The sequence below is a fragment of the Sphingobacterium sp. JUb56 genome (genome assembly GCF_014191365.1).
GTDB lineage: Bacteria > Bacteroidota > Bacteroidia > Sphingobacteriales > Sphingobacteriaceae > Sphingobacterium > Sphingobacterium anhuiense.
In genome coordinates this window covers 1614804-1672474 of the sequence record NZ_JACHWL010000001.1, presented here as the reverse complement: position 1 = coordinate 1672474, position 57671 = coordinate 1614804, and the positions used below count along the sequence as shown (strand labels likewise).

59 protein-coding genes and 1 pseudogene (1 of these 60 only partly in view) are annotated in these 57671 nt (G+C 34.9%); 30 read left to right on the top strand and 30 right to left on the bottom strand.

Going from position 1 to position 57671, the window contains the following annotated elements; all coding sequences use genetic code 11:
• The first annotated feature begins 40 nt into the window (after nucleotides 1–40).
• The 5 genes from FHR29_RS06905 (at nucleotide 41) to FHR29_RS06885 (ending at nucleotide 5141) form a co-directional block, all read left to right on the top strand.
• A complete protein-coding gene (locus tag FHR29_RS06905; protein ID WP_183913327.1) occupies nucleotides 41–859 on the top strand; it encodes an AraC family transcriptional regulator in 819 nt (272 codons plus the stop codon).
• Nucleotides 860–910: 51 nt separating this feature from the next.
• On the top strand, nucleotides 911–1609 hold the full coding sequence (locus tag FHR29_RS06900) for an SDR family oxidoreductase (RefSeq protein WP_183913325.1): 699 nt from the start codon (nucleotides 911–913) through the stop codon (nucleotides 1607–1609).
• 104 nt (nucleotides 1610–1713) lie between these two features.
• On the top strand, nucleotides 1714–2463 hold the full coding sequence (locus FHR29_RS06895; protein ID WP_221197818.1) for a hypothetical protein: 750 nt from the start codon (nucleotides 1714–1716) through the stop codon (nucleotides 2461–2463).
• A 123-nt stretch (nucleotides 2464–2586) separates the two neighbouring features.
• Nucleotides 2587–3546, top strand: a complete 960-nt coding sequence (locus FHR29_RS06890; protein WP_260291928.1) for a bestrophin family protein — start codon at nucleotides 2587–2589, stop codon at nucleotides 3544–3546.
• Between the two features lie 11 nt (nucleotides 3547–3557).
• Complete coding sequence (locus FHR29_RS06885) at nucleotides 3558–5141, top strand: Na+/H+ antiporter (protein ID WP_183913321.1); 1584 nt, start codon at nucleotides 3558–3560, stop codon at nucleotides 5139–5141.
• A gap of 175 nt (nucleotides 5142–5316) precedes the next feature.
• Here FHR29_RS06885 and FHR29_RS06880 read toward each other — a convergent pair whose 3' ends face one another.
• A complete protein-coding gene (locus FHR29_RS06880) occupies nucleotides 5317–5937 on the bottom strand; it encodes a hypothetical protein (protein ID WP_183913319.1) in 621 nt (206 codons plus the stop codon).
• A 695-nt stretch (nucleotides 5938–6632) separates the two neighbouring features.
• Between FHR29_RS06880 and FHR29_RS06875 the strand changes: the two genes are divergently transcribed.
• The 3 genes from FHR29_RS06875 (at nucleotide 6633) to FHR29_RS06865 (ending at nucleotide 9925) form a co-directional block, all read left to right on the top strand.
• The gene (locus FHR29_RS06875) at nucleotides 6633–7754 is read left to right on the top strand and encodes an LLM class flavin-dependent oxidoreductase (RefSeq protein WP_183913317.1); all 1122 of its coding nucleotides are present in this window, start codon (nucleotides 6633–6635) and stop codon (nucleotides 7752–7754) included.
• A 241-nt stretch (nucleotides 7755–7995) separates the two neighbouring features.
• Nucleotides 7996–8835 (top strand): MBL fold metallo-hydrolase, encoded by an 840-nt coding sequence (locus tag FHR29_RS06870; RefSeq protein WP_183913315.1) that lies wholly within the window; start codon nucleotides 7996–7998, stop codon nucleotides 8833–8835.
• 217 nt (nucleotides 8836–9052) lie between these two features.
• Nucleotides 9053–9925 carry an AraC family transcriptional regulator gene (locus FHR29_RS06865; RefSeq protein WP_183913312.1) on the top strand — a complete coding sequence of 291 codons (873 nt, stop codon included), beginning with the start codon at nucleotides 9053–9055 and terminating at the stop codon, nucleotides 9923–9925.
• A gap of 365 nt (nucleotides 9926–10290) precedes the next feature.
• On the opposite strand, the gene FHR29_RS06860 is transcribed toward FHR29_RS06865, so the two are convergent.
• From FHR29_RS06860 to FHR29_RS06845, 4 genes are read right to left on the bottom strand one after another with little or no spacing between them, the layout of a single operon-like run.
• Nucleotides 10291–11229, bottom strand: a complete 939-nt coding sequence (locus FHR29_RS06860; RefSeq protein WP_237682712.1) for a DUF5777 family beta-barrel protein — start codon at nucleotides 11227–11229, stop codon at nucleotides 10291–10293.
• 20 nt (nucleotides 11230–11249) lie between these two features.
• Nucleotides 11250–11801, bottom strand: a complete 552-nt coding sequence (locus FHR29_RS06855) for a YceI family protein (protein WP_183913310.1) — start codon at nucleotides 11799–11801, stop codon at nucleotides 11250–11252.
• A gap of 12 nt (nucleotides 11802–11813) precedes the next feature.
• Entirely contained in the window at nucleotides 11814–12224 is a 411-nt protein-coding gene (locus tag FHR29_RS06850; RefSeq protein ID WP_183913308.1) for a cytochrome c, read from the bottom strand.
• Nucleotides 12225–12262: 38 nt separating this feature from the next.
• Nucleotides 12263–13111 (bottom strand): hypothetical protein, encoded by an 849-nt coding sequence (locus FHR29_RS06845; protein ID WP_221197817.1) that lies wholly within the window; start codon nucleotides 13109–13111, stop codon nucleotides 12263–12265.
• Between the two features lie 156 nt (nucleotides 13112–13267).
• On the opposite strand from FHR29_RS06845, the gene FHR29_RS06840 reads away from it, so the two are divergent.
• Together FHR29_RS06840 and FHR29_RS06835 are read left to right on the top strand one after the other, a co-directional pair.
• Nucleotides 13268–13831 (top strand): RNA polymerase sigma factor, encoded by a 564-nt coding sequence (locus FHR29_RS06840; protein ID WP_206368227.1) that lies wholly within the window; start codon nucleotides 13268–13270, stop codon nucleotides 13829–13831.
• 11 nt (nucleotides 13832–13842) lie between these two features.
• Nucleotides 13843–15018 carry an outer membrane beta-barrel protein gene (locus FHR29_RS06835; RefSeq protein ID WP_183913306.1) on the top strand — a complete coding sequence of 392 codons (1176 nt, stop codon included), beginning with the start codon at nucleotides 13843–13845 and terminating at the stop codon, nucleotides 15016–15018.
• Between the two features lie 8 nt (nucleotides 15019–15026).
• On the opposite strand, the gene FHR29_RS06830 is transcribed toward FHR29_RS06835, so the two are convergent.
• The 3 genes from FHR29_RS06830 to FHR29_RS06820 all read right to left on the bottom strand — a co-directional run bounded on the left by FHR29_RS06830 (nucleotide 15027) and on the right by FHR29_RS06820 (nucleotide 17542).
• Entirely contained in the window at nucleotides 15027–16508 is a 1482-nt protein-coding gene (locus tag FHR29_RS06830) for a rhodanese-like domain-containing protein (protein WP_183913304.1), read from the bottom strand.
• A gap of 153 nt (nucleotides 16509–16661) precedes the next feature.
• Nucleotides 16662–16895 carry a hypothetical protein gene (locus tag FHR29_RS06825; RefSeq protein WP_183913302.1) on the bottom strand — a complete coding sequence of 78 codons (234 nt, stop codon included), beginning with the start codon at nucleotides 16893–16895 and terminating at the stop codon, nucleotides 16662–16664.
• 5 nt (nucleotides 16896–16900) lie between these two features.
• Entirely contained in the window at nucleotides 16901–17542 is a 642-nt protein-coding gene (locus FHR29_RS06820; RefSeq protein ID WP_183913300.1) for a bifunctional 2-polyprenyl-6-hydroxyphenol methylase/3-demethylubiquinol 3-O-methyltransferase UbiG, read from the bottom strand.
• A 763-nt stretch (nucleotides 17543–18305) separates the two neighbouring features.
• On the opposite strand from FHR29_RS06820, the gene FHR29_RS06815 reads away from it, so the two are divergent.
• Complete coding sequence (locus FHR29_RS06815) at nucleotides 18306–19151, top strand: helix-turn-helix domain-containing protein (protein WP_183913298.1); 846 nt, start codon at nucleotides 18306–18308, stop codon at nucleotides 19149–19151.
• Nucleotides 19152–19201: 50 nt separating this feature from the next.
• Here FHR29_RS06815 and FHR29_RS06810 read toward each other — a convergent pair whose 3' ends face one another.
• Complete coding sequence (locus tag FHR29_RS06810; protein WP_183913295.1) at nucleotides 19202–19918, bottom strand: DJ-1/PfpI family protein; 717 nt, start codon at nucleotides 19916–19918, stop codon at nucleotides 19202–19204.
• Between the two features lie 419 nt (nucleotides 19919–20337).
• On the opposite strand from FHR29_RS06810, the gene FHR29_RS06805 reads away from it, so the two are divergent.
• Together FHR29_RS06805 and FHR29_RS06800 are read left to right on the top strand one after the other, a co-directional pair.
• Nucleotides 20338–20571 (top strand): hypothetical protein, encoded by a 234-nt coding sequence (locus FHR29_RS06805; RefSeq protein WP_183913293.1) that lies wholly within the window; start codon nucleotides 20338–20340, stop codon nucleotides 20569–20571.
• A 251-nt stretch (nucleotides 20572–20822) separates the two neighbouring features.
• Nucleotides 20823–21593, top strand: a complete 771-nt coding sequence (locus FHR29_RS06800) for a sce7726 family protein (protein WP_132767480.1) — start codon at nucleotides 20823–20825, stop codon at nucleotides 21591–21593.
• A 1-nt stretch (nucleotide 21594) separates the two neighbouring features.
• On the opposite strand, the gene FHR29_RS06795 is transcribed toward FHR29_RS06800, so the two are convergent.
• The 3 genes from FHR29_RS06795 to FHR29_RS06785 are packed head-to-tail and all read right to left on the bottom strand — an operon-like array spanning nucleotide 21595 to nucleotide 24149.
• Entirely contained in the window at nucleotides 21595–22692 is a 1098-nt protein-coding gene (locus tag FHR29_RS06795; protein ID WP_183913291.1) for a beta family protein, read from the bottom strand.
• 11 nt (nucleotides 22693–22703) lie between these two features.
• The gene (locus FHR29_RS06790) at nucleotides 22704–23801 is read right to left on the bottom strand and encodes an ImmA/IrrE family metallo-endopeptidase (RefSeq protein WP_183913289.1); all 1098 of its coding nucleotides are present in this window, start codon (nucleotides 23799–23801) and stop codon (nucleotides 22704–22706) included.
• Nucleotides 23802–23819: 18 nt separating this feature from the next.
• Nucleotides 23820–24149 carry a type II toxin-antitoxin system RelE/ParE family toxin gene (locus FHR29_RS06785; protein WP_183913287.1) on the bottom strand — a complete coding sequence of 110 codons (330 nt, stop codon included), beginning with the start codon at nucleotides 24147–24149 and terminating at the stop codon, nucleotides 23820–23822.
• 318 nt (nucleotides 24150–24467) lie between these two features.
• Between FHR29_RS06785 and FHR29_RS06780 the strand changes: the two genes are divergently transcribed.
• The 10 genes and pseudogenes from FHR29_RS06780 (at nucleotide 24468) to FHR29_RS06735 (ending at nucleotide 31388) form a co-directional block, all read left to right on the top strand.
• Nucleotides 24468–24617 carry a hypothetical protein gene (locus FHR29_RS06780; protein ID WP_221197816.1) on the top strand — a complete coding sequence of 50 codons (150 nt, stop codon included), beginning with the start codon at nucleotides 24468–24470 and terminating at the stop codon, nucleotides 24615–24617.
• 31 nt (nucleotides 24618–24648) lie between these two features.
• Nucleotides 24649–24978: pseudogene (locus FHR29_RS06775) on the top strand (transposase); the annotation flags it as partial.
• Between the two features lie 149 nt (nucleotides 24979–25127).
• The gene (locus tag FHR29_RS06770; protein ID WP_183913283.1) at nucleotides 25128–25469 is read left to right on the top strand and encodes a helix-turn-helix domain-containing protein; all 342 of its coding nucleotides are present in this window, start codon (nucleotides 25128–25130) and stop codon (nucleotides 25467–25469) included.
• 421 nt (nucleotides 25470–25890) lie between these two features.
• Nucleotides 25891–26952, top strand: coding sequence for an NAD(P)-dependent alcohol dehydrogenase (locus FHR29_RS06765; RefSeq protein ID WP_221197815.1), 1062 nt, complete (start codon nucleotides 25891–25893; stop codon nucleotides 26950–26952).
• A gap of 90 nt (nucleotides 26953–27042) precedes the next feature.
• Nucleotides 27043–27789 (top strand): SDR family NAD(P)-dependent oxidoreductase, encoded by a 747-nt coding sequence (locus FHR29_RS06760; protein ID WP_183913281.1) that lies wholly within the window; start codon nucleotides 27043–27045, stop codon nucleotides 27787–27789.
• 9 nt (nucleotides 27790–27798) lie between these two features.
• The gene (locus tag FHR29_RS06755; RefSeq protein ID WP_183913279.1) at nucleotides 27799–28740 is read left to right on the top strand and encodes an NADP-dependent oxidoreductase; all 942 of its coding nucleotides are present in this window, start codon (nucleotides 27799–27801) and stop codon (nucleotides 28738–28740) included.
• A gap of 333 nt (nucleotides 28741–29073) precedes the next feature.
• Complete coding sequence (locus FHR29_RS06750; RefSeq protein WP_183913276.1) at nucleotides 29074–29313, top strand: hypothetical protein; 240 nt, start codon at nucleotides 29074–29076, stop codon at nucleotides 29311–29313.
• A gap of 395 nt (nucleotides 29314–29708) precedes the next feature.
• Nucleotides 29709–30302, top strand: coding sequence for a Crp/Fnr family transcriptional regulator (locus FHR29_RS06745; RefSeq protein ID WP_183913274.1), 594 nt, complete (start codon nucleotides 29709–29711; stop codon nucleotides 30300–30302).
• Nucleotides 30303–30566: 264 nt separating this feature from the next.
• Complete coding sequence (locus FHR29_RS06740; protein WP_183913272.1) at nucleotides 30567–30959, top strand: hypothetical protein; 393 nt, start codon at nucleotides 30567–30569, stop codon at nucleotides 30957–30959.
• 72 nt (nucleotides 30960–31031) lie between these two features.
• Entirely contained in the window at nucleotides 31032–31388 is a 357-nt protein-coding gene (locus FHR29_RS06735; RefSeq protein WP_183913270.1) for a hypothetical protein, read from the top strand.
• Between the two features lie 136 nt (nucleotides 31389–31524).
• Here the strand turns inward: FHR29_RS06735 and FHR29_RS06730 are convergent, their stop codons facing one another.
• A complete protein-coding gene (locus FHR29_RS06730; protein ID WP_183913268.1) occupies nucleotides 31525–32043 on the bottom strand; it encodes a hypothetical protein in 519 nt (172 codons plus the stop codon).
• Between the two features lie 231 nt (nucleotides 32044–32274).
• Here FHR29_RS06730 and FHR29_RS06725 point away from each other — a divergent pair, with 231 nt between their 5' ends.
• Nucleotides 32275–32508 carry a hypothetical protein gene (locus FHR29_RS06725; protein ID WP_183913266.1) on the top strand — a complete coding sequence of 78 codons (234 nt, stop codon included), beginning with the start codon at nucleotides 32275–32277 and terminating at the stop codon, nucleotides 32506–32508.
• Between the two features lie 137 nt (nucleotides 32509–32645).
• Here the strand turns inward: FHR29_RS06725 and FHR29_RS06720 are convergent, their stop codons facing one another.
• The 10 genes from FHR29_RS06720 to FHR29_RS06680 all read right to left on the bottom strand — a co-directional run bounded on the left by FHR29_RS06720 (nucleotide 32646) and on the right by FHR29_RS06680 (nucleotide 43736).
• Nucleotides 32646–33917: a DUF6161 domain-containing protein gene (locus FHR29_RS06720; protein WP_183913265.1), complete on the bottom strand. Its 1272-nt coding sequence runs from the start codon at nucleotides 33915–33917 to the stop codon at nucleotides 32646–32648.
• 331 nt (nucleotides 33918–34248) lie between these two features.
• Nucleotides 34249–34608 carry a hypothetical protein gene (locus tag FHR29_RS06715; RefSeq protein WP_183913262.1) on the bottom strand — a complete coding sequence of 120 codons (360 nt, stop codon included), beginning with the start codon at nucleotides 34606–34608 and terminating at the stop codon, nucleotides 34249–34251.
• Between the two features lie 6 nt (nucleotides 34609–34614).
• Nucleotides 34615–34764, bottom strand: a complete 150-nt coding sequence (locus tag FHR29_RS26830; protein WP_221197814.1) for a DUF5989 family protein — start codon at nucleotides 34762–34764, stop codon at nucleotides 34615–34617.
• A gap of 4 nt (nucleotides 34765–34768) precedes the next feature.
• Nucleotides 34769–36619: a carbamoyltransferase gene (locus FHR29_RS06710; protein WP_183913260.1), complete on the bottom strand. Its 1851-nt coding sequence runs from the start codon at nucleotides 36617–36619 to the stop codon at nucleotides 34769–34771.
• A gap of 5 nt (nucleotides 36620–36624) precedes the next feature.
• Entirely contained in the window at nucleotides 36625–37827 is a 1203-nt protein-coding gene (locus FHR29_RS06705; protein ID WP_183913258.1) for an MBOAT family protein, read from the bottom strand.
• 193 nt (nucleotides 37828–38020) lie between these two features.
• A complete protein-coding gene (locus FHR29_RS06700) occupies nucleotides 38021–40042 on the bottom strand; it encodes a hypothetical protein (RefSeq protein WP_183913256.1) in 2022 nt (673 codons plus the stop codon).
• A complete protein-coding gene (gene hxsC / locus FHR29_RS06695; RefSeq protein WP_183913254.1) occupies nucleotides 40043–40984 on the bottom strand; it encodes a His-Xaa-Ser system radical SAM maturase HxsC in 942 nt (313 codons plus the stop codon).
• Between the two features lie 168 nt (nucleotides 40985–41152).
• Nucleotides 41153–42646 (bottom strand): His-Xaa-Ser system radical SAM maturase HxsB, encoded by a 1494-nt coding sequence (hxsB, locus tag FHR29_RS06690; RefSeq protein WP_183913252.1) that lies wholly within the window; start codon nucleotides 42644–42646, stop codon nucleotides 41153–41155.
• Between the two features lie 3 nt (nucleotides 42647–42649).
• Entirely contained in the window at nucleotides 42650–43021 is a 372-nt protein-coding gene (hxsD, locus tag FHR29_RS06685) for a His-Xaa-Ser system protein HxsD (RefSeq protein ID WP_045753695.1), read from the bottom strand.
• 1 nt (nucleotide 43022) lies between these two features.
• A complete protein-coding gene (locus FHR29_RS06680) occupies nucleotides 43023–43736 on the bottom strand; it encodes a hypothetical protein (protein WP_183913250.1) in 714 nt (237 codons plus the stop codon).
• 648 nt (nucleotides 43737–44384) lie between these two features.
• On the opposite strand from FHR29_RS06680, the gene FHR29_RS06675 reads away from it, so the two are divergent.
• The gene (locus tag FHR29_RS06675) at nucleotides 44385–44618 is read left to right on the top strand and encodes a hypothetical protein (RefSeq protein WP_183913248.1); all 234 of its coding nucleotides are present in this window, start codon (nucleotides 44385–44387) and stop codon (nucleotides 44616–44618) included.
• A 503-nt stretch (nucleotides 44619–45121) separates the two neighbouring features.
• On the opposite strand, the gene FHR29_RS06670 is transcribed toward FHR29_RS06675, so the two are convergent.
• The gene (locus tag FHR29_RS06670; protein WP_221197813.1) at nucleotides 45122–45517 is read right to left on the bottom strand and encodes a helix-turn-helix domain-containing protein; all 396 of its coding nucleotides are present in this window, start codon (nucleotides 45515–45517) and stop codon (nucleotides 45122–45124) included.
• A gap of 378 nt (nucleotides 45518–45895) precedes the next feature.
• Between FHR29_RS06670 and FHR29_RS06665 the strand changes: the two genes are divergently transcribed.
• The gene (locus FHR29_RS06665) at nucleotides 45896–46336 is read left to right on the top strand and encodes a nuclear transport factor 2 family protein (protein WP_183913246.1); all 441 of its coding nucleotides are present in this window, start codon (nucleotides 45896–45898) and stop codon (nucleotides 46334–46336) included.
• Nucleotides 46337–46601: 265 nt separating this feature from the next.
• On the opposite strand, the gene FHR29_RS06660 is transcribed toward FHR29_RS06665, so the two are convergent.
• Together FHR29_RS06660 and FHR29_RS06655 are read right to left on the bottom strand one after the other, a co-directional pair.
• Complete coding sequence (locus tag FHR29_RS06660; protein ID WP_183913244.1) at nucleotides 46602–46994, bottom strand: hypothetical protein; 393 nt, start codon at nucleotides 46992–46994, stop codon at nucleotides 46602–46604.
• Nucleotides 46995–47417: 423 nt separating this feature from the next.
• Entirely contained in the window at nucleotides 47418–47813 is a 396-nt protein-coding gene (locus tag FHR29_RS06655; RefSeq protein WP_183913242.1) for an XRE family transcriptional regulator, read from the bottom strand.
• 692 nt (nucleotides 47814–48505) lie between these two features.
• Between FHR29_RS06655 and FHR29_RS06650 the strand changes: the two genes are divergently transcribed.
• From FHR29_RS06650 to FHR29_RS06640, 3 genes are read left to right on the top strand one after another with little or no spacing between them, the layout of a single operon-like run.
• Nucleotides 48506–51862, top strand: coding sequence for a SusC/RagA family TonB-linked outer membrane protein (locus FHR29_RS06650; protein ID WP_183913240.1), 3357 nt, complete (start codon nucleotides 48506–48508; stop codon nucleotides 51860–51862).
• A 10-nt stretch (nucleotides 51863–51872) separates the two neighbouring features.
• Nucleotides 51873–53270, top strand: coding sequence for a RagB/SusD family nutrient uptake outer membrane protein (locus tag FHR29_RS06645; RefSeq protein ID WP_183913238.1), 1398 nt, complete (start codon nucleotides 51873–51875; stop codon nucleotides 53268–53270).
• Nucleotides 53271–53278: 8 nt separating this feature from the next.
• Complete coding sequence (locus FHR29_RS06640; protein ID WP_183913236.1) at nucleotides 53279–54781, top strand: TlpA disulfide reductase family protein; 1503 nt, start codon at nucleotides 53279–53281, stop codon at nucleotides 54779–54781.
• 97 nt (nucleotides 54782–54878) lie between these two features.
• On the opposite strand, the gene FHR29_RS06635 is transcribed toward FHR29_RS06640, so the two are convergent.
• From FHR29_RS06635 to FHR29_RS06625, 3 genes are all read right to left on the bottom strand, one after another.
• Nucleotides 54879–55217 carry a hypothetical protein gene (locus FHR29_RS06635; protein WP_183913234.1) on the bottom strand — a complete coding sequence of 113 codons (339 nt, stop codon included), beginning with the start codon at nucleotides 55215–55217 and terminating at the stop codon, nucleotides 54879–54881.
• Nucleotides 55218–55227: 10 nt separating this feature from the next.
• Nucleotides 55228–55764, bottom strand: coding sequence for a MauE/DoxX family redox-associated membrane protein (locus FHR29_RS06630; RefSeq protein ID WP_183913232.1), 537 nt, complete (start codon nucleotides 55762–55764; stop codon nucleotides 55228–55230).
• Nucleotides 55765–56203: 439 nt separating this feature from the next.
• Nucleotides 56204–56947, bottom strand: coding sequence for an SDR family NAD(P)-dependent oxidoreductase (locus tag FHR29_RS06625; RefSeq protein WP_183913230.1), 744 nt, complete (start codon nucleotides 56945–56947; stop codon nucleotides 56204–56206).
• Nucleotides 56948–57050: 103 nt separating this feature from the next.
• Between FHR29_RS06625 and FHR29_RS06620 the strand changes: the two genes are divergently transcribed.
• Nucleotides 57051–57404 carry a helix-turn-helix domain-containing protein gene (locus FHR29_RS06620; protein ID WP_183913228.1) on the top strand — a complete coding sequence of 118 codons (354 nt, stop codon included), beginning with the start codon at nucleotides 57051–57053 and terminating at the stop codon, nucleotides 57402–57404.
• Between the two features lie 53 nt (nucleotides 57405–57457).
• On the opposite strand, the gene FHR29_RS06615 is transcribed toward FHR29_RS06620, so the two are convergent.
• Nucleotides 57458–57671, bottom strand: the final stretch of a protein-coding gene (locus tag FHR29_RS06615; protein ID WP_183913227.1) for a hypothetical protein. 356 nt of this gene lie beyond the right edge of the window; only the last 214 of its 570 coding nucleotides appear in the window; its start codon lies beyond the right edge, outside the window; it ends in the stop codon at nucleotides 57458–57460.

Below are 57671 nucleotides of genomic sequence, written 5' to 3'. Positions count from 1 at the left end.
ATTTTCATGATATTTGTTAGAAGTTCAATTAAAACAAAATATGGAAGGTAAGAAGGAAATTATATTTGATAGACTGGTGTATTCCTGTCAGTTCAGACAGCATAGAGGTTATGAAGAGTTCATGCCCGAACATTTATTAGGATTCCAACTTTCGGGAGAAACGCATGCTGTTTATCCAGGCGGAACTGCCATCATTCCTGAAAATTCAGTGGTGCTAATCAAAAGAAATCAGCTTATCCGTACGACAAAATATCCCGCAAAGGATGGGCAATATAAATTTATCTCGATTACTTTAGATCAGGAAGTTTTACAGAAATATGCACTAGAAAATAAAATTGAGTTAGACAGCAGATATACAGGAAAGCAGCGTTTATTTTTTGAATCGGATGATTTTCTAAAAAGCTATTTCAGCTCTCTGGCACCTTATGTCAATAAGAAAAAAGAAGCTACGCCAAGACTTGCAGAACTTAAAATAAAAGAAGCAATTGAATTGCTATTGCAAAGTAACACTGATTTTAAACAGATTTTGTTTGATTTTTCATCACCTTATAAAATCGATCTGGAAGATTTTATGAAACAAAATTATATGTTTAATGTTCCAGTAGAATCATTTGCAACTCTTACCGGACGTAGCTTGTCCGGATTTAAACGTGATTTTTCGGAGATCTTTAAAACAACACCCAAGCAATGGCTTTTACAAAGGCGACTGGAAGAAGCTCATTACTTAATCCAATATTTAAAACAAAAACCAGCAGAATTTTATCTGGATTTAGGCTTTGAAAACCTTTCCCATTTTTACGCTTCTTTTAAAAAGAAGTATGGTGTAACTACTTCAGAAGTAAGAAACATTGCGGAATAATAAAGAACTATAATGATCAGACCGATTGTCTGAATTTAAACAAGAAATACAATGGAAATCAAAAACTCAAGAATACTGATCACCGGTGGAGCAACCGGAATGGGCTACGAAATGGCCAAAATATTTAAAGATAGAGGAGCAGAGGTGCTTATCTGCGGACGTACAGAGAAAACAGTTAACGAGGCTGCACAGGAATTAGATATTTTAGGATTTACTGCAGATGTTTCGAATGAACACGATGTAGAAAATTTATTCAAATATGTTGAAGAGAAATGGGGTGGTCTCGATGTGTTAATCAACAATGCAGGTGTCGGTTATTTCAGTGAACTGGCTTCGACAACTACAGCAGATTTTACCCGTGTGTGGGATATCAATGTTAAAGGGGCGTTTATGGTCGGAAGAGAAGCATCGAAAATTTTTATTCGTCAAAACAGAGGAAATATCATCAATATTGGGTCTACAGCAAGTTTATACGGATTTGCAAACGGTTCTGCTTATGTAGCCAGCAAATTTGCATTAAAAGGACTGACTGAATGCTGGAGGGCTGAACTAAGAAAATATAATGTTAGAGTGATGCAGATAAATCCAAGTGAAGTCGTTACCGATTTCGGTGAAAAATCCGGATATGGCTCTGATAAAAACGGTAAAAAATTAACTGCTGCCGAAATTGCGCATGTATCGCTATCGATGTTGACAATGGATGATATAGGTTTCATTACCGATGCTACCGTATGGGCTACAAACCCTTAGTTATAGGCACCTATTAAGTTAGGGATATCTGTTATTCTCCATTTTAATAATAGGTTGAATTATTGATCTAATCCTTTAACTATGAATTAGTTAAAAACCAAATTATGATGTTAAAAAAAGAAAAATTAGAACTGGTCAGAAAATTCTATCCGAATGCTTTGACCACAATAGATGTGCTCAATAAAATCATTGATTTTATTGAAGATGAGCTTCAGATGCCACCTTCAACGGTAATGCTGGCAGACAGCATCTGTAGCGATGATGTCAATAGTATCCAGTATCCCGCAAGAGCAACACAAGAATTTCTCGGTCCCTTTAAAATGGGCGGTTTGAACGGATTCCCTTTTACCGGATTAACCGGCATGGGAGCCTTTGCCAGCCATGTTCCCGATGATGGTGCCATACTCATTTATTACGGACCACATATCGGAATTTCCAAAGAGGGCAAGATCGGAGAAATTCTACGCTACGGTCAGCATGCTACATCCGGATGCTGCGGTGCGGCAAAAGGTGCTTTAAAAAAACTGTCCGACGGTGTTCTTGTTGAAGGAAATGTAACAGACATGGACTATCAGATGAATACGATTGAACAGATTATTTTGAAGCAAAAAGATAGAATACTAGGTTCAGAAACCCCAGTACGTGAAGCTACCGAAGTTATCTACGAAGCCATCGATGCAAGGATACAGGAATTAGTAGCTGCTACAACTTATAACTGTAAATATGTGATACTTATGGGCGGAGTGATGATAAATAGCGATTCGGATGTCGGTTCTTTTTCATCAACGAAACGTTTTGATGTGATCAATCTTGAAGATAAGAGTAAGAAGAGTTACTTATCGTTTTTGTCTTAACCAAAATAATTGAATGATACTGCCTATGCAAACCAGAACTGCAGTAGCATTCAATAAATAGCAATCATTTATATTATGTATACAGGGAGAAGATACACCGCTTTAGTTTTTTTTAAATGGACCTTGCGCAAAACATTGTGGATGTTTTTGATCGCTGCAATTCCAACAGTCCTTTACGCACTTGGTTGGCATTTTCTTTCGCTGCCCTGGCAGCCGCTGGCACTGTTGGGTACAGCATTAGCTTTTAGTGTCGGCTTCAAGAACAATGCAAGTTATGGAAGACTGTGGGAAGCCAGACAGATTTATGGTGCCATCATAAACGATAGCCGAAGTTTTGCATTTACGTTGCGTGACACCTTGGGAGGAAAGGAAGATAAGACCGTGCAAATGATGTTTTACAGACATTTTGCCTGGCTCACTGCTTTACGTTTTCAACTTCGAGAGTTTCGCCCTTGGGAGAACACCAAAAACAGGAGCAATAAGAATTTTTCTGAAGGAAATTTTAGTATTCCCGAATGGGGGAGTCATGTTGAGGATGAGCTGAAGCGCTATTTAAATGAGGATGAGCTGAAGTACATTTTATCTAAAAAAAATAAATCAACCCAGCTTATTGCATTACAGTCTGAGAGTTTAGGAAAACTCAAAAAAGAAGGCGTTTTGAGCCATATTGAATGGTTAGAACTTCAAAAATGCATTACCCGTCTCATTGACGATCAGGGTAAGGCAGAAAGAATCAAAAACTTTCCGTACCCACGTAATTTCGAGACGGTCATGACCTTCTTGATGTATATTTTTATTTTCCTGTTACCATTTGGATTGCTTAAGGAATACGAGGCTCTAGGGAAAGATACTTTTTTGGAAGGATACACGATCTGGTTTAATATTCCTTTTACTGCGCTCATAGCTTGGGCTTTTCACATATTGGATACCATTGGAGAAAGTTCCGTCAATCCATTTGAAGGCAATCCCAATGATGTCCCGATTACACAAATCAGCCGAATGCTGGAAATCGATTTGAAAGATATGCTAGATGATAAAAATTTACCGGAGCCATTGGCTGCGCAGAATAATATTTTAATGTAATAAATACCTTTATGATAGAGAGTTTTGTATTTTATTTAGGGCTAGTTATGGTCATTATTTTTGCGATTATGCTCGCGAAAAAAATGAAAATTGCATACCCCATTCTTCTGGTTGTTGCCGGTCTGCTTATAAGCCTCATACCGGGAATTCCCACAATCAAGATTGAGCCTGAATTAATTTTTATCATTTTTCTTCCGCCACTTTTATATGAAGGAGCTTTTCAGGTATCCTGGAAAGAATTATGGAAATTGAGACGTATTATTGCAAGTTTTGCCTTTATAATCGTTTTACTGACAGCAATCATAGTCGCCTTCGTAGCCAATACCTATATCCCTGGGTTTTCATTAGCATTAGGATTTGTTTTAGGTGGTATTGTATCACCTCCAGATGCTGTAAGTGCAGGAGCCATTCTAAAATATGTAAAAATACCAAAAAACTACTCGACTGTTTTAGAAGGGGAGAGCCTTTTTAATGATGCTTCATCTTTGATTATTTTTCGATTCGCAATGGTGGCCGTAGCGACCGGCCAGTTTATATGGCAGGATGCCGCAATGAGCTTTGGCTGGATGGTTATTGGTGGCGTCGGAATCGGATTGGCAGTAGCTTTTATCTTTCTAAAAGTCCACAAAATTTTCCCTACCGATGTTAATATGGATATCATTCTAAGTTTGGCAGCACCTTACGTCATGTATATTGCCGCAGAAGAAGTTCATTCCTCCGGTGTTATGTCCGTTGTTAGTGGAGGTTTATTTCTTTCACTGAGGAGGCATGAATGGCTAAAAACGCCCGAATCACGTTTGAAAGGGTTTAATGTATGGGAGAGTTTTACATTCTTGATTAATGGAATCGTCTTTTTGATTATCGGACTTGATTTACCGGAAATTACAACGGGACTTAAAAATGAAGGCATAGAAATTTCAGATGCAATAGGTTATGGATTGCTGATCACAGTCATCTTAATTATAGTTCGTTTTATTGCTTCTTACGGAGCAGTTATTACAACCTTGATTATGCGAAACTTCATTCAAGTTGCAGATCCCAATCCTGATCGTAAAGCGCCTCTACTTTTTGGGTGGACAGGAATGCGCGGTGTGGTTTCATTGGCAGCAGCATTGTCAATTCCGGTAACACTCGAAAATGGTCAGCCATTTCCGCACAGGGATCTTATTTTGTTCATTACTTTTATTGTTATTCTGGTGACATTGATCCTTCAGGGTCTTACGCTTCCTGCACTGATCAAATGGTTAAATATACCTGTCGAAACCCCCTATCATTTGCCTGAAAAAGAAGCAAGCTTAGTGCTGCAGAAAGGAATGAAAGATGTTGCTTTATCTTATCTTAGTGAGAACTTTAAAACCGATCAAGATAAAAATCTATATATCAAAAATATGATCACCAGATGGGAGAAGGAAGAAGATGAAGACTCCATTTTTACACTCTCTGAAGAAGGTAAGGCGATCTATTTTGCCACCATGGAAAAACAGCGTGAATGGCTGAGAAAAGAAAACAGGGACAACCCGTTGATCGACGAAGAAGTGACCAGGCTCTATCTCCTAAAATTAGATTTAGAGGAGGAGCGCTTAAGAATTGAATAATAGAGTTAAAATTAGTACATAGACACGAATAGTGTCTATGTACTAATTTTATATTTATACTCATCGAAGGTAAGGTGGTGCAGAAGTTTGGCTGTTCGTCACTGGAAGTGATCCGCTGTGCGAAGATGACACTTAAGCCAGAGTATTTCTGATCATTTCTACATGTTTTCGGTTTCTAATCCTTCAACATTGGAGGCATTGGCCAATTATATTCTAATCCTTCGAGAGATATTGCTTTTAACCTTTTCTCATCAACCTTATATTTCTTTTGGATTTTGGCTTTGAGATTTTTCACCAACTTCTGTTGGTAGTCACTGTTCTTGTCGGAATTAATGATACTCGTTCTTGGGTACTTCGTGTCTGCTAATAACATAGATTTATCTTCAGCTTCGATAAGCTCTTTGAATATCAATTTTCTCTTTTCGATTGTTAGTGATTTATCATCAGCATATTTGGGATCTTTTTCAGTATGTATTTTAAAATGTTGTACAGATATAGTAGGCTCATTTTCAATTTTAGCTTTCGAAACTCGAGCAATCCATTGTCCCATACCACTTTCACTATGCTCCACCGTTTGAAACAGAAAGAGATTGAGAGCATTAGGACGATAGCTGCTATTTCGTATTGAATCATATATATGGATTAAAAGTTGCCTATTCCTTTCTTCATTTAAACCATCGTCATCTTTTAAAATGATATCCGCTCTGTACAGAGTTCTAGTTGAGCTTGTAGTAATTGTTGGTGCTGAAATTTCATATCCAAGAAGCGTTATGTTCTCACTTCTAATTGTATCCATTGATGAACTTGTATTTACAGTAGTACCTGACGTGGTACAATTGATGCATAACATTGCTATTAGAGGAAATAAATAAAAAATGCTGTATTTCATAAGACGATTATAAAACCTTTAAGGTTAGATCTAATTTATTGCAATTCATCTGTATATAAATACGGCTTCCCGTACTTTTTAATCAATCCGATCACCACAAAAATCCCATATCAACAACAGCTGTTATTGGAGCCAATGCTTTGAGTGAAATAGGAGTGAGCTTCGTTTATTTTGCTTCGCAGATCCCTTCGGGATTTTTCCGTGGGCGCTCCCGCAATTATCAAAACAAAAACAGGAGCTATAATAAAAATCTACCAGTAACATCCACCAACCTCAAAGTTTTTCCATCGTCAGAAAATTCAAATATTGACTTTCCTTTAATTCGCAGTTCTTGGCCTCTCTTTATCCGTTTGGAAGATCTTTAGCTAACTTAGCTTCTTCTCTGATTGTGATTTCAGAAATATTGTGGTGGTGAAGGCTGTTCGCTATTAACAGGGCAGTTTCAAGATTCATCAACAGCATAAAGTTTTCGAAAGACGTACTCTAAATCAATTGGTTGCCTCTTGGATTCAGCTATCAAAAAGATAGTATTCAGATTATTTTTGGTACCCTATACTTTTTTTCTGTTTGTAATTTTGCATCATATTCTAAATTAATAGTTTATGAAAAATAAAGATATAGACAATTTCAATAATATACCCGTTTCTTTTCATTCGGTTAAAAAGCAAGGATGCGCTCCTGTGCCTTTGTCCATCCTTGATGTGGCTACAACTGGAAGAGGTTATTCAAGTATTGAAGCAATTAATAACAGTATTGAGCTTGCCAAACTTGCAGATAAACGGGGCTTTGCCCGCTATTGGGTAGCTGAGCACCACGGAATGCCAGCTGTTTCTACCTCTTCACCCGCGATGTTGCTATCCCGACTGATCGGCGAAACACAACAAATAAGATTAGGATCTGGTGGCATGATGCTACCAAATTTTCCGCCTTTGGTCGTTGCTGAGCAATTTGGTATGCTGGAGGCGATGGCTCCAGGGCGTATCGATCTTGGAATAGGACGTGCACCGGGGACCAATGAGCTTACAGCCTCAGCACTCCGTCGTGAGCAGTTCGGAGCTGAAAATTTTCCAGAACAGTTGACGGAGTTACTCCATTTTCTTGAAGATGATTTTCCTGTAGGACATCCTTACAAAGGCAAGGTATTTGCCGTTCCTGGGCCCGGTCAAGATTTTGAAAACGGTATTGCACGATCTTTTAAAAGACCATCAGTTTGGCTATTGGGATCTAGTGGTTATTCTGCGCAATTGGCAGGAAAGTTAGGACTACCATTTGCCTTTGCTGCGCAACTGGCACCTGAAAACATGTTGGCCGCATTTGAACTTTATAGAAAGTACTTCAGACCTTCAAAAGTACTTGACAGTCCTTACACCATTGCTTGCTTTTCTGTTTATGCAGCAGACAATGAAGAAGAGGCCAAATCACAGTCATATTCGGTATCACATAGTATGCTCCGAATGATGAACAGGCAATCATATATAATTCCATCTCCGGAAGAATTAAAAAATTACAAGTACAGTGATTCCGAAAGGTATATATTGGACGGTTGGAACCATAAAATGTTCTATGGAACTGCAGACCAGGTCGTAAGTAAGCTTAATCACTTTCAACAGATTTCAGGGGCAGATGAATTGATGATAGCCAACTTAGGTCATTCTCTCGACGGGATAATGCATTCTGCAAAACTGATAGCAGATGCATACCATATGCCCAATCTGAGTCTGTAGAAATCATTAGTTTTAGCGTAATGCCATCTAGAAAAATGAAATCTATAGAGTGCGCTATTTTTGCCGAAATCTTTTTGAAAATTGAAGGTATAAAAAATACAGTATAGAGAACGGTATCAAAATGGTAGTAACCAGTGATATTATGGTAGCAGATCAATAACATAATATCTTGACTTTTGCAATGATATTACTACATGAACAAGTCAATTAGTGTGGTGTTTTAAATAATAATAAAGAAAACATGAAAAAAATATTTCTGGCAGTTACGTTTACGTTATTAGCCGCAATAGTGTTTGGACAATCCAACGTAGGTACGAAGCCTACCATTCAGTTAGTTAGAAATGCCACTTTACTTATAGAGTATGGTGGGCAGAGAATTCTTGTTGATCCGATGTTATCTCCAAAAGGAGCTATCGATTCTTGGGCGGGAATCCAACGCAATCCAACAATTGAGCTGAAAATGCCAGTTGAGGAGATTGTTAAAGATGTTAATTTAGTGCTTGTTTCCCATAGTCATGAAGATCATTTTGATAAAGTGGCGAGTAAAACCCTTAACAAATCGATCGAATTGATGATCCAACCTGCAGATAAAGATTTCTTTGAAAAGGAAGGTTTTAGTAATGCAACCGTTCTCAATGACACTAAACTATGGAATGGGATTAACATCCATCGTCTAGAAGGTCAACACGGAAGTGGTGAGGTATTGAAGATGATGGGCAAGACTTCTGGATTTATACTAGAAGCTAAAAACCAACCTACCGTATATATTGTCGGAGATGCAATCTGGACAGATGATATCAAGCAAAATATTAAAAAATATAAGCCAGATTACATCGTTGTTAATTCCGGAGGAGCACTTATAAAAGGATTTGAAAATGTTCCGATTATTATGAACGAAGAACAGACAATGGCTCTCATCCGTGAAAGTGGTCATGCAAAAGTTATTGCAGTACACATGGACGCATTGGACCATTGCCGTACAACAAGAAGTTCTTTAATTCAGAAAGCTTCCGAGTTGAAGATCGGTAAAGATAAATTGATAGTCCCTCAAGATACAGAAGTTATTACGTTGTCACTTTAGGTGACATAGCATTTTGTTAAAAAAGAATCAGAGTCTTATCAAAAGGCGTAAACCCCAAACCCACTCAATAAAGTGGGTTTGGGGTTTAAATATATTTTTTTTAAAGGTGTTCTTCATCGGTCTTTTTTACACTACATTATACCATGTTGTTAATTCTGAAATGTATAAAAAAAATTGGGAAAAGAACTTTTAGTACATTTGTTTAAAAGAAAATAAATTGAGAACCGTAAAATTTCATAAAACAGAATGTGGCGTTGATTTTCTCATTAATGTTTTGCCTTCAGATGAAGTTAAAGAAAGCTATCTTAATAGTGGAATATACGACACCGATTATCTTGAAATCGCTTTTATTAAAAAGGGAAGTGGTCATGTTATTTTGAATCATCATAAAATAGAGATCAGCGACAACAGTATTATATTTCTGTCTCCTTTTCAAAAACGGGAATGGAACCTAAATCCAGAAGGTTTAGATTTTGTAATTTTAGTTTTTCAAGAGGACTTTTTGAATGATTTTTTTTCAGACAAGTTATTTGCCTATCGTTTATTATACTTTTATCAGTTGGAATGTCCCTTGAATATGGAGATCGATGATGCACTTATGGAAAGGTATTTCTCTCTTCTTGCTGAAATAAAATCGGAATTGGTAAGGACTAGAATTGACAGTGTACATATTATCCGTTCATTGATTTATTATCTGCTTCAAAAACTAAACCGAGAATATAGTCAAATAAATCATTTGGCAGTAGAAAAAAATGAACAAAATGATGCTTTCGCGTTTAAGCAATTAATAGAAATTCACATCAAAGAAAAGCAGCGTATAAGTGATTATACCGAACTTCTTCATATTAATCGGATTGCTCTTAATAAAGCGGTTAAAAATCAATTCAATGTTACAGCGACTCATTTGCTAAAGCAACGTTTACTGATAGAAATCAAAGATTATCTAATTCATTCCAATGTTACCGTTGCAGAGATTGCCTATCAGCTTAATTTTTCAGAACCCAACCATTTAATGCGTTTCTTTAAAAAACAGACTGGACTTACAACAAGTGATTTTTTACATGAGTATCAAAATGGTATCAGTTCATAGTTTTTTTTGTATTCGCCATGTTATTGTACTTTTCTTCATTCAAGAGCAGCAATAAAATAATGAGGAAAGCATTATTATAGACATGCAGCATGAAAACATTTTGAGACTGGTGACCAAGAACCCAAAAGGCGGTAAGAGCTGGTTAGCAAGTAAAAAGTTCTTGACTTATTTTTTTACAAATTGCAGTTAAATTCAGCACTGCGTTATTTGTGTTTTGATATTATAATTTTCCCGAAAAGTATCTGACTTTTCGGGAAAATTATAATAACGGTAAGCGCCTTTCGTATTTATGAGGCTTATATTATAAGCAAATTAGCTATTTTATTCACTGCAAAGGCTGCCTGCAAGATGTAATAGATTAAAGCCTATTCCTTAGGTTTTTTATCAAAACTAAAACGTCTTGCAATACTAAATCCCCATCTAAATTGTCCTTTACCCCAAGAACTGATTGTTTCACTAATAAACTGGGATTCCTGCATAGCTGTTGCATTTGTAAAGTTTAAATGGAAGATATGGCCACCTGTATCCATTTCCAGTCCCACACCTAAAGCATTATAGTAGCGTTGACCCGTTATGTTTTCTCGATATTGCTTTTTAGACGACTGACGAAAAGGAAGAAAATAATCTGCAACGACCGCGATTCTGTTACTAACCTTTGCCCGACCTCCGATTCCGATAGCAAACATATTATTCTGATCATTAAAAGCTGTAAAATTGCGATGAAGATAGGTGGGGACCAATGCAAGAGAAATATCTGGACTAAACTTCCTAGCTATGATCAATTGACTTACATAACTCATTCGGTCACTAAAATCATCAAAATTAGCTGCCGAATTTTTATCTTCCGAGGCTTCCATCGCCGATACGGTCGTACTTCCAAAAAAAGCGATGGATACAGGTACACTGTTATCGACAGTTTGTTCCAAAAAGCGGTATTTTAGATTAGCCTCATAGAGCTGTCTGATTTCTGTTGCTCCTTTCGCTCTAGCAATTCCAATTGTTAGGTTATCCAATAAACCATAATCAAGACCAATTCTGATATCCGAAGAGTTGTCTAGACCAAAGAAATTTTTGGAACCACCAGCACTTCCTGCGATATCTCCAAAACGATGATCCACCTTAAAATCCAGTTCATTTCGATGAATAGTCTCCGTAGTTTTAAGATTAATCAAGCTACCCGACTTAAATGTAGCAGTAACTTTTTCATTCTTCGGGTTTCCTAGATCGATCAGTTTATCAAGATCCTCCTGTGCAAATGCCCCTGTCGTGATGCCACACAGAAGGGTACATATTATACTTTTCATATTTCCTTGCATGCTTTAGATTAATGTTTATATGTGGCATTTATTTTCACCTTCACAACCTCTGCGATTTTTTTTCCAACTACAGATGGAATGGCGATCTTATGATCGGCGAGTCTGACGTCGAAACTAGCTGCAGCTGTTATAATTGAGCTTTTGACCGAAAATGTCGCCATGGTAGCGTAAGCTTTAGTGACACCATGAATTTGTAATGTACCCGAAACCTTTGCGGTATAATTTCCATCCTTGGTGAGTTGTCCACTATTTTCAATTTTCCCTTTAAACTCTGAAACAGGATACTTGTCACTTTCCATATAATTTTCATTGAAATGTTCTTGCATCAGTTTCTTATCAAATTGGAAGGAAGTATTCTTTACCCGAAATAAGATATCTCCAGTTTTTATATCCAAAGCTGATCCCGCTAAGTTGCTCTTAGCCTCAATGTCCTCGAACATTGCACTACTGAAAAAGCTGATCGATGCACCTTTTGAAATATAGGAACTGCTTTGTTGTGCAAAACCCTCAAGGCTCAGAAGCAGAAACAGTAATACACTATAAATAGTAATTTTTTTCATAAGAGTTTACGTTTAATTTTCAGGTGTATTACGTTTAAACCAAGCATCTAACAATTCTATCTCTTTCGCGGACAATGTTGAACCGATCGGCATTGTTTTGGTGACCAATACCACATTATTAATCCGGGCAGCATGATCTTTAAGAGAACTAAACCCGTTAAAAGTCCAACGTGCGCTCGCCGATCTGCCAGTGGCATGACAGGAATTACATTTTGTTTCGAAAAGTGCCTTCGCAAAATTAATGTAGGTCACGTTTTGTACGGATACGGTTTCAGTCTCATTAGGTAGCTCAGGAGAAATCTCCTGAGCCTGTTTTTTTGTACAGCTAAATAGAACAGCGATTCCAAGCAATACTAAAGAAGCCCTGAACTGCCTACCAATTCGTATATCGTATGATGGTTTTTTAAATTTTAATATTTCCATAATAAATAGGAATAAACCAAATGGGATTAGATTTAAGATTAGTTTGCGGCTGCGACGGTTGTTTTATCATTCACAATTGGCCATACACCTGGACGCGGATAGCTGATCCCTCTGTTGTCGCCTCTTTGTTGATCTTGACCAAAATAATATAACGGCCATCCTTTATACGTCAATTGCTTCTTTCCAAAAACCGTAATAACGGCAATATCTGTAGCAGAAACCAAGGAAGGTAGTGCACCTTTTTCTTTCTGGAAGATAGGCCACAAAGCATCATTGCTAAAATCAGCGGCTGTATAGTTGTTTTTATTAAATCGATCTGGTTTAAAGGCATACAATGTCCTTCCTTGATCGTCGGTCAGATAGCTTGTATTGCCTTGTCCTTCGGTATAGTTTTCTAAATAGTCTTTGGTGTCATCTCCTTTTAGTTGCCCGTTTGCGACCATAAGTAAGTAGTCGGGTTTTGCAACATACCAGATTTTATTTACGGCATCACCTTGTACTTCGCCAGATTTGCTATCGCCAACATAATAGTAAAGAGGCCAACCTTTGTAGGTACTTTGTTTTTTACCGTCAGCCCGCGTGATTTCACCTAATTGGCTCTTATCAATCTTCACATCGCTACTTATATCACCACTGTAATAAATTGACCAGACTGTCAAGCAGTTTCCGGTACAACTTGAAGAGCCCTTGGTATCATTTGAGAAAAAGTATAATGTTTTTCCATTGCTGTCAGTAAGAATTGTGCCGAATTTAGCATCTTGGGATGTCTGCATACCTTTCGTATTATTTTCAGGATTTTCAACCTTGTCTTTGGAGCAGGATGAAAAAATGGTTAATAGTGCGGTCGCCATCATGGCAGTTTTCATTTTGGTTTTGTTGAATCTCATGATCAATAGTTTTAGTGTAGTTTATTAATCAATACGGTGCTGTTCTGAAGATGGTTGCCTGAGATCTAAAAAAAATAATTTACCAAGGCAACCTTTTTTATTTCTCCATCGTAATATAGTTAACACTATATTTATCAAAGAAAAGCAGCATCTCGAGTGACGATAAACGAACATGACGAAAACACGATCCAAATCATAAAAGGATGCATCATAGAGGACCGAAGATCCCAAAAAGATCTTTATAAACTATACCATGCCCTGGCATTGGGGATATGCCTACGGTATTCAAACGATAAGGAAGAAGCATTGGCAATATTAAATGACGGATTTTTTAAGGTATTTAAGCACATAAAAAAATATAATTTTGATAAACCTATATCAGCATGGATCAGAAAAATCATGACAAATACAGCAATCGATTACTACCGGAGCAAGGTTCGTATGGGCGCTGTGGTTGATATAGCATCTTATGAGCATCCGATTACAGATGAAACAATTACACAAAAGTTGCATTATGAGGATCTGTTGCTGATGGTACAAAAATTGTCGCCTACGTACCGGACTGTTTTCAATCTCTATGCCATCGATGGCTATACGCATGAAGAGATCGGTAGTATGCTTGGCATTGCAGTAGGCACTTCAAAATCCAATCTACATAAGGCACGACAACGATTGGCGGAAATGGTAAGAAATCAAAATTCAATAGCAATTAAAAGTTAGGAACATAATTGATGGAAAAGAACAAGATCGATGAACTTTTTAGAAAAGGATTAAGTGATCCTAAACTAGACTTCGATGAAGATCATTGGCAAGATATGCAGTCACTTTTGGAGAAGAAAAGTGGTAAAAAAAAAGTTAGAAGAATGCTTATTTTAGCTGTAACAAGTGCAGCTGCTATTGCAACCGTATTCTTTATTTTAGACAGAAATATATTGGTTACAGATGAAAATGAAAGTTTCGAAACTGTGAATACTGACAGTCCTGTGGTACGGGAAAAATTCACCGGAAAGCTACAAGGAGAAGGCGGTGCGAAAGAAGAGCAAACAGCATTAATCTTTAATGAGGAACTAGCCCAAACTTTCTCATCAGCACAGCATCCACAGGCTTGGCAACGTACTGCGTCTATTGAAGTCGTTAATTCAAAAAACAGGATACTGTCAACAGGTTCATTGAGCGAAATCTCGATCCCGACAATAAAACCCATGACAAGATCGAAATATCGCTTTCACCCATCAATAGAAACTTTTCAAAGTTTCACGAGTGAATCCACAATGGCGCTACAGCATAAAAATGAGTACAATGCAGCTCCTCGTGATGCCCGCTCCGTATTAAGTATATTAGCCGGGCCAGATCTATCTAGTGTAAGAGGATCTGATCAATCGACTTTAAGTGAAAATGTTGGCGTACTGTATTCTTATCCCGTGGTCAATAGATTAAGTATATCCTTAGGAGCCACTTATGCAAAGAAAAATTATAGGTCGGACTACAGTCTATATTCACCTGCAAATCCCCCAACCTTAACCGAGATGCCAAGTATGGTCAATGCCGAATGTGATGTCATTGATATCCCTTTAACGGCCAATTATACTGTTTTAAAAAATAAAAAAATCAAGTTCAATGTTAGTGCAGGTCTTTCAAGCTATTTCATGTTAAAGGAAAAATACACTTTTGAATATGGAGGATCAGGCAATTCAGAAAATAAAAGAAGCGCCGTATACGAAATCAGTGGTGAAAATCAGCACATATTTGGTGTAGCTGATTTTTCAATCTCATTAGAGAAAAAAGTGAGTGATAAGATCAATGTCGGCATAAAACCTTTTCTTAAAATGCCCCTTACCGGTATCGGTTATGGAAGGGTAGATCTAGAGTCAAAAGGAATAGCCTTGATGGTTGGCGTGACACTGTAATCGATACTTTAGTTTTCTTTTACTAATTCAATCTTTTTTTCCGTCCATTCATTTATTCCTCCGGAGAACATTTTGATATTCTGAATACCTGATTTTTTCAAGAGCGAGTATGCCATCGCAGCACGGACTCCACTTTGGCAATGAACGATGACTGGTCTGTCTTTGCTGATTTTGTGCAGATTGTTTTTTAAAGTAGTCAAGGAGATATTTTCAGCACCTCTGATGTGCCCGTTACCGTATTCATTTTCCGTTCTTACATCTATGATCTGCACATCATTCTTATCCAAATGCTTTTGCACTTCTGTACTAGTTACCAGATTAGATTTTTCCAGTTCCATATTCATCTTGTCCAAGTCGGTTACAAAACCATATATATTGTCCATACCGATACGCATCAGTTTTCGGGTTAAATCTTCCGTTGTATCGTCGTCGTCAGCAATCAATACCAATTGTTGTTGATAATCTACTAAAGAACCGATCCAAGTAGCAAGAGACTTTCCATTTTCGATATGTAAGCTACCAGGGATGTGTCCTTCTGCAACCATATTTTTGTTGCGCGTGTCAATTATTAGGAGGTTGTTTTCAATTACCTTTTGCAGCGCTTGATGAGTAAGTTTTTGATGAACAGGAACCTCGATAAGCAATGGACGTTTCTCTTTGTTCATTTGCTTCATTACGGCAAAATATTTAGGAGGAGAGGGTTGTCCTTCCAAAATGTATTTTACAAAACCTTTTTCATCATTTTTGAATTGAAAAGCTTTACTGTTGAGCTTTTCGTCCTTCAATGTTGAATGCGGAATATTGCTCAGGGTTTTGCCACAAAAAGAACCCGCTCCGTGTCCGGCCCAGATTTCCACATCATCAGACAATTTAGAAAATTTTAGAATGGATGCGAAGAGTTGCTTTGCACCGATTTCCTGCGAGCCTACCTGTCCGGCTGCTTTTTCCAAAAGATCAGGACGACCAACATCTCCCACAAAAATAAAATCACCAGTAATTGCCCTTTTTGGTGTGGTAAATACTTTTGTATCTACGACCAAAAAAGTGATGCTTTCGGGAGTATGTCCAGGAGTGTGCATTATTTTGAGCTCAACTTGCCCCATGGAGATGATGTTACCATCTTTTAGACCTTTATGAGGGAACTGATATTGCCAGTTTTTACCGCCTTCGTCTGATAATAATAGGTCAGCATTAGTCGCAGCCGCCAATTCACGAGCGCCACTTAAAAAATCAGCATGAATATGTGTTTCGGATATTTTGGTGATTTTGAAATTATTGGTTTTAGCTATGTTCAAGTAAACATCCATATCCCTCTTGGGGTCAATAACAATTGCTTCTTTTGTAGTAAAATCTCCGATGAAGTAACTCGCCTGCGCAAGCGTTTCATCATATACACGTTCGAAATAATAGCTTTGAGCTTTTATTTTATTATTTATTAACAGGGAAATAAGCAGGAGTAAAGCACTTTTTAAGTTTATCTTATTTAGCATAATCAATTATTTTTGAAATTCATCACCTATAAAGGTAGATGATCTTATCCCTACACTATGTAACAAAAGTTACATAACAAGATTGATCTGTCAAAGATACTATTAACCAACAGTTGCATCAGGAACTTAATCGATTAGAATCAAGTCCTGCGTTTAGCGCACTTCTTCATACGTTATTTCATCTGTTTTTTTGTTGCTTTTTGGAAATGATGTACTGCAACTCGAAGTACCACAGCAACCAATATTTAGCAAGGGCATTAGTGAAAATAAACCACCTAGTGCTACGAACATCCACTGATTATCCATAAACCCTTGTATGATGATCAAAATACCCATTGCCAATCGAAGCAACCGCATGAAGTTCCAGTTTCTAAAGTAATTTTTCATTGTTCTTATTTTTTTCTTCCAATAAATCTGATCACAGAACCTGTTCCGTTGTGGTAAAGTCCTTCCTTTAATTCAATTTCCTGTTCTACTAATTCCACAATTTCATAATTCGGGAAGTCTGCTTTTATTTCCTCTATTGAAAATAAACTTTCAATGTCTTTCGGTCCGCCTACTTTTTCGTTTGTCCTTACATAATCAATGTGTTTTTTGCTAAAGGCTTCAAAGATCATGGTACCGTTTTTTTTCAAATATTTGTCTAGTGCCTTATGGTAGTTAGATTTTAGATCAGCTGGAAAATGTGCATAGATTAGGGCGATTGCATCAAATTGATCGGGTTCAAAATCTAAAGTTTCCAATTCGCCCACTTTGTAGTCGATGGTTACCTCATTTTTTTTAGCAAGTTTAACCGCTTTATTTTTACCCTCAATACTTATGTCAAACGCAGAAACATTCCAACCGCTTTTGGCTGCAAATACGGCGTTTCTTCCTTCACCTTCTGCAGGAAAAAGAATGGATCCAACGGCTAGTTTTGCCAATTGCTTTTTTAAATAATTGTTTGGTTCTTCACCATATGCAAACTCCTCGTTGCTGTATCTGTCGTCCCATCTAGCAGTCCATAGCTCATTTGCTTTCTTATTTTTTTCCATATTGATGTCTTTTTATTCTAATTTTAACGATTTCTGATCCAGCAATCGGCAGTTTTACTTTTTGCTTCCTATCGTTCTTTTATCCCGAAAAACACTTTACGTTTTCAAAACCATTTTTTGAAAGAAGAGCATATGCACTAGGTGGGCGCTGGTCTGCTTGAAGATGAAGAATAACATCCTGTTGCTCTTTGCTCATTTTATAGCTCCAACACCGCTTGAACCTACCTGCAATATCCATCACTTTAAGATGGTTTAGTAAATATGCATCAATTTAATAACAAGTTCAGCTACTTTGGTTACATAAGCGATATATTGTTTCTACTGAGTTGACGAGACCAATTGGATTTTAGACAATGCAATCGGTTTTTCGGACCTATTGATGTTTCCATGTTGACCACATTTGTATTTTGGTTATCTTTGTATAGGTATATTAGATGGTTATAGCTACATGCCAAAAGGTAAGAAATACTGATAATCAGTGGATATAAGCAATATTGATATGGCGGAAATACTACTTTTTCCGAAATTCCTACTTTTCTTATCGGAAAGTGGACGTTGGTGCTTTTATATCCGATAAATGAGATAATAGTAAGTTATATAGGGCTATGGAACGATTAGCAACTTTTGGATTGAGTTACTTAGTTTAGTAAGTGAACTGATGCAAAAACGACAAATGATGTGTTTTGAAAAACTTGACCATCATTTTAGAATAAATAGTAAATACAGGATTTTCTTCCTGTCCAATGTTTAGAAGAGTAACAAAATGGATTGTATATTACCCAATTACAGTATAAATTTCAGGGATGAGTTTTCATTGATTACAGGAGAAGAATTGGAACGATTTATGAAGTTAGACTCAGATGCTCACACCCATAATTTTTATATCCTGAGCTTTTTGTATGAAGGTTATGTGAGTCATCTTTCGGACTTTGAAAATAAGCAACTCTCAGGGCCCGCGGTTCTAATGCTGGATGTTGATCAGGTACACACGCATCCTGACATGAGCAATTGCAAAATAGTATCAATCGCATTCTCTAGTCATTTTATTGCCGATCAGACTCATCAATTTCTTCAAAAAGTAAATCTGTTGTTCTCACGGCCGTTCATTCAAATTTCTTTTGAAAAACTTCAAGAATTGGATCATATCATCAAAATTATTTCGACAGAAGTTGATAAAGAAGATGCCGATGAAGAATTGATTAAAGCCCTATTGAATGTTTTGATCGTCCAATGTTATGGACTTTCGGTAAAGTATCCAGTTAAAGATCACAATGTTCAAAGCATCTACGATAGTTTTAAAGCGTTGCTAAAACAACATTACCATAAACAACATCAGGTGAAATTCTATGCAGATCGACTGAATGTTACAACGCGGACATTAAATCAAAGTGTCCGTAAATCAACCCTTAAAACACCTAAGCAACTAATTGATGCGCATTTATTACTAGAGGCAAAAAGACTCCTGTACTGGTCAAAAGTTCCTGCAAAGGAAGTCGCATGGGAGTTGGGATTTGAAACGGATAGTTATTTTAACCGCTTTTTTAAGAAATATACTGGTGAAACTCCGAAGGAATTCCACAAAAAACAGTTTCACGATAAAATAAAATAACTGCTGACAAGTCATATTTGTCAGCAGTTACTTCATTTGTTATTCTGGTGTTATTTTTTAGGTAAAAATTCCATCGTATTATAACGGTCATAAACCATTCCGAGTGCGATATCGTCAGCAATTTCTTTACCGTTTATCAATTCAATAGCTTGAAGAGCCACATCCATACCAGAAGTGACACCGGCGCCAGTTAAAAATTTGCCATCCACTACAAATCGAGTTTTTTCCTGCACTTTTATTTTAGAGTGCGATCTCAGTTCATCAATTGACCAGTGATGCGTAGTTGCAGAGCGCCCATCAAGCAGGCCTGTATTTGCCAGTATAAGTCCACCAGTACAGACAGACATTGTCATTTGGGTTTTTTCATTCTGTGAGACAATCCAATTCATCATTTTTTTATCTGCAGAAATCGTTTTGACAATCTCAGGAGATGTTCCAGGGATGATCAATATATCTGATTGTGGAGCATCGTATATGCTGTATTTAGAAACTAGGTTTACTGTTCCACCGTCCATGATTATATTTTTATTGGCTGTTGCCGATACGGTGTAAATATTATAGTTGCCATTCCAGTTATTAGCCTTTACAAAAACATCAATAGGACCACCCGTATCGACAATCTCTACACCATCATAAACTAAAACTCCGATATTGATCTTGCGATCAGTAGGGAAATTGAATGTGCTTTTTGCGCTTTCCTGTGCATTACTATTTAAAGAGCACACTAAAAGAGGAAGAGTCAGTAAAGAAAATTTTATGAATTTCATCTTAAAAAAATTATGTTAAAATTATGTGTTATAGGTGCTATATCTTATGCCGGCTAAGCTATCGTTACACCGATACAAATGTAGCTATGGGCATACCAATAAAAATTACACTTTTGAGCTCTTTAATTACACTTTAAGGTTCTGGTTATTTAACACCTTTTATTTTAACTCATCTACGAATTTGACAATTCAAATAATTAAAGACTTAGCTAGAAATGGTTTGAATTTTAATTCTTTTTTTAATAATATGGATGGACGCACTATAGGATAACCAGTTGCTCAACACTCTTTCGTAGTCATCCTGTTCAATATTGGATCAATGCAGGGGAGGATTCTGTAAGCACACTTTATTGAAAAGGGACTTAAAATGGAAATGTGAGCCTGTGGGAATAAGGCAAAAACGATAAATACTAATTGCGATGAATGTACCATTGACAATGGAGATCTTGAAGGACTTAAAGCATAAGGGATATAATATCTTGAAGTACGATAATAGTGTGGATGATGTTATACATCATTTTGTCCCTACAAAAGTAAACGACCTATGGGCGTTTATGAGTGAATTTAAGGAGGAGTCCGCGACAGTAGTGATTGAGCAGATTTTGGACGTACAAGAAGAAGTGTTAGAAGGGAAATTCTTGAGGGTTTTCTGATTGATCTATTAATTTCTAAAAACTACACAGATGAATTTAAAGCAAATATACCAAGAATATATATTTAATCATCCTACAGCTGTAAAAAGCAGAGCAATCATTTCTATAAGTTATGTTAAATTACCGGGTTTTTACGTATGTTTGCCTTCCAGCTCAAATTAGTCGTTAAAGAAATTAAGGATTTTTTTATTTCTATAAAACATGCTGTATTTTTATTTGTTATCGTTTTAATTTCTTTATTAATTTTTTAGATGAACCAAGTTTTCGAATTGAATATTGATTCCAAGATTGTAAGAGAAATAGCAAAATCTTACAATACTTTAGATTATGTTCCCAAGTTGCGCAGCCTTTTAAACCTAGTTTATTCGGAAAAAAAAATAAGTAAATTTTGTAAACTAGACCTACATAAAGAAATTAATAACCTATTGTTAAATAGTTATGAAGGTGAACCGATATTAAAATATAAATTATTCAAGGCTTTTGTGAATAGAGATGTCGTGGCGGCTTATGAAATTAAAGTAAAGAATAGCCGTGTAGATTTCCTTACTGTGGATGATGCTACGACGAGCTTTGAAATTAAATCCAGTCTCGATAATTTAACAAAGTTGGCCAAACAGTCCAGTGATTATGTGAGTGCATTTGAATTTAATAATATTGTTATTCATGAGCGACATTTGGCTAAATGTCTTGAAATCGTACCACGTAGTTTTGGAATTATTACTGTTGATAAAAGTGGATATGAAATTTTACGAAAACCTATTCTCAATAAAAAGACTGATCCCTCTGAGCAGTTAAACTTACTTACTAAAAAGGAGTTGTTGAAAAACTTCGGTCATGTAGATATCAGTCATATTATGAATGACCTTAGCAATATCGAAATCAATAAAATTTTCAAAAACGCACTTAAGCAACGATATAAAAGCCGTTGGAATTTTATTGTTGAAAACTCAGCCAATATTCTTCCTATTGATTTACAGTTTTTCTTTAAGACAAATGTAGAACCAGCACTAATTTATAATTAAGTTAAATGATGGCAGCCTGTATTTTTTTATTGATGCAGTATAAATAATGTAACATAGAAATACGTTTAAATTTTGATTGACTTTTAGGATTCTCAATGCCTGTCAACATTTCATTTATTAATTTCCAGCCAGGGTTGACATTATCCAAATACCGTTCAGCAGATATTGACATCCTGTTTACTGCATCTGATTTTAAAACTTTAGGGATAATTATATCAAGAAAATCCTCAAGTTCACCCTGTTTCCTTTTTAGTCCTTTGTACCCATAGTATGAATTTTCAACAGCATCATAGAATATAAATCCAGGACTAATTCTACCACCACCTTCTAGTACATCTTTTTTTAAACCAGCATAATCCCCAAAACCCTTTGCTCCATAAGATTTATACGAATATTGTAGAGAATTATCTGCTTTTTCGATTCGCATTCCATGTTCCAAACCTGAGTTTGTCGTCGTATGATGAATAGGGCTGTTTAAAATAATCACAGGACATGATTTGAATGACTTAACGAAATCTAACATGAAATCAATTGCATATCTATCATCACCACTTGCAAGACAGTATTCCTCAAGATCAACAAACAGATAATCATCTGCTTTAGCGACCTTTATTATCTGCTTCATGTCATTGTCAAAAGTCGATGATGAAGTTCTAAAGCCTAGACTATTAAACACAGATCTTAAATCATTTTCCTGGGCTATGATCGAATTTGGTTCTCCTGTTCTTTGGGAATAGGTACTGATAATAGGGATAATTTTATTATTTAGCGACTTTAAACCTATTAGATGTGATGTTCTTTCGAGTCTATTACCAATAACCTGTGTTAAAAACTCAACAACTTCTTTTTTCATTTTTGTGGATGTTTTTAGGTGTACGGGAAGATCCACAAACACTTTATTACTTTTTATATCTCGTAGTATTGGAAGATGCACTTCATGAAAAGTCGGTTCGGATTTTTTCTTCGAAGTATGTACTCGTTCTAGCTTTTTAAAGATCTCAATATATGGATAGATCTTGTCCCCGAAGTCGAAACTAGTTAAAACTTTTTTCTCCTCCTGACGATATCTTATTACAGGTGTGTACACAGGTTTATTCATGATATTTGATTTTAGTGTTTAATAAAATAATCCAAATTTATCCTCACTTTCAAGTTTGTACCAAAATGATAAGGAACTTTATTTAAATTTTGAAGTCTTCCCAATACAATTCCAGGGTGAATAGCATATTTTTTTGCCACTTTTCTAATCATTCCTTCACTTATCGAACCCTCAATGTCTTCTAGAAAAGAATCTGGAATAAGCCAGTCCCTAGCAAAATCGTTTGCTTCCTGTTCTTTATCCTTATCGTTTTCGAGCTCTCCAAAATCTTCTATGAAAACATCTTTTTTACCATGTAGCAGAATATGTCCGGCTTCGTGGTAAAATGTAAACCAAAAGTGATCATTAGTTTTGTAACGATCTGTGATTTGTATTAGCGGTGTTCCCGATACCCATCTCGTAGCGCCGCTTATTGGTGCTTTTGAAAGACTTTTCGAGTAGATTACTGCCACACCAACTTCTCTGCACATTAATTCCAACTGGTCAGCGAAATCCTCGGGTTGGTTTTCTGCAAGACGTTTTATTTGAATGAGGATTTTTTTAAACGCATCTTTATTGTACTCAGGAATTTCTAATTTTCGTAAATTTAATTCTCCTATTCTTAACCATGCAGCCATATTACTCACTGCTGCAGTTAGCGTATTACTCTTTCTAAAATTGGTGTTTACATAGTTATCCACATAAACATGTTGCCATTGAGTAGGAGAGGCTACTCCATAAAATTTTAAGCATTCTTCCGCTAGTTCATTCCCAATTTTGTTTGAAGATAAATATCCGTATGCATTCAATTCTTTGATGGGTTGTTCTTTCAGCCAGCCAATGCATTCTTCTAAAAACTCTTCTTGCTCAATACGAGCTATCTTTTCTCGATAATTAGCCTCTCTATTTAACCAGAACTGCGTATCTATTCCCAATACTTTTTCAAGCTGAAGAGCTGTATTGACCGTAATAGGTGCTTTACCCGAAATCATATCATTTACCTTACCGGGTGTCTTGCCAATCCGCTCTGCGAATTCAGCTTGTGTCATTTTTAGAAATTCTAATGTTTCCAAAATTGTATCACCAGGTTTTGATAATAATTCCTTCTCTATTTCTAAGTTCTTGTTCATATCTATATATTATTAGAATTAATGATAATCTATTGTATCAATAATTCGAATGTCTGTCACTTTTATTCTATCTATTTCACCAGTTAGCGTGAGCGGCATAGGATCGTTATCTATTTCAAAAATCATACGATGATTAGGTGAAATATTCACAGCCCATTCACCATCTCGATTTCCCGAAAGAGCATGGCAGTTAGCTGCTGGAATCTGTGTCAGTACATTGAGATTGGGCGATGCTTCAATATCGTCCAATCGTGCCTGCACTTTTTTTGCCATTGCCCCAAATGCTTTCTTGATCTCAGCTGCTGATGAAAACTTCTTTTTTATTTTATTAGAATAAGTGATATTCATTATTAAAATTTTTCATTACCTAAAAAAGGTAATAATATTATACAAATATAGATAAGATTTTGTAAAATCCAAAACATTAGTAAGTTAACGAAATTTGTAATCTGCTCATTTTTGAGATTATTATTAAATATTGTTGCACATTAAAATTTACTTGAATATGGGAAATAGGTAATTTAAAATATTTAGGTTAAATAATAACTTAAATATAATGAAAATAATTAATTTTTTAAAGGTTCAGTATATGGATAATCTAGGACTAAATGTATGAACATTTTGGAAAGCAATGGCTGTTTCTTTGTTACAAGAAGCAAATCCAACATGAAGTACACTGTGATCAAAACAATTAGGAGTGAGGCTCTAATGAAAGGTGGAATAATTGAAGATCAGACCATCGAGCTTTTTGGATCACCTAAGGTATGGTATGGAAGGAAAGAAGATACGTCAGGTTCGTGTTTTGGACAGCACTAAAAACGTAGTTTAAGAGTTCTTAACAAACAATTTTAGTTGGAAACCCAAGACAGTAGCATCTCTTTACAAGGAACGGTGGGAGATTGAAACATTCTTCAAACATTTAAAACAGAAACTAAAGGTTACCAGTTTTGTAGGCACATCCCAAAATGCGGTGTATATACAAATATGGACAGCATTGATCGGAATATTGCTCTTCAAGTATATTCAAAAGAAGGTTAAATACGATTGGAATCTATCGAATCTTGTCAACTTTATAAGATTAAATATTTTTGTAAAAATAGACCTATGGAAATGGGCCGATGATCCGTTCATTTCAGGAAGACCTCCTAATAAAGAGGGACAGTTTGTGCTTTTTTAAGCGAAAGGGTAGGGTTACTTTTTTTTCAAACAGCTAAACCTGCATTATTTGACGCTAATGTTAGATTTTTTATGCACTAAAATTTATTTAGGACAGTACTGATAAAGGACTATTTATTTTATAAATTAGTAGAATCAAATATTATCAAGATGAAAAAAATTGTTATTGAAGAGCAGGATATAAATGCTTTGCAAGATACGATATACGTTATAGGGGGGAAATGGAAACTTCCCATCATTTATTCCATTTGTAATGGAAATAAAAGATTTATGGATATCGAAAGAAGTATTCCAGGTCTAACGACCAGAATGCTTGCCCGGAATCTTAAAGAGCTTGAAGATAATAAGTTAATCTCACGTATCATGAATGCGGATATCGGGGTAGCTGAATATGAATTCACAGAATATGCAAAAGAATATGGTACTCTTATCATGAATCTAATTGCATGGGGGAAAAAACATCGCGCTATGATAATTGAATCAATACGTTAGACTTAATTAACTTCTACTACTATTACTCTTGTTAACTGTAAATAATTTAAAAGTAGTAATTAATCATTTTTTAATACTGCATTCTTCAAATTTTGGTTATTATAGATGCAAGTTCCTGCATGTTTTTTCATTCAGCAACTACTAAGGCTGCTTCCATACCATTGTAAATGTCATAAATCTAGAGAACTATTTCATCCTTCAAAGCTTACTTTTATAATTTGTAATTCCAGTGTAAAATGATATTCAAATACCACTTGCCTGTGAATTTTAAAAAAAAAACACTCCAAATCCATACTGTGGAACATTATAATTTTCCCTCAAAATCTTTCATTTAATCTTCTAAACTTATATCAGGAATTATTTAGTACTTCTGTAAAAGTCACCTTACCAATATCATCAGTGATAGTATCAAGAAAACCAGATGAAATTCGAGATAACTTTGAAAAAAAATACAGAAATGAATATTCCAAATTTGATGAAACAATGGGAGCTAAGTGATTTCGGATTAAATAATTTGAAGCTGAATACAGTTCCGGTTCCAACACCCGGACCTAAGGAAGTATTGGTCAAAACAGCTGCGGTCTCTTTAAATTATCGAGATCATTTGGTTACCAGTAATGGTATGGGTATGCCTTTGGCCTTTCCATTCGTGCCAGCTTCTGATATGTCGGGTGCCGTTGTCAAGATCGGTAGCCGGGTTAGCAGATTTAAAATTAATGATAAAGTTATTTCTACAAATATAGCCGGATGGATTGAGGGACCTGCACCATCACCAGATATTGCGCCCTCCTTGGGTGGGATGGGGCCAGGAGTCCTTGCAGAGTACGTTTGTTTACCTGAAGACTGGTTATCACTTGCTCCAAAGAATTTATCTCCTGTTGAGTCTGCAACTTTACCATGTGCAGGGCTCACTGCGTGGATGGCGGTTTTTGAAAAAGGAAAGTTAAAGTCAAATGAAACACTAGTTGTTCAAGGAACAGGTGGGGTTTCGCTTTTTGCAGCACAATTTGCCTTTAGTATTGGTGCCAATATTCTTTTAACAAGCTCCAGTGACGACAAGATAAACCGGGCAAAAAGTTTAGGTATTTCCGCTGGAATAAATCGGTTTAATAATGAAGACTGGCACCATAATGTATCACAGTTGACTTCAGGACGTGGTGCCGATCTTATCATTGAAATGGCCGGTAGCGAAAATCTTCAAAAATCATTAGATGCAGTAGCACAAGAAGGTCGAATTGCAATTGTGGGCGTATTAGAGGCTGCGGATGCGACTTTGCCAATCTTTAAAGTACTATCCAAACGATCATCATTATTAGGTATAGGAGTCGGTTCCAGGAAAAGCTTAGAAGCAATGTGTTCCTATATTGATCTTCATGAAATTAGACCGGTTATCGATGCCATATACAGATTTGAAGATAGTCCAAAAGCATTCGATCATTTAAAAAGAGGAGCCTTTGGTAAAGTGGTTATTGAAATTCAATAATCATAGTTATAAGAACAAAATCTCTATGCTATCCTTTTATGATTAAAACTGATAGGAGAGATTATTATATAAAATTTAATTAAAAAAAAGATGTTAAGTTTAAAAGGAAAAGTTGCCTTTGTTACAGGTGGAACACGTGGCATGGGGCAAGCAATAGTACAACGTTTAGCCGCTGAGGGAGCCTCAGTCGTATTTACATATGTTAACTCACAAGCGATAGCAGAAGACATTGTTGCTGGGATTGAGCGTGCAGGAGGGAGTGCAATAGCAATACAGGCAGATGGAGCAAAACAAGGGGCTGTTTCATTTGCAATTGAACAAGCCGCTGAAAAATATCAAAAAATAGATATAATGGTCAATAATGCAGCAACAGTTGTAGCTGGTAGTATTGAAACAGCGATAGAAAGGGAGTTAGCATATAGTCGTCAACTTGATACTAATATTCGTTCCGTTATTGAAGGAATTCGCAAAGTTCAACAGTATATGCCAGATGGCGGTAGGATTATCAATATTGGTTCGGTCGGTGCCCGTCGAATAGGAGGACCTAACATGGCCGACTATGTGGCTACCAAAGCGGCAATAGGTGGCCTTGGTAGAGGTTTAGCATGGGACTTTGCCCCTCGTAATATAACAGTTAATACAATTGAACCAGGTGCGATCGATACCGATATGATGCCTGCAGATCCCGCAATCCGTGAAGCATATATTAATGCCATCCCACTTAAAAGACTTGGGAAGCCAGAGGAAATTGCTTCAATGGTCAATTTTCTTGCAGGTCCAGAAGCTGGTTATATTACTGGATCGAGCTTTGTTGTGGATGGAGGAATTACAGCTTAAATATTACACATGAAAGCCATGATATTGAGTGCACAGGGAGGAATTGAGAATTTCTCTCTTGCCGATATTCCCGTGCCGTCTTTAAAGCATGATGAAGTGTTGATTAAGACCAAGGCCATCAGTATAAATCCTGCAGATACCATTGTTAGAAGTAACAATAATGTAAGTTGGGTATTTGGAAATGATAATCCTTTGGTTTTAGGATGGGATATCTCTGGTGAAATTGTAGATATTGGGTCATCAGTTCAAAATTTCAAAGTAGGCGATGAGGTTTTTGGTCTCTTAAACCATCCCTATATTGGCCGGACATACGCCGAATTTGTAGCCGCCTCCGCTGAACATCTTGCACTAAAACCAAAGAAAATAAGTCACGAAACAGCGGCAGTATCAACATTAGCAGCACTAACAGCTTTACAGCCTTTAAATAAAGTAGGGATTAAACCGGGCGATCGGGTATTAGTTACCGCGGCAGGCGGTGGAGTAGGACATTTTGCTGTCCAATTTGCAAAACAAGCAGGAGCATATGTGATTGCCTTAGCATCAGCATCTAAAAAAGATCTTTTGCTTCAACTTGGAGCTGATGAATTTATTGATTATAAAAAGGAGAAATTTGAAGAAATTATTCATGACATAGACATTGTTATTGATGGAGTTCGAGATGATCAGCATCTACTTCGAAGCTTAAATATTATAAGGCCAGGCGGAACTTTGATTAGTCTGTGGACGAATGTAACGGAAGCATTATCTGAAGAATTTCAACTTAAAGGGATCAATATATTTTATAATATGGTATTACCCAATGGTGTTGATATGCAATATGTTGCTGATTTGTTAGATAACGATCTTTTAAAACCTCATATCAGTAAAATATTTCCATTTGAGGAAATCCCTAATGCCCATATAGAAATAGAGAAGGGACATACCACCGGAAAATTAGCCGTATCGTTTTAAAATAGTAGTTAACTAAGTAAAATTATCATATTTCAGCAGTAGGTCTTTCAAGCTATTTTAGCATCATATTTTGCTAAAGTTTAATAAATCTATTAAAAATAAAGCAAATAAAACAGTCATTCTTTTTAGAATGACTTTTTTAATAGTGTGGATGATGTTATACAGCATTTTGTCCATACAAAAGTAAACGACCTATGGGCGTTTAAGAGTGAATTTAAGGAGGAGTCTTCGACAGTAGTGATTGAGCAGATTTTGGACGTACAAGAAGAAGTGTTAGAAGGGAAATTCTTGAGAGTTTTCTGATTGATCTATTAATTTTTAAAAACTATACAGATGAATTTAAAGCAAATACACCACGAATATATACTCAATCATCCTGAATCTGTAAAGATCACTAAAAGTAGAACGCAGTTAACTTTTAGACAGATTGCAGGGATCCGTGAGTCTGCCTTTAGTACCTCTCAGTTATTTACTATAGCGGATGGTGAAGAGATTATCAGAGAAGGTATTGCTCGTTGGCCAGATGTTATAGCAGGGGAGTTGGAACTACTGAAAAGGAGATTGGTTGATTAAGTGTACTCCATAATCTCTCTAAGAATTCATTTTGTAAGCGGACTTCTTTTATTACTTTGGGCAGTGATTACTTTAAAAAAGATGGATAGCTTATCATTTTATTATAATGTGTTAAAATAATATAAGTGATTTACAGTGGAAACCGCCATATTAATAATGGCTTAGATATGGCTTTTCTGCTCTTCTAAGCTGCCAGATAATATTATTCTTTATACTAATATGTCTTGTTACCCAAAGAGAAGTGCAAAGCTTATTAGGGGACAATTACTCAACAAATTTAAAAGATCAGTTAAAAAATAGCTACATCCCAATTTTTGTCATTCGCAATTTCTTCACTATATTTAAGTTATATACCGATAGCTGATAGTTACGATTGATAAACCTTAATTTTTAATATGACAAAAATTGATCTTAACGAGGCGCAGGCACAAGTCATGCAGGTCTTTAATAGCATTTACCCGATGAGTGAAGCGCTTGAAAAAAGCATACGTGAACATAGCAAGATTACCCGGTTTAATAAAAAGGCTCATTTGCTTGAATTAAACGAAATAAATAGATCAATATATTTTATACTTGAGGGCTGTATAAGAACCTATTATTTGAATGAGGAGGGCGAGGAACATACTTCTTGGCTGCTGACAGAAGGAGAGCTGGCTATTTCAGTCTATAGCTTCTATAGCCAGAAAAAAAGCTTTGAGGCGATTGAAGCATTGGAAGACTGTGTGACATTAGAACTCTCCTACGAAACACTGACACATCTTTATAAAAGTCATTTGGAGTTTAATTATATAGGTCGATTTCTGACCGAGCAATATTATATCCGAAGCGAAAGTAAAGCTAACTCTCTCCGTATGCTCTCTGCAAAGGAACGATACCATGAATTAATACTTAAAAAACCACAAATTTTAAGACGTATACCTTTAGGATACATTGCATCCTATTTAGGAATAACACAATCTACCCTAAGCAGGATTCGAGCAAAGATCTAAGCTTAAATTCCCCCTCTTTCAACTATTTATATTTTTTGCCTTTTGTCAAAAGGATATCGTTTTACTACCCTTAATTTAGTGTCATTCATTCTAATGTAGATTTAAGGACGTTCGGCATTACAGGAACGATAGTTATTCTTGAATGAAAAATATGCAGTATTTTCTTTAATAAACTATAACATGATCAAATTGATTAATGATAACTAAATAAGTCAAGGTTGTTGATCACTGCCCAACCTGCTACTAGAACAAACTCTAATTAATATGAAAACTAAAAAATACTTATTAAGATTTATCTATGTTTACCTGATCGCAGGCTTCATGAGTAATCTACCTTTTGTCAACGGTTACCTACTTCATAGCTTAGACGGGGACCTCTTTAAATATTCTAATGCAGATGCATCCTATACCAATCATGACAAATTCAATTTTAAATCTCCATCTATTAGTCAATGGGCAATTGATCGATACATAGCAGACACTCATCCAGAAAAAAAGAATCAAAAAATATATAGGCTCTACAGAATTAATCCAATATGCTTTTGGCGATGGTCTCATTATCTCTTAACAAGCAAAGATTTTGATTATAAATCATGGAAAGAGATAGAACCTAACAGGATTCCTTACAATCCTGAAAATAGATATCAAGATTTTTAGGATCAACTTTAAATAGTAGACTCTTTTCAGAGAAGAGATCTAAAAGAGCATCTGCATGTTATTATATTAACTATGAAAAAGAAAACAATCCTTGCTTTGATTATCAGTATACTACTGATTCCTAATTTACCTTTCATCAATAAGTTTATTGCTCATCGATTAGATGAGGGGCATTTTACCTATGCTAACTTAGATGGTTCATATGTCATAACACAGGATTTCTCTTTTAAAAGCCCTGGATTCTCGACTTTTGGTTTTAATGAATTTATTAAAGAGACATCTCCTGCTAAAGAAAACCGGAAGCTATACCGTTTATATAAAATTAACCCATTGTGCCTTTGGCGCTGGAAGAATTATTTGGTAAATTCTATACATTTTGAATATATGGATTGGAAAGTCTTTGAGCGGAATATGAAGAAAAAAAGATAAATTCTGGAGAATTTGTCACCAACTGTTTCATGGTTTCTCTTTAAAAGTTTCTGAATAATCTGATTTATAGTACAACTAAAATTGGTATAACATTATCATATATAATTTCAAAAATTTAAACGAGTTATTTATAATGCTATTCTTTGATCTTGATCTCATTTGTTTCGTGATTGTATGTCATTAATAAATGTCTATCCCAATTTGTAAATTCATCACAGGTAAACTCTAGCAAATTATTATACCAACCCTCGAATTTTATCATGTCCATCAAAATAGGGCTTTCAATTGATGTAATATTTGATAAATCAGATGTGATAATCGCTAAGTTGTAATAATCAGCGATAATATAGCATCCATTTGGAGCGATTGTCAGGTTCATGTACTGACCATTTTGTGCCGAATGCTTTAATTCACCAGTCCTTTTATCTAACAAAAAGAAAAATGCTGATGTTAACACAATTATACTATTAGTCTCATTATCAATTTCGACAGATTTGGGTGAACCTCTGAATTGTCCACACCATTCAGAATATTCCTCATCCTCAAATTTAATCCACGACCAATAATCTAAATTCCAGGGATCTTGGATATCGAATATTTTTTCAGGAAACTCACCTGCATCAGGTTTTGAAATTATAGTAGCATTGATGATCATTACGTATTTTTTATGCCATAAAAATAATTATTACATTTTGATCCTTAAAATAGTTGGTATTGCAAAGATACACAGTGAAAAACTATGTTTAAACATTAACGAATTTTTGAATCCTGTTCAATATTGAATCAAATCAGGGGAGGAGTATGTAAGTTCACTTTATAGTAAATGGACTTAGATCGAAATGTCAACCCTGTTGGAAAAAGGCGGAAATGATAAATACTAATTGCGATGAATGTACCATTGACAGTCGAGATCTTGAAGGACTTAAAGCATAAGAGATACAATATCCTGAAGTCTGACAATAGTGTGGATGATGTTATACAGCATTTTGTCCCGACAAAAGTAAACGAACTATTGGCGTTTATGAGTGAATTTAAGGAAGAGTCTGCCACAGTTATTATTGAGCAGATCCTTGATGTACCAGAGGAAGTGTTAGAAGGAAAATTCTTAAGGGTTTTTTGATTGATCTTTTAATTTTTAAAAACTACACAGATGAATTTAAACCAAATACACCAAGAATATATACGCAATCATCCTTAAGTAGGACGGTGATAGTGGAGTTTCTTCGCTAATTAGTAATACCTTCATGAAAAAATGAATTATGACTTAGTAATCAAATTTGAAATATTAGGCATAGTGGGAGAGGAGTCCTCCTTTAACAATCCTGTATCAGATCTACTGAAGAGAGATTGTAGAATAATCTTCCGTTCTTCCTTATCCAGGGCGCCATTCTCAATCATTGATAAATATAAATAGGTGAGTTTTTCTCTTTCTTCCGCATCGCGGGCTAAATGGTAATTGCTAAACATGAATTTTAAAAGTGCTCTTGCAACGACAAAGAATATAGAGACAAAAACAACAAAGATAATTGACCAGCGTATTGCAGCACCCTTATCACCGTTGAATATAGATACCATCAGATCAGCTGGTGTGTGCCATAACAATAAATAGACTGCACAAGCGAAAATGAGTGACACAGATAGAATTCCTGCTAATAACCAATTGCCCTTTGTTCTCAATTCTTTAGCACGTGTGGTCCAGTATTTGATCGGTTCGTCTAATTCTACCTTACTACGATAACTTGCTTGAATGTTGTCGATTCCTTCTTGCGATTCTTTTCTGAATACTTCAATTGCTCCTTTCTCACTAATGAACCAATCTGCAACAGATTTCTCTTTTGTAGTTTTAAATTCTTCAAGTTCATCTGTACGATCTTTGAAATCCTGTTTCAATTTGGAAATGTGGGTGGTTAACTCATTTTCATAATCACTAGATAGCGACTCAAATCGAGAGCGCAATCTATCGAAAGAATTCTTTTCTTTTACTCGTCGATTGAATATATGCGAATTGTCTTGATTACGAAATTCATAAGCCATTATCATACCTTCAAGTGCATAAGTTGAATTCATAGATTGATTACCCCCAACGAAATAATAATAGGCAGAGTCGACTAAATGCGGATTTTTGTTTCTAAGCGCTATAAGAAATTCGACTTCTGGAGAATCAAAAGGAAAGGGAGTAGTATTTCTAAGGTTTTTAATATTACTTAATGTATCTCTGGTGAACAATGAGATTATTGTCTTTTCCGAATTATTTTGGTTCTGAAGCTCTTGTGTTATAAAGCGCTGTAGAGAAATTAATATATCTTTAAAATAACTATGACTACTATTAAGAATTGTGGGAGCCGATACCTTTAGATCTTCCCATCCTTTAAACTGATCATAAAAATACTTGTAAATATTATATAAGCCTTTTAATTCAAATTGAACGTTTAGATATGGATATGAAATAGTACATGTAAGATCATTTAATTTTTCTAAAAAAACAGATTCACTAATTAAATTTCTAGCTTCTAATAAGGGTAATGCCATAACTACATGGTTTGGTTAGTATCTTTAGGTATTATTTGATGAATTTACTCAAAACATTAATTCAAAACAAATATTGTTTGTTGTAAAGCTTGTAAATATCTCACGTGCTTAGAATCTAATATTTTCACCAATTTTTATATACCGATAAATACGTTTAGCGATTATTAAAGTAATCCATGTGGACTCGGCCACGGAGAATTACAGATTGATCGTTCGTTTTGCTAAGTGTTAAGGTTTTAGTATTTAAAACGTTATTACTTCGAAAGAGCGATTATTTATACTTCATTTCACTTGAAAGAGTCTTTGTTTAACTAACACTGTAAATATCGAATTACCACAATTTATCAAAATACGTTTTGTCGATTTTTTCTGAACTATCTAGAAAAGTACTTTTGTATCCCTTTTTTAACATCATGATATCTTTTTTTCCTAGTAGTCTTGAAAGTAATGCTATTGGAGTTAGAATAATGAAGAATACACTAATGAGAATGGCTTTCTGTACGATTTCGCCAATTATATGAGTAATTTTTAATAAAACTAAATGTATTATGGCAGTAAATTTGTCAGATATTAAGCTTAGTAAAGAAATTATTAGAGCAATCCATAACAATATGAAATGGTTTTTAAATAAAAAGATTAAAATTAACATTGCTATAACAACAATAGCAGAATCTTTTTTGTTTCTAGTCATTGCTAATTAAAATATGGTGTAAATGAAAGGAGCTAATGCGCTATTTCCACCAACAACTATAATCAATCCAATTATTAGTAATATAATGATCATTGGTAAAAGCCAGTATTTTTTTCTTTCCTTAATATAATCAAATAAGTCTTTTAAAAATTCCATAATATCAATCGAGTTTAAATTTTGAATTCATTTTATGCGAGCTGGTACGTTGTTTATCTTTAAAGTAAACATAATTTTGTATTACCAATATATCCATATCTGTAGTCATAAAACAGTTATATGCGTCCTCTGCAGAACATACGATCGGTTCACCACGTACATTAAAGCTAGTGTTTAATACAATTGGATATCCAGTATGCTTTTTAATATTTTGCAACAATTCCCAAAATTTCGGGTTTAATTTCTTCGACACAGTTTGGATCCGCGAACTGTAATCTACATGTGTAATTGCTGGAAATATACTGGTTCTTACTTTAAGTTTTTGATTAATTAATAATTCATGAAAGTTTTCAGGAAGCGGAACTCTGAATTCAGATCTAATTTTACTCGTGTAAAGCATGTATGGTGAGGGATCTTTCATTTCGAAAAAATCTTGTAACTCCTCTTGAATTATAGCAGGGGCAAAGGGTCTAAATTGTTCCCTCAATTTTATTTTTTGATTTATTAACTCTTGCATATTCGGATTTTTTGGATCCGCAAGTATACTTCTATTGCCTAATGCCCGTGGTCCAAACTCCATATTATCTTGAAACCAACCGACGACATTTCCTTCACTAATTAGCTCTGCTATTTTAGCAGATAGATCGTTGAAATCTTCATATCTAGTATATTCTGTTTTTAGTTTACGATTTAACTTCAGAATATCATCCTCACTTATTTTTGGTCCTAAATAAATATTTGAGTTTTCTGGAATCACTATTTTATTATTACAAAAATACATGTGGTAAACAGCCATAGCTGCACCTACTGAACCCCCACTATCCCCAGCGGCCGGTTGAATATAAATTTGATTAAAAAGACCAGATTGCTTGATTTTTGTATTGCAAACACAATTTAATGCTACTCCACCAGCTAAACAAAGATTTTCAGAATTTGTTAACCTTTTTGTCTCCTTAACCATTTTTAAAACAATCTCTTCCAAGACTTGTTGGACTGCACAAGCGAAATTACAATGATGTTGACTAATATCACTTTCAGGTTTTCGTCTTTCTATTCCAAAGAGATCTTTCCATTTATGTTCTCGGATCATTTTAAGGCCGGTAGCATAATGAAAATAGCTCTGATTCAACCATATTGAGCCATCTTCGTTTATAGAAAGCATCTCCTGTTTAATTTTTTCTATAAAAGCCTTTGTTTCTTTATCGTCTATATTTCCAAAAGGAGATAGACCCATTACTTTATACTCACCCGAGTTTACAGTAAAACCTAGGAAATATGTAAATGCGCTGTATAATAAGCCTACAGAATGAGGAAATGGCATTTCTTTAACTACATTTATTATTCCTTCTTTAGCATGAAATATTGAAGCTGTTGTCCATTCTCCAACACCATCAATTGTTAAAATAGCAGCGTCTAAAAAAGGAGATGGGTAGTAAGCACTTGCAGCATGAGAAAGATGATGGCCTGAAAATAACAGTTTCAATTTTTTTTTATCGTAAGGTCCAATTTCTTGAAGACCTTTTTTTATTTTTTGCTTCAAGAATAGCTTTTCATCTAGCCAATTAGGTATAGCTTTAAGAAATGATGCAATTCCCATTGGTGCAAATGAATAATATGTCTGTAATAACCGTTCAAATTTTAGAAAAGGTTTTTCATAAAAAACGACTGCATCAATATCATCAATAGTCAGGTTTTCTTCGCTAAGACAAAATCTAATAGCATTAATAGGAAATGATGCAGAATTTTTAATTCGAGTAAAACGTTCTTCTTGAGCAGCTGCTCTAATTTTCCCATTTATTAATAAGCAAGCTGATGCATCATGATAAAAAGCTGAAATTCCTAAGATATATGACATGGCAATTAAAAATTAAAATATAAGAAGTGTTGCTGTCCTATATCCCCAAATAAAATGATAAATAATAAGCAAGTAATTAAAAATGCTGAGTCCAGTATCTTTTCTGTATTTGTAATTGGCATCAAATTCATTCGGTTGTATACAAATTTAGAATTGACCAATAATACTATTAAAAGACAGGTAATTAAATAGAATAAATTTACGTTAGACGTGAAATACGAAGTTGAGGATGTTAGTGACCATTCGTCAGTTAAGAAAAAAATCTTTTTTAATATATTAGATAAATCTTCAAGATTACTAGTTCGAAATATTAACCATGTAAAGGGGATAGTTGCTAAGAAAAATAATCTCCTAAAATATTTATTTTTAGAGTTCCCTGAGTGTTTTTTTAAAATATCGTCAATGATAAACAATAACATATGGATTAGACCCCATATTATGAAGTTAAGAGATATTCCATGCCAAATTCCACTCAAGAGAAATGTAGCAAAAAGTGCAAACAAAAAGTTTAAATAAGCTTTTCTGTTACCACCTAATGAGATATAAATATAATCTCTCATCCATTGAGATAAAGAAATGTGCCACCTATGCCAAAAATCTTTAATTGAGGACGCTAGATATGGATTTCTAAAATTAATCTTTATATCATATCCAAGGCATTTCCCTATACCGATTGCCATTAGTGAATATCCCCAAAAATCAAAATAAATTTGAATAGAATATAAGATTATCGAAGTATAAAGAAGTAATCCATCATGTTTATGCTGATTACCTAAAATAGGTTCAATAAGTAGTGCTAACTTATCAGCTACAATTAACTTACAAAAAAGACCAAATAATAATGTTTTAAATCCGATGGCAAGCGAAGTTATCTCAATAGGACTATTTTTATTAAATTGAGGTATAAGCTCGGATGCTCGATGTATTGGACCAGCTAATGATTGTGGGAAAAAGCTAACAAATAGTGTTACGTCTTTCAAAGATACTCTTGAAGTATATTTATTGTTTTTTATATCAACTAGTAGAGCAATAGCTTGTAATGAATAGAAAGATATACCTATAGGAATAATATAGGAAGCTTGTTCAAATGTGTATGGAGTAAGGCGATTTATGTATTCTGGTAGATATGTATATTTGGATGATAAAAGTAAAAGTAGAATAACAAGAATAGCAAAATAGCAGATTTTGTTTTTGTCATAGTTCTTCATACTCATTGCGGCAAAGTAGGTGAAAAGTGATATCACAATAAGATAAATGAAACTTGATAAGCCTGCCCAGGCATAAAAACAACAACTGGCACAAACCATTATATATGACCTAAATTGATCTTTTGTAATCAATATGATCAGAGTAACAAAACAAAAAAATATCAAAAATGGTATAGAGGCAAAAGGCATGTTTCTAATTTAATGACATTTTAAAAATACCATTTCTCAATCCATAGGTGGCAGCATAGTTGATTGAATCGCCTGTAGGTGAGAAGTTTGGATCCCATTCATTTCCTTTTGAATCTGTTAATTGAGCTTTTTTTCCACTTTGTAAATCTAAGAGGAAAAGATCCCAATTGTCTTTTTTGCGAGCCGCATAGACCATTTTAGTTCCATCTCTAGAGATACATGGATCCCATTCGTCATAATCAGATTTTGTGAGATTTGTTATTGTTTTATTTTCAAAAGAGTATTGATAAATATCGAATTGATTGTTTTTATCCTTTGCAATATAATATAACTTCGTTTCATCAGGTGAAAAAATAGGGCGCCAATTTTCGAATTCATCTGATGTTATAATTGTTTTTTCGTTATTCAGTAAGTTTTGTACAACGATGTAAGGATTCGTATATTTTCCATCTAGATGATGCCATGCTGCATATGCGATTTTATCACCTCTATAGTTATAACTTGGTATTGCTCCGTAAGTCGATGGATCATCTGTCAGGTATTTCCTATTACTACCATCACTATTCATGATGACCACTTTTGTATTGTTTAATGATTGATCACCTTCAGTAAAAACAACTTCTTCTCCATTAGGGGAAGGCCAAGGGTGTAATTCATCTGTCTTATTCCATGTAATCCTTCTATTTTCTTTTAGGTTACTATCTGATAGGAAAAGCTCCATATTTCCATCTCGCCAAGATTGAAAGAAAATGCTATGACCACTTGTTGTATACACCGGGTACCGATCGCCAACATTTAATTTACTTAATACTGTGCTGCGCACTTTATGATTTTTATTATTAATATGTTTGGAAATACTAGTTGCTATTTGCTGATGCCCTGCTATATTGAGGTGTTCATCAAAATCAAAGAATAAAGGTATTTCCGAATTTGCAAAATCATCTAATAGATCGATATGTACAATTTTGTTTTCTTTAGAAAGCGTAGATAACCACTTATTTGGAAATTGCATATCAAGATCATCTATATCAATATCAAAATCACTTAAAACCTCGTTAAGATATTTATATGATACCTGTTCTTTAGTTGGAATTTGCAATATAACAAGCTCTGCACCATTGTCTTTGACTGCTTTTGCAAATTTATTCAGGTAAAAACGAAAGTTTTCGAGGTCTTTTAACTTTTTATCCGATTGTTCTTTGTAAAAGATATTGAAGTCTCTGTTTGATTTTTGGTCTGGGTAAAAAGGTTCAGTCCATCTTCCCAAGGGCAATGCTGCGGGGTTAGCATACTTAAAATCGTAAAGTATGAAACGTGCAAAATTAGAGTAATGCATGAGATAATCTGAGAATCCAGAAGTCCTCTTTTCGACTTTCATAAAATCATTAAAATTGCATATCTGTAAGAATACTTTGTCGGCCTTAAGATTTTTTCCCTCATTGATATAGTAATAATACTCATCTATTATACCTAAGCCACTTATTCCAGCATTAACGATTATTTTATTGGAATAATCATTGAAGAGTTTACTTGTAAATAATTCTTCGTACTCAACCTGAGCGCCCTGCGTGTATGAGTCACCAATAAACAACCAATCACACAGTTCAACTCGAGTGTCCGGATCATCTTCTTCTCCAATTCTGAAGCCCTGCGCATTTGTCTTATATTTTACTAGAAATTCTTTGTCTTGAAATGTTTTGTTTAAATATGGTTTATTGAAATAATAATTTTGTTTTATACTGTATAAATCTTCGATAATATAATCAGAGAATTTATAACTAAAGATCACTTCTGCATGCAAGAAAAATGATAGCACAAACATAAAATTTAACCATATTGTCGATAATACGTTAAAGCGTTGACTTTCATTAATGAAAGCAGTAACAAGAATAGCTGATATAGAAATAGTTAAACTTACCCATATTGAGCTAGAAATTAGATAAATGATTACTGGATTAATCAATAGTAATATACCTACTGTTAAAAATAATCTTTTATGGATTTTAATTTCTCTATTCTCTTTCATCTACTTAATTGCTTGAATCAACTGGCTATGTTTTTTTGATGTTGCAAAAACTCCACCGCACCTTTCTGTCTTAGTGCAGGATTCACATTCTTTTAAATAATTTTGCTTCCAATCTGATATCGATCTTTGTGCAAATTGCCAAAGGGAAGGTTTCAATAGACATAATTGTAAATTATAAATAGAAACATTCATCCCCATTGCATTGAGGTATAAAACTGCATCTTCCAGTTCATCTGAATATTCGGTTGGTTCCATCCATAATAAATCTTTGTTTGCAATAGTATAACCAGTGTATTCCAATCCCATAAATGCTATATGTTCAACAAATGGAAAGTTCATGTAAATGTATTTTGCTAATTGTGGAAGCCTCTTAAAAGATTCTTTATGCAGTACTATTCGCAATTCTAATCTATGGTTAAACTTTGCCATATTATGTAGCCCTAAAACTGTCTGATTGAATGCATCTTTTGCTTGAACAATATAATCGTGTTGTTTATAGTAATCCGAATATATTGGAATACCGTATACAATTCGTTCGTTATTAATACTACTTAGGGCCTGGGGAATATGCTTCCAGGCGAAACTCCTTCCATTTGTCAGAATATGAATATCAGTATTTGGTAACTCGTCTTTTATTTGGTCCAAAAGTGTAATAAACCTTTGACCTAATAAAGTTGGCTCTCCACCAGTAATTCCAAGTTCTATTGTGTCCTTCGGAATTAATGGAATAAGTGATGTATTAATGTTGAAGAAGTGTGTAAGATCATCCACATTTTTAGGCGGTTGTGAACACATTAAGCAATTACTATTGCATCTATCAGTTATAAAAAGAGCATTATGATGAGAATTTTTCCTAAAAAGTGTATGAATACTACCATTTGTGTCAATATATATAATATCTCCTTCTTCTAGATATTCCAAAGTCGCTATACCAACTATCATGATTTTGTCTTGTATAGGAGGGACATTCTTAAATAAAAATACAGTTTGACCAGATGGCGTATTTGCGACCAAATCCTTACTCCAAGTCTGAGATATTATAGTAGCTACAGTTGGGGCGGTCAGATTTATAGGGATACCCCTTGTTTTAAGTTGAAACATAATATTGAACTAATTTTTAGGAGTATTATTAATCCAAGAATTGAAAATTTTAATGATATCGTTTCCCTCTCTGTCTATTAAGTCAAAAATATGTCGAATGATTTCCATATTCTTTGTACAGAAATCTGATGTGGGTCTGAATCCTTCTAAATCCCCTTGCGATGCGTAGTGAAATACTGGATCTGCTCCACAATAAGCTTGAAAACCGCAATCAGCACAGCCTGCCAACGTTTCATTGGACCAGAATTTTGAAAAATATTGAGCTTTCTCACCATAGAAAAGAGAATGATAACTATCTTGAACATGGCCCAGCTTAAAAGTAAAATCTTGATTTTCTGCTAGCATTCTAGATTCATCAGTAGCATATACACTACCATCATAATTAAATACCACAACATTATTGATCATTCCTGCAGGAGATTGTAAATCCACATAATTAACAGGAAACGGAGTTAGAATTTTTTTTAGAACAACAGTTGTGTAATCTTCAACCATAAAATGTCCATTTTTATTTAGTTGAATAATATAGTCCAAACCTTTTTTATAAAAATCAAGATATCGCTGTGTCTGATAATGGTTTTTCTTTATATTTTTCAATGCAAATCCATAAGGACTTATGGGACGTAAAAATATATTACTAAAACCGTTTTCAATATAATTATCAATGATTTCAATAGGATAGTCTAAACTTAAAGTTGTTGTTGTCATCAGGGCAGATATTTTATCGTGTCCAAGCTTTTCTCTTGCTAGCTCAATACCCTGCATAACCATTTCATAACTTTTAGTTCCTGTCTTTGGTCTATTTGCATTGTGTAGAAATGCTGGTCCATCTAATGATGTAGATATTACAACATTGTGTTGTGCGCAAAACTCCAGTATTTCGTCCGAGAACACAGTCGCATTAGTACAAATAACAAATGTAATTTCTTTGTTGTGCACTTCGTTTAGGAGATTTGCGTATTGAATACCGTATTTTACTTTATCAAAAGCTAGTAAAGGTTCACCACCTTGAAATTCCATTGTGATTGAAGAAGACGGTGTTCTGAACATATGATCAATACCAGCTTTTAAATCTGCGATTGAAATATCAAAATCCTGTTTATTTTCAGAAACTCGTGATACTTGGCAATAATGGCAAGAGTGATTGCAGCGTAAGGATACCACAAATATATGTAACGCGGTGAACTCATCTAGAAAAGACTTTTTAGTTCGGTACCGCGTTGCTAAAATGTCGATTAAATCAGGAATTGGTTTTTCTGAAATAAAAAAATTAGCAATAAGATCAGCATAAATTTCTTCCTTGTCGTTAATTTGACGATTTGCAATTCTTGTTGACGTGCCTATTGGCACAATAAGAAAATCTCCAACTTCATTAACCAATACTTCCTTTTCATTATTGACCTGATGAAAGCGAAATGGAAGAAGGAAGTAAGTATTCGTTCCAGTATTATATCTATCAATCGATTTAAATTTCCGAAATTCTTTAATTGTTCCTACATCCATATCTTATTTTTTAAAATCAAATGGATTAAATCCAATAGGATCATCTAAAATTCCTGGAGGAGATTCGTCATATTCATCATCGTTTGCAAATGCCTTTGCAATTAATAAAGTCCTTATATCTTTAGTTTCAAGAGCTATTACCTCTCTAGTGTTGAAATCTATTAGATCTTTTTTTATCTTAGATATAAGACTGTTTTTATCCGTATCATCAGGAATATTTGACATCTTAATTATTAAATTATCGCCCACACTTTCGATATCGATGTCAAACTTTCCAGAGTACCAGTAGAAACATTTATGTACAACAGATATACTATATAGAGTACTTTGGATCTTTAGTACGATTTTATTATTTTCATTAAATTCTACCTTCATTTTATTTATTTAGTAAGTGATATGCCGTTGATGCGTCACAGTTACCACTCCCAGTCAAATTGTTATCTTTTTGATATTTCTTAACCGTTGCTTCAATAGTTTCGTCGTATGTATATGTTCCATATACTTGATTTTGTCCATCTTCCAGTAGGAGATATCTTTTTTTTAATAAAATATTAATAAGTTCGGTCACATCGCTTCCAGACATATCACGTTTTAGATTTCGATCTCCGAGTTTTAAAGCAGTGGCGCTTAGACCTGCTATAGTTTTAGTAGGAGAATTTTTATTAGTAGACGATGAAGTTTGTTTTGAGCTACCAGAACCACTTGATGATCCGCTACTGCTAAAGCCCAATGGACGAGTTGTCGAAGAACCGCTGGTTGAGCTTGTAGAAGATGAACTGCGAGAACTTGAACTTCTAGAGCTCGTCGACCCAGAAGAGCTACTGCTTGAAGCACCAGAATAATGTGATCTATGTGATGAATGCGATCGATGACTCCGATGTGATATAAGTGACCAGCCAGAATTGTTATTTAATTTTAATAATAACTTTGGGCTTAGATCTTTCTCTTTAATTATAGAGAATTCATTTTCTTTATATATTGAGCCTGGTGCATTTATTACAGCTTCTGCTTGCACTGTACTATTTGCTGCTATACCTGCAAGAGAACTAAGAAATAGCTTTTTTAATACATCAGATAATTTATTTTTCATAGATTAGATGAATCTTATATGGGTTTTGATTAGTCAAACTGGACTAAGTTAATGAAAAACATATTATTTAAACAATTTACTTGAAATAAGATGTTTTTAATGATAGATGTAGATTAGTTTTTATTTGTAATTAAGCGTTAATTAGAAATTAATTCTTCAAATCAGCATGCATTTATTGATGATTTCTATTCAAAATGTATAAAAATTGAAAATTTCTCATCCATCAAATCTGTTATATAATAAACTTTTAATTTCAATTCAGTTTTGATAAATTATTTCCACATTTACTCAATTAAGTCTATCTACTCTCATTTATTACTTTTTTGCGAATATATCTATAGAATTTGGGAATATTTACGGGAAACCGTATTGCAAAGGAATATAATGCTAAAAATCAATTAAAAAATAATAAAACTAAAATTTGCAGTAAATAAAAACTAATATATTTAGCTTTATTATTTATCTTTGGATATTGAATAAGGATGGACAAGATATAAGATAATCGGTTGCTCAACATTCTTGCGTGTTCATCCTGTTCAATATTTAATCAAAGCAGGAGTGTGTTCTGTGAGTTCACTTTATGGTATAGGGCTTAAGATCGAAATTTAGCCTGTTTGAATGAGGTGAAAATGATAGATATTAATTGCGATGAATGTACCATTGACAACTGAGATTTTGAAGGATTTAAAACATAAAGGATATAATATCCTAAAGTCTGACAATAGTGTGGATGATGTTATACAGCATTTTGTCCCGACAAAAGTAAATGATCTATGGGTGTTTATGAGTAAATTTAAGGAAGAGTCTGCTACAGTAGTGATCGAGCAGATACTTGATGTGCCAGATGAAGTGTTAGAAGGGAAATTCTTACGGGTTTTCTGATTGATCTATTAATCTATCAAAAAATATACAGATGAATTTAAAGCAAATACACCAAGAATATATACTCAATCATCCTTAAGCAGTAAAAACTGCAAAAAGCAAAGCACAGCTAACTTTTAGACATATTGCAGGTATCCGAGAATCAGCCTTTAGTATCTCTCAGTTATTTACTATAGCAGATAGTGAAGAGATTATTAGACAAGGTTTTGCTCGTTGGCCAGATGTAATAGCAGGAGAGTTGGAGTTGATCAAGAAGAGAATGGTTGATTAATGTTTAGTTCCGGTGATATTTTTATCAAAAATAATAGGGTACTAACATGGTTAGATAAAAAAGAGAAATCCCTCCGGACGTGCGATCATTTATAAATCTAGCACTGGAAAGCAATTGTTGGATTTACTAGCAGAAAGAATATTTTATACTCTAGCCACCAAAATTCGGCAGGTATTTGCTAGCAAGGAATCCCAATGATTCTTCAGGCGAAAAAGTATTTTAACATCAATATTTAGTCCTTTTTACCACCGGAAGACCTTTCGCTTTTTATTTTCGCCCTATGCTGGATTCCCCATCTGGTCATTGCGCCAACAAGTTCTTCCAGAGTATGACTATATGGTAACAGCTCGTATTCGATCATTACGGGATATCCCACGGATACCTTTTTTATAATAAAACCATTGAGCTCAAGTTCCTTAAGTTCGCTTGACAATACCCTTGCGGAAATACCTTTAACCTGTTTCTGCAGTTCGCTGAAACGGTTATTTCCCCTTGCCATGGCTATGATGATCATCAGTTTCCACTTCCCACCGATTGCGTAAAGTGTATCACTGACCGCATTCATCATTGTATGGCATTCATCGGTGAACACCTTGTTTTCTGCACTTATTTCATCAGATTGCTTCATTTCCTTACTGTTGATTATTTAAACGTTAGCCGATAACCTTCTAGTAACTGCTAATAAATTGTAAGCAAATTTACCATAATTCTTCCATAGAATCCTATTCAACCAGTACCATAAATCTCACCCCCTGGCACATTTGGAAAGGATTTATAGCTATTATATTACGCTGAATGCCACAATCAAAGCTTTTTTGTAACCTATTTATTAGCCGCTAACCTTTAGGTAACGAGTAATAAAATGAGACCGGATATGATCTACTTTTGAACCATCAAACAGTTGAAACGGTAAAGGTTTAAATGAAGCACGACCAAGAAAAAATGCACAAAATTGAATTCAGAAATTATACAAAAACAAATTTTATAACAATAAATACAATTCATTATGACACTTGAAATTTTAAAAGAAAAACAGGAGCTGAGAGATTTAATCGACAATTATGCTTATCTGAGCGATGAGTGGAAAATCGCAGAGGTAATGCAGCTGTTTGCAGAGGATGTTACCTATAAGGTCTATATGGGCGGAAATCTGGTTGCCGATGTATCGGGAAGGGATAATATGGAGCGGGATTTTAATATGCATGCAGCACAGGTTAAAACCTATTTCACCTTAAATGGACAGCACACGGTCAATATCGACGGTGATACTGCAAGCGGTATATCATTCAGCCAGATCAAGATGGTAAGGGAAATAGAAGGGAAAGACATCTTGACGGACTACAGCGTAAAATGCGAGGATTACTATGTTAAAGGTGATGGGAAATGGGTGATCAAAGACCGTGTGGGACATTTTTTGATCATAGAATCAAGACCGCTGAATGGATAAAGCACTAGTATGAGTAAAGTTAGAACTTCCTATGTTGTTTTTTTGCTATTGTCGGCACTATCGATCATTAATGTATAAGTAACATTTTAACCAATTGCACACTCTATGGTGTGCAATTGATTTTTATTCGCTTTTGGAAGCTGCTTCCAATTTTTTGGACATATCCAGCATGCAACCGATAATCACGATAAATTTTTCCTATAATGTGATTGGTATTTTAGATATATACTTTTGGCAATGCCTTATAGTACTTTATCTACCGTAATTAGATTTCTTTGAATTGGTCATTATATGTTTTTACGTGATGTGGAAATTCTTCTTCAAAAAATGGATATGATATACCACAAATTATAATTTCAAAAACGTCACTGTCCATTCCTTCAATATTTGTTACTTGCCCTTTAATTTCAATTCCATTTGGATTGACCACTGTCAAATTAGGAATGTTCGCTGTTCCAATCAATTTGTCTTCTGGATAGTCAGTAATGATTACGATATTGTTATTCACGCAATAAGTTTTTAAAAAGTCATAGCCTGAATCAATATGGTCAAACGTTACACGACCATAAACAACACCCATTGGTGCATCTGCATTTTCTAGTTCAGTCGTTCCAATTTTTTTGTTGTCAAGAAATATCTCGTAAAGTTTTACTGTCATAGGTCGCGTGTTTACTAAAATTCTATGCTTTTATTGTCTTTTAATAATTTTAACAATCCAGTATAATACACAAAATATCAAAGCAATAGCAAACAAAGCTAAGCTAAAGTATAACGCGAACTTAATTAAACCATGTAAGTCATTCCAAGGAATTTTACCCGTGATTATTGAAATAATAATAAAACCAATAAGGAGTCTTAAATACAGTTTTAAAAAAGTTATTAAACTTGATTCACGTTTCATATTACGTAGCTTAATATAATGGAAATTGCAGTAGATGCCGTGATGATCATTTTCTTAATAACTTTCCAATGGTGACATCTGATATTAAAGTGGGAATTAAGCCATAGAAGAATATCCAGAAGAATGGTTTAGCGTAATAATCAGTATAGTACTTAATATATTGGATGAAATTAATAAAATTTATAATTCAATATTTTTTGGCTTTTCGTTCGCGGATTTTAATTCTATAAAAAGATTTTGAATCCGAATTTTAAGAGAATTGTAGAAACTTTGTTTTTCTTTAGTAAGTCTTTTTTCAATAACTAGACAATTATCGATCATTTTTAAAATTTCAATTTCTTTCTTCAAAATAAATAAGGAGCTAAATTCTATATTTAATTCTTGACTAACTTTATAAATATTCAACCAACTGCTGATATGTTCAGAACGTTCTATTCTTCCAACGATAGTATTATCAGTATTGCTCATGTTACCTAAATCTAATTGAGATAAGTTATTTTCAAGCCTTTTTAATTTTATTGTAACTCCTAAAGAAATGTTTATAATCTCCAATTCAATATCAGAATAATGTGTCATAACTCAAAAGTTCGAAGAATATTAATATTTATTCGATACAAATTTGTATCGAATAAATATTATTGCTATCTTTGAATAACTCCTAGAGGAAGTTTCACTAGGAGGGCATTATGACTAAATGAGTCTCGTCCACAAACTCTCACAATTTATCACAGGCGAGGCGATAGGATAATGCCCGTTAAGTTATTTCTTTGTATAATTGTACAAACTATAGCTTACGGGTTCCTATCGTAAATCCATCTTGTGGGGGGTGAGAGTCCTGTGGAATGGTAGATAGGAACTTGCTATAGTTCTCACATACAGTAGACTCATCATTATAAATAATTTAGAAGATGAGTATGTCAAAATTAAAACAACTTCAAAAAAACATCATCAAGCCTGCAGATTAGATCTGTTGCGCAAAGTCACTATGCTGACTATCCATTCAAAATGCAATAATGTAGACCATTATATAACCAATTGACGACAACTTAAAATTGCATTTTTTCCATTTTATTTTTTAACTATTGAAAGTTGAACAGGGTGCTTATTACCTAATTTTTAGCTCCTGATTCACTTTCAGTATAAACCTTAAAAGAATGCAAAAAACTTGCAATAGGGAGAGCTGTGTGCTATCCTCAAGGAAAAATACTGTCTCAAATCTTGAGTTATTTTTTGGTCTTCAATCAAAAACAAACCAAAAAATAAACACATTGAAAAGTTCTATACTAAAAATTGAAAACGTTAGAAATGATTACGCTCTACAAGAGCATGATCAAGCTACCGTTTCATATATAAAAATACATTGGAAGCTGGTGTTATGGATTCTGCCTTCTCCAATGCTCCATGCCTTTAATATACTCATATGCTTGTTAAAGGCTATTAAAGTAATTGCGATATCCTGTATCATGATCATTGCAGTATTTCATAGTTTATGTTTATCAGCTCAGACACCCCGCAAGGACAGCGGGGTGAATGGGCAGGTAAAATATGAGCTTAATGGTGTAGTTGTCTCTTCCAACGATGGTACACCACTACAAGGAGTGTCGGTCCGAGTTGAAGCCGAAAATTTACAAGTTAAAACTTCCAAAGATGGAAAGTTTAAATTGACGGTCTATAATAAAAGTGGAAAGATCAGATTCTCTTCAATCGGTTTTAAAAGCCACGAACTCAATTATACTGCAGGGGTATCATTAACGGTGAAATTGATACCTGAAGATAACCAGCTTGATGAAGTGGAAGTATTATCGACCGGATATCAAAAAATACCAAAAGAACGCGCTACGGGGAGTTTTGTGCAGATTGATAACGAGCTTTTGAATAGAACTGTTAGTACAAATGTGTTGGACAGGCTAGAGGGAGTGACAAATGGTTTGGTATTTAATAAAAATCCAGAAAGTAAATCGCCAATCACCATAAGGGGAAATAGTACGATTTATGGTAATCAAATGCCCCTGATTGTGTTGGATAATTTTCCATACGAAGGTGCACTCTCTAGTATTAATCCAAATGATATTGAAAGTATTACTGTTCTAAAGGATGCTGCTGCTGCCTCAATTTGGGGAATACGAGCTGGTAATGGCGTTATTGTGATCAATACGAAAAGAGGAACCAATCAAAAGCCACGGGTTACCGTGCTCTCAAATCTTAATCTTTCACAGAAACCTAATATCTTTTATCGCCCTCAGCTTTCATCTAAAGAGTATATAGCAATGGAAACATCCCTATTTGAAAAGGGATATTTTTGGAATATATCGGATGGCTTTTCTCCGATATCACCAATAGTAGCCATGTTACAGCAGCGTAAAATGGGACTGATTTCTCCTGCCGATTCAGTTACTCTTGTAGACAGGCTTAGTACTTATGATGGTCGACATGATATTGCTAAAAATGTTTACAAGTCTGGGTTCAATCAACAGTATTCGACATCAGTTCGTGGTGGAAGTGATGTACATACTTATTTTCTTTCGGGAGGATATGACCGAAATAGTGGAAATGTCGTGAATCAATTGGACGAGCGTCATACATTTACAGCTAAAAATACATTCAGTATCTGGAAAGGTCGAGTAACGCTTTCATCTGATATCTACTTTACGGATAGTAAAAATACTGCAATTATGGATCCCTATCTGACACCACGTTATCCTTATGATCGCATGTATGATGATTTTGGAGTGGCATTAAAAACGGTAAAAGATCTACGCTTTAGTTTTATTGATGCTATTGATAACGAAAAAATGTTAGACTGGTCCTATTTCCCCGCGCATGAACTTGATGCCAATCGTGCTATTCGTGGAACGGACTATAGACTTAACCATCAGTTAGTCGTGGAAATCGTTAAAGGATTGAACTTTTCTGGAGAATATTTATTTCAAAAAGGATTACATAAGAATAATCGCCATTACCTTTTACAGTCTTATTTTACACGTAATCTGATCAATTCCTTTACTCAGATCGATCCCAATACAGATTTAGTGAGACATCCAATACCCGTGGGAGGTATACTGGATGATGATCATAGTCAATATATCAACCGATCAGGTAGGGCACAACTTAATTTGGATAAGTCATTGGGTCGACATGAAATTCATGCCTTAGCAGGCTACGAACTACGGGATTATAGCTCGCATTCATCGACAGATCGTCGTTATGGATACGATGAAGAAACAATGATCTCTGGGAATAATGCGATGGATTTTTCAAAGGAATTTCCGCAATATTATGGTTTCCGTAATAGTAGGATCCCAGGTCGAATCGCAAACAGAGGAACGATAGATCGCAACCGCTCTTTGTATTTCAACGGGTCTTATACTTACAATAGTCGCTATACGTTATCAATCAGTGCACGTCGTGATGAATCTAATCTCTTTGGTGTAAAATCTAATCAAAAAGGTGTACCGCTTTGGTCTATTGGTGGACTATGGAAATTTTCTGATGAAAACTTCTATCATTTTAATACTATCCCAGTAGTGCGCTTGAGAGCATCCTACGGTTATAATGGAAATATAGATAAATCAGTATCCGCCTATTTAACTACTTTAGCAGGAACGGGGATCAATGGTTTTGGTAACAATTATCTCGTAATCTCCAATCCACCAAATTCTTCTTTACGCTGGGAGAAGGTAGGGATTGGGAATATTGGGGCAGACTTTGAGACGGCATCCAGACGTATGTCTGGAACAGTAGAATATTACCATAAGTCCAGTAGTGATCTGATTGCCAATAGTCCACTGGCCCCACAAACAGGTGTGCTTTCCCTTAAAGGCAATGCTGCCGATATGATGACAACAGGTTGGGATGTGACATTAAACAGTCGTAATCTTATCAATAACTTCAAATGGGAAACAAGCATGTTGCTCAGTTGGGTTAAAGATGAAATAACCAACTATAAAGGGCGACAAAAAAATAATTTCGATATCGTAACCGGCAATTTTATAAATCCTTTGGAAGGATATCCATTATATGCTTTATTTAGTTTTCCCTATCTACCATTAGATGCTTCTGGAAATCCCACTGGAATTCTTGATGGAAAGGAAAGTCAAAATTATAGCGGTATAATGACTAATGCCAATAGCGAGGATCTGGTTTATTCTGGTACGGCAACACCTACTTTTTTTGGAAGCTTGATGAATACTTTTAGATATAAAAATTTTGATCTAAGCTTTAATATTACTTTTAAATCAGGACATAAATATCGAAGACAGTCCATTGTCTATTCAGAATTGTTGACGAACTATATGCAGGCTGACTATGGCAACCGTTGGTTAAAAGCTGGTGATGAATTGAAAACTGATGTCCCAGCAATGATGTATCCATTCGACACCAACCGAGAGAGTTTATATAAGTATGGATCCCGCTTAGTAGAAGATGCCAGTTCAGTTAGACTAAAAGATATTCGGCTTTCTTACACAGGTATATTCAATAAAATTAGTATCCGAGAATACCAGTTGTTTTTCTATGCTAATAATATCGGTATGTTGTGGAAGGCCAATAAACACGGACAAGATCCAGATTCACCACTTGTACCGATACCTCGAAATTATGCAATCGGAATCAATGCCAACTTTTAAGAAATTTGTTATGAATGTAAAATTATATATAAAAGGTATGTTATATACCGTATTGCTGTTTACGTTATCAAGCCTTACATCATGTAGAGATAGTTTTTTAGAGGTCAAGCCCTCTACTGATATTGTATCACCCAAAACATTGGACGATTATCAGCAGATGTTAGATTTCTTTCGCATCAATTATTCTTCTGCACTGCCACTTTTAGCTTCGGATGAATATGTAATAGCTAATGAAAATGATTGGTTATCGCTTTCTTTGATTGAGCGCAATTCCTATATATGGGCATCAGATCTGTTTGAAGGTCAAAACAATGTGGAAGATTGGAATTATTCTTACGAGTCTGTTTTTTATGCTAATTCAGTTATTACTGGTATGAAAAATTTAAAAAGAACTGAGGGAAATAAAAATAAGTATGATTATATTCTCGGTCAAGCATACTTCATACGAGCTTTTGCTTTTTTTGATTTAGCCAAGAATTTTGCAGCACCTTATGATGTGGAGAATGCCTCTACAACACTTGGAATCCCATTGAGATTAAGTCCCAATGTGGATGAAATTGCTGAAAGAGCTAATTTGGAAGATACTTATTTACAAATTTTTGCTGATTTACAAATGGCGACTAATTTGTTGTCCTCTGAGATAACAGCTAATCGTAATCGAGCCAATAGACCTGCTGCTTATGCTCTGGGAGCACGGATAAGTCTAAGTATGCGTCAGTATCCTTTGGCAGAGAAATATGCCGACAGTTGCCTGCATATGTATGATAAACTAATTGATTATAATACGATCAATGTTACTGCGACCACTCCCTTCTTAAGAGATAATGTAGAGAACCTGATTAATGCCAATATTGGGAAAAATTACCAATCCATTCTATATAATTCGCCCAAAAATATAACAGTGTCAAGTTTATTATTAGGACTATATGCGAGTGGTGATTTGAGAAAGGAAATCTACTTTACCTATTCCCCGGTTAATGGTCTTACAAAAATGAAAAGGGGCTATTCAGGCGCAACTTTATTACCCTATTCTGGACTTTCTACAGATGAAGTTTATTTAATAAAATCCGAATGTGCAGCAAGGAGAAATGATTTGGTAGTTGCATCTCAATATCTAAACAGGTTACTCGTAAATCGTTTTCGGACTGGCAATTATGTGAACAGGGTATTTTTTTCTTACGAAGAGGCTATAGATGTAATAATAAATGAAAGAAGGAAGGAGTTAGTCTGGCGATCAGGACTTAGATGGGATGACATTCGGCGATTAAATTTGGAAGGGAAAGAAATACAGTTAGAGAGATCATTTGGAGATAAAAAATATACGCTTTTTCCCGGTTCAAAAAAATTTGTATTTCCAATTCCATCCAATGAGTTGAATAACTCTAAAATCACTCAAAATATTAGATAACCAGCATAATGAAAAGAATAATTAAAAATTTAAAAATTACTATTGTATATTTTTTTCTGTTTCTATTAAGTTCGGAAATTTATGCATTGCCTTTAGATTCAGTTCATATTACAGGTAAATTAAGCAAAAATTTTGAAAAAGGTACTCGATTAAGAGTAAGGGTCATGGAAAATTATGCTCATCCTTGGTGGATGGCTTATACGAAAAGTTATGATATTCAAATCGATGAGTCCGGTTCTTTTGCTTTAAGTTTTTTACCGGATAAAGAATTGTTTTATTGTATGTTCTATCTACAGAATAAAAATAATAAAATGCTTGATTTTGGTAATATATCTGGGGCTGCACCCACCTGGCTTTTATCCTCTGGTGATGATATTATTATGGATATCAGTCACGATAATATGTCATTTCGTGGGAAAGGTGCAGGTAGATTAACAAGTCAATACCTCGCAAATTTATCTCCAATTTACGCTAAAAATAATTTAATAGCAGTGGAAAGACTCGTTGGTCTAAAAAAATACAGGGAAGCTTTGAATCTGCGAATAAGTGGTATTGAGGATAACTTACGTATTAATCTTGGAATAATTGATGCTTATAGAAATGAAATTAACAATGATTCAGTATATCAGATTTTAAGATATGATTGTATTGGAAGAGCATATGGAGGTATGGTCAAAATCTTTCAAGAAAATAGATTTTTAGGCTATAATTATGATCTTTTTAAGAATAGTTTTAACAATCTTAAATTAAGAATTGATGATTCTTTTGTTGGTATCGCTGCATTTTCATGGAACTATATCAACTATTTATTTGAAAAAGAATATACCAGGAATCTTTATTTGGATACGCATGGAGAGATGAATAAAAAGTTTGATTATGCCAAAATGATGGATTTGATATTGACATCGCCCAAAGGTGAAGTAAGGGACAATCTATTATTAACAAGTTTTATGAATTTACTAAATAAGAAACCAGAAGTTTTTAATTTGGTTTCAAGAATTGATAATGAATTGAAAACTAAAAATGCTAGAATTTTATTTACGACTTGGAAAGATAATAATGGTACTAAAAAACCAGCGTATCCATTCGTTCTTCCCGATCCTGAAGGAAAAATTCATACTTTGTCTGATTTTAAGGGAAAAATATTAATTATTGATTTTTGGTATAATGGATGTTTTGGCTGCATGAATTTAAATACAGCAATGACACCAATTGTGGAAAAGTATAAAAATAATTCTAAGATTCAGTTTTTAAGTATAAATGTAGATAAAAGTAAAGCGGGCTGGATCAAAGGATTAGAGTCTGGAAATTATACACATTCTAATCAGGTATTTCTTTCCACATTTGGTACATCGGCTTATGATAATGAGATGTTTAAATTTTATAATTATATGAGTTTACCTAGATTACTTGTGATTGACGATAAGGGACGAACAATTATGTCCAATGCTCCAGATCCCAGATGGGATGGAGGAGAAAGGCTTACGTCATTAATAAATAGCTTATTATGATAATAATATGGATTCTATTACAATAGGGTCATATAAAAATGAAATTCCCCTGCTTTTGCAGAGGAATTCATTTCTATAATGATTCATGAATTATCTGTTATTGATAATATGCATCACTAGAATTTGGATGAGCTTGTACTCCGTTGGCCGGAGTTGCTTGGCTATAATCCAAAGATGATGGGAGTGACTGATTTTCTGATTGAATTACACAATCATTTGGATTTTCACTCATACAGTTCTCCGTAAAATCAGGCGGCCCTGGAAGTTCTTCGTACTTACCTGTCACGGAGCTATTGCCCCAATAACGTGTTTTAGAACTTTTGATTTCTGATTTAGCATCTTTTTGCGCCTTTGCATGCACAGCCATTCCTGCGCTACCGCCTAATATCGCTACTCCAAGTAGCACTTTTGTGAAATTTTTTAATGAGGTTTTCATACCTTTAGTTTTAATTGTTTATAATTTTTGTTTTTTTTAGGGCGTAGATTCCGGCGATAAACCAGACCACATTAAAGATAATGTGTGTTTTCCAGCCCATGGATTCGATCACACCTCCGCAATTACAGAGTTTTTTTTCAACAAAAGCGACCATTAGGGTCAGATAAAGTGCGAATATGCCCATCAAAAAAGTAGATGCATGTAGGGCAAAACGCTTTATCTTGTATACCGGGACAATCAATAGTACAGCCAGCAGGATTTCCAAGATGGGAATGCCCCAGCCGATCAGTTCAGCATATTTCCCTATATAGGGGATCTTGCTGTTTCCTTTGATAAATGCAGCGATTATTTGCAGTTTCGCAATTCCTGTATAGAAATACAAGAAAGCATAGCCATAAATAATCAAAGCAGGTATGCGAGGCTTGATCCAACGTGCACTCCGACGGATTAAACTACCGTTTTTTGTGGATATTGCCTGGTGTATCTTGTTGCCCTTGTTGTTGATGATATGTTCCATATTTTTGCGTTGTGATATTTCTTTATCCATGCGACGGAATAGTCAACTGCCGTTAACTGATTTCCTGTGTGCGGGTCTTACCCGCCGACGGGGAAGGGTGCAAATTTTTTCTTGTACTGTTTCATAATTTGTTTTTTAGTGAGCAGATCGGAAAAAATGATACTATTACGTTTGCTTTCTTCTTTTAAGTTGGATGGTAATGATCTCTTTCATCCGACCTGCTATTACAAATTTCAACAGCATTGTCTGTTATATTTTGGGAATTGTGAGACTATGTTTTGGGAACTTGAAGACGAAATATAGGATGCTAGAAGCCCATTTATTGGTGCTTTTATTATAGTTTTTACACTTGAAAGTATTGCGTGTGCTCGACTCTTAAGGCTACATAATCACATCTCACTTGGCTATAAAAAACAAAGCCGCAGTACTTTTTCATACTACGGCTTTGCTGTTGATTTGGATTTTATTTCTATTTCAAGGAATAGGTAATGTACCCACCATCTACTAAAAATTCGGTTCCGTTGATGAAGCTTGCTTTATCGGAAGCTAGGAAAAGCACTGTGTTGGCGATTTCTTCTGGTTTCCCGATACGTTGAAGTGAAGTGGCAGCAGCCAGATGATCTATCGCTTCTTGAGGTATTACACTTTGCAGCCCAGGGGTTTCAATAGGTCCCGGACTGACCACATTGACGCGGATATTTTTGGATGCAAGCTCATTGGCAGCGATCTGCGCTATTTTATTCAATGCACCTTTTGTTGCAGAGTATACAGAAGCTCCTAAATTAGACGCTGTAGCAACGGTAGAAGAGGTGAAGATAACGGATGATCCTGTTTGAAGGTGGGGAATCAGTTTTTGCAATGTGAAGAAATGTCCCTTTACATTGGTATTGAACTGAGCGTCAAAGTCAGCTTCTGTAACTTGCTCGATCGGAGCAAATGTTGCAATACCTGCATTCAGAAACAGGACGTCAATTTTAATATTATTTTCTATGATGAGGTTTTGAAGAGTAGCAATTCCCTCAAAATTTGATGTGTCTGATAGGACGGTTGTTAATCTCGGGTTATCGATCTGACGGGCAGCAGCCTGTAGATTCTCTTCTTTTCTTCCTGTTATCCATACATTTGCTCCAGCATCGATAAAGGCTGCAGCAGTAGCGAAACCAATTCCTGTGGTTCCACCTGTAATTACGACGTTTTTATCTTTAAAATTCATTTCTATGTTGTTTTATTTACTGCAACAAATGTATCGTGTTTTTATTTATTTTAGTAACTTTGTAACCAAAAGTAACAGTAACATTTGAGTAACTAGGTAACTTATGGAAGAATATAAATGCACGGAAGAGATTAATAAAAATCAGGTTAGGGCTGTACATGATGCAATGGATGTTTTAAATGGTAAATGGAAAATATCTATAATGTCTGCTATTTGTTATTATAACAAGAGAAGATTTTCTGATATTTTGAACGATGTCACTGGTATTTCTAACAAGATGCTCAGTAAGGAGCTAAAGGACTTGGAAATGAACAAATTGGTGAGTCGTACAGTTGTAGATACACATCCTGTCACAGTTGTATATCAGCTTACCGACTATGGCAATACGCTAAGAACTATTATTGATAATCTGGCAGCATGGGGTACTGAACACCGTCGGGTCATAACAGGTAGATAAACTGTTGTGACCTTTAATGTTTAGGTCTCAAAAACTAATAATGGACTAAAAATTTACTCTCTTTCCCGTAGAAGACGGCGGAGCAGTTCCTCACTGATCCCCATAAACCGGGCTAGTTCTTTGTGTTTGATATACTGGCGTATATCCGGATATTTATCAAACACAAAGTCATATTTATCGGGATTGGGCAAGGAGAGCAACTTTGCCCGATAATCCAGATACTGTTGCTGCTTGTCCATAAGGCTGGCGTAGATCGGGAAAAGCTTT

Bases quoted from the DNA above. Each gene is read 5' to 3' on its own strand.
- FHR29_RS06905 (WP_183913327.1), top strand. From the start codon at position 41: ATGGAAGGTAAGAAGGAAATTATATTTGATAGACTGGTGTATTCCTGT.
- FHR29_RS06900 (WP_183913325.1), top strand. From the start codon at position 911: ATGGAAATCAAAAACTCAAGAATACTGATCACCGGTGGAGCAACCGGA.
- FHR29_RS06895 (WP_221197818.1), top strand. From the start codon at position 1,714: ATGATGTTAAAAAAAGAAAAATTAGAACTGGTCAGAAAATTCTATCCG.
- FHR29_RS06885 (WP_183913321.1), top strand. From the start codon at position 3,558: ATGATAGAGAGTTTTGTATTTTATTTAGGGCTAGTTATGGTCATTATT.
- FHR29_RS06880 (WP_183913319.1), bottom strand. From the start codon at position 5,937: ATGGATACAATTAGAAGTGAGAACATAACGCTTCTTGGATATGAAATT.
- FHR29_RS06875 (WP_183913317.1), top strand. From the start codon at position 6,633: ATGAAAAATAAAGATATAGACAATTTCAATAATATACCCGTTTCTTTT.
- FHR29_RS06870 (WP_183913315.1), top strand. From the start codon at position 7,996: ATGAAAAAAATATTTCTGGCAGTTACGTTTACGTTATTAGCCGCAATA.
- FHR29_RS06860 (WP_237682712.1), bottom strand. From the start codon at position 11,229: ATGAAAAGTATAATATGTACCCTTCTGTGTGGCATCACGACAGGGGCA.
- FHR29_RS06855 (WP_183913310.1), bottom strand. From the start codon at position 11,801: ATGAAAAAAATTACTATTTATAGTGTATTACTGTTTCTGCTTCTGAGC.
- FHR29_RS06850 (WP_183913308.1), bottom strand. From the start codon at position 12,224: ATGGAAATATTAAAATTTAAAAAACCATCATACGATATACGAATTGGT.
- FHR29_RS06845 (WP_221197817.1), bottom strand. From the start codon at position 13,111: ATGAGATTCAACAAAACCAAAATGAAAACTGCCATGATGGCGACCGCA.
- FHR29_RS06835 (WP_183913306.1), top strand. From the start codon at position 13,843: ATGGAAAAGAACAAGATCGATGAACTTTTTAGAAAAGGATTAAGTGAT.
- FHR29_RS06830 (WP_183913304.1), bottom strand. From the start codon at position 16,508: ATGCTAAATAAGATAAACTTAAAAAGTGCTTTACTCCTGCTTATTTCC.
- FHR29_RS06825 (WP_183913302.1), bottom strand. From the start codon at position 16,895: ATGAAAAATTACTTTAGAAACTGGAACTTCATGCGGTTGCTTCGATTG.
- FHR29_RS06820 (WP_183913300.1), bottom strand. From the start codon at position 17,542: ATGGAAAAAAATAAGAAAGCAAATGAGCTATGGACTGCTAGATGGGAC.
- FHR29_RS06815 (WP_183913298.1), top strand. From the start codon at position 18,306: ATGGATTGTATATTACCCAATTACAGTATAAATTTCAGGGATGAGTTT.
- FHR29_RS06810 (WP_183913295.1), bottom strand. From the start codon at position 19,918: ATGAAATTCATAAAATTTTCTTTACTGACTCTTCCTCTTTTAGTGTGC.
- FHR29_RS06805 (WP_183913293.1), top strand. From the start codon at position 20,338: ATGAATGTACCATTGACAATGGAGATCTTGAAGGACTTAAAGCATAAG.
- FHR29_RS06800 (WP_132767480.1), top strand. From the start codon at position 20,823: ATGAACCAAGTTTTCGAATTGAATATTGATTCCAAGATTGTAAGAGAA.
- FHR29_RS06795 (WP_183913291.1), bottom strand. From the start codon at position 22,692: ATGAATAAACCTGTGTACACACCTGTAATAAGATATCGTCAGGAGGAG.
- FHR29_RS06790 (WP_183913289.1), bottom strand. From the start codon at position 23,801: ATGAACAAGAACTTAGAAATAGAGAAGGAATTATTATCAAAACCTGGT.
- FHR29_RS06785 (WP_183913287.1), bottom strand. From the start codon at position 24,149: ATGAATATCACTTATTCTAATAAAATAAAAAAGAAGTTTTCATCAGCA.
- FHR29_RS06780 (WP_221197816.1), top strand. From the start codon at position 24,468: ATGAAGTACACTGTGATCAAAACAATTAGGAGTGAGGCTCTAATGAAA.
- FHR29_RS06770 (WP_183913283.1), top strand. From the start codon at position 25,128: ATGAAAAAAATTGTTATTGAAGAGCAGGATATAAATGCTTTGCAAGAT.
- FHR29_RS06765 (WP_221197815.1), top strand. From the start codon at position 25,891: ATGAAATTCGAGATAACTTTGAAAAAAAATACAGAAATGAATATTCCA.
- FHR29_RS06760 (WP_183913281.1), top strand. From the start codon at position 27,043: ATGTTAAGTTTAAAAGGAAAAGTTGCCTTTGTTACAGGTGGAACACGT.
- FHR29_RS06755 (WP_183913279.1), top strand. From the start codon at position 27,799: ATGAAAGCCATGATATTGAGTGCACAGGGAGGAATTGAGAATTTCTCT.
- FHR29_RS06750 (WP_183913276.1), top strand. From the start codon at position 29,074: ATGAATTTAAAGCAAATACACCACGAATATATACTCAATCATCCTGAA.
- FHR29_RS06745 (WP_183913274.1), top strand. From the start codon at position 29,709: ATGACAAAAATTGATCTTAACGAGGCGCAGGCACAAGTCATGCAGGTC.
- FHR29_RS06740 (WP_183913272.1), top strand. From the start codon at position 30,567: ATGAAAACTAAAAAATACTTATTAAGATTTATCTATGTTTACCTGATC.
- FHR29_RS06735 (WP_183913270.1), top strand. From the start codon at position 31,032: ATGAAAAAGAAAACAATCCTTGCTTTGATTATCAGTATACTACTGATT.
- FHR29_RS06730 (WP_183913268.1), bottom strand. From the start codon at position 32,043: ATGATCATCAATGCTACTATAATTTCAAAACCTGATGCAGGTGAGTTT.
- FHR29_RS06725 (WP_183913266.1), top strand. From the start codon at position 32,275: ATGAATGTACCATTGACAGTCGAGATCTTGAAGGACTTAAAGCATAAG.
- FHR29_RS06720 (WP_183913265.1), bottom strand. From the start codon at position 33,917: ATGGCATTACCCTTATTAGAAGCTAGAAATTTAATTAGTGAATCTGTT.
- FHR29_RS06715 (WP_183913262.1), bottom strand. From the start codon at position 34,608: ATGACTAGAAACAAAAAAGATTCTGCTATTGTTGTTATAGCAATGTTA.
- FHR29_RS26830 (WP_221197814.1), bottom strand. From the start codon at position 34,764: ATGGAATTTTTAAAAGACTTATTTGATTATATTAAGGAAAGAAAAAAA.
- FHR29_RS06710 (WP_183913260.1), bottom strand. From the start codon at position 36,619: ATGTCATATATCTTAGGAATTTCAGCTTTTTATCATGATGCATCAGCT.
- FHR29_RS06705 (WP_183913258.1), bottom strand. From the start codon at position 37,827: ATGAAGAACTATGACAAAAACAAAATCTGCTATTTTGCTATTCTTGTT.
- FHR29_RS06700 (WP_183913256.1), bottom strand. From the start codon at position 40,042: ATGAAAGAGAATAGAGAAATTAAAATCCATAAAAGATTATTTTTAACA.
- hxsC (WP_183913254.1), bottom strand. From the start codon at position 40,984: ATGATAGTTGGTATAGCGACTTTGGAATATCTAGAAGAAGGAGATATT.
- hxsB (WP_183913252.1), bottom strand. From the start codon at position 42,646: ATGGATGTAGGAACAATTAAAGAATTTCGGAAATTTAAATCGATTGAT.
- hxsD (WP_045753695.1), bottom strand. From the start codon at position 43,021: ATGAAGGTAGAATTTAATGAAAATAATAAAATCGTACTAAAGATCCAA.
- FHR29_RS06680 (WP_183913250.1), bottom strand. From the start codon at position 43,736: ATGAAAAATAAATTATCTGATGTATTAAAAAAGCTATTTCTTAGTTCT.
- FHR29_RS06675 (WP_183913248.1), top strand. From the start codon at position 44,385: ATGAATGTACCATTGACAACTGAGATTTTGAAGGATTTAAAACATAAA.
- FHR29_RS06670 (WP_221197813.1), bottom strand. From the start codon at position 45,517: ATGAAGCAATCTGATGAAATAAGTGCAGAAAACAAGGTGTTCACCGAT.
- FHR29_RS06665 (WP_183913246.1), top strand. From the start codon at position 45,896: ATGACACTTGAAATTTTAAAAGAAAAACAGGAGCTGAGAGATTTAATC.
- FHR29_RS06660 (WP_183913244.1), bottom strand. From the start codon at position 46,994: ATGACAGTAAAACTTTACGAGATATTTCTTGACAACAAAAAAATTGGA.
- FHR29_RS06655 (WP_183913242.1), bottom strand. From the start codon at position 47,813: ATGACACATTATTCTGATATTGAATTGGAGATTATAAACATTTCTTTA.
- FHR29_RS06645 (WP_183913238.1), top strand. From the start codon at position 51,873: ATGAATGTAAAATTATATATAAAAGGTATGTTATATACCGTATTGCTG.
- FHR29_RS06640 (WP_183913236.1), top strand. From the start codon at position 53,279: ATGAAAAGAATAATTAAAAATTTAAAAATTACTATTGTATATTTTTTT.
- FHR29_RS06635 (WP_183913234.1), bottom strand. From the start codon at position 55,217: ATGAAAACCTCATTAAAAAATTTCACAAAAGTGCTACTTGGAGTAGCG.
- FHR29_RS06630 (WP_183913232.1), bottom strand. From the start codon at position 55,764: ATGGATAAAGAAATATCACAACGCAAAAATATGGAACATATCATCAAC.
- FHR29_RS06625 (WP_183913230.1), bottom strand. From the start codon at position 56,947: ATGAATTTTAAAGATAAAAACGTCGTAATTACAGGTGGAACCACAGGA.
- FHR29_RS06620 (WP_183913228.1), top strand. From the start codon at position 57,051: ATGGAAGAATATAAATGCACGGAAGAGATTAATAAAAATCAGGTTAGG.